At 39.7% G+C, this 57,671-nt stretch carries 44 protein-coding genes (1 of these 44 running past the window's edge); 20 read left to right on the top strand and 24 right to left on the bottom strand.

The features are described from left to right. The 3 genes from nrdI to nrdF form a co-directional block, all read left to right on the top strand. On the top strand, positions 1 to 61 hold the 3' portion of the coding sequence (gene nrdI / locus ACK2WI_RS05560; RefSeq protein WP_093100286.1) for a class Ib ribonucleoside-diphosphate reductase assembly flavoprotein NrdI. 347 nt of this gene lie to the left of the window's left edge; the window shows 61 of its 408 coding nt (coding positions 348–408); the start codon falls outside the window, past its left edge; it ends in the stop codon at positions 59 to 61. Then, complete coding sequence (gene nrdE / locus ACK2WI_RS05555; protein ID WP_093100288.1) at positions 21 to 2,126, top strand: class 1b ribonucleoside-diphosphate reductase subunit alpha; 2,106 nt, start codon at positions 21 to 23, stop codon at positions 2,124 to 2,126. Before nrdI ends, nrdE begins: the two co-directional genes overlap by 41 nt. Positions 2,127 to 2,227: 101 nt before the next feature. Then, entirely contained in the window at positions 2,228 to 3,214 is a 987-nt protein-coding gene (nrdF, locus tag ACK2WI_RS05550) for a class 1b ribonucleoside-diphosphate reductase subunit beta (RefSeq protein WP_093100290.1), read from the top strand. Between the two features lie 240 nt (positions 3,215 to 3,454). On the opposite strand, the gene ACK2WI_RS05545 is transcribed toward nrdF, so the two are convergent. From ACK2WI_RS05545 to ACK2WI_RS05520, 6 genes are all read right to left on the bottom strand, one after another. Further along, the gene (locus ACK2WI_RS05545) at positions 3,455 to 5,089 is read right to left on the bottom strand and encodes a RagB/SusD family nutrient uptake outer membrane protein (protein WP_093100292.1); all 1,635 of its coding nucleotides are present in this window, start codon (positions 5,087 to 5,089) and stop codon (positions 3,455 to 3,457) included. A gap of 11 nt (positions 5,090 to 5,100) precedes the next feature. Continuing rightward, a complete protein-coding gene (locus ACK2WI_RS05540; RefSeq protein ID WP_409150012.1) occupies positions 5,101 to 8,124 on the bottom strand; it encodes a SusC/RagA family TonB-linked outer membrane protein in 3,024 nt (1,007 codons plus the stop codon). Between the two features lie 261 nt (positions 8,125 to 8,385). Further along, the gene (locus ACK2WI_RS05535; RefSeq protein ID WP_409150011.1) at positions 8,386 to 9,564 is read right to left on the bottom strand and encodes a glycoside hydrolase family 76 protein; all 1,179 of its coding nucleotides are present in this window, start codon (positions 9,562 to 9,564) and stop codon (positions 8,386 to 8,388) included. A gap of 137 nt (positions 9,565 to 9,701) precedes the next feature. Then, on the bottom strand, positions 9,702 to 11,417 hold the full coding sequence (locus tag ACK2WI_RS05530; protein ID WP_409150010.1) for a GMC oxidoreductase: 1,716 nt from the start codon (positions 11,415 to 11,417) through the stop codon (positions 9,702 to 9,704). Positions 11,418 to 11,420: 3 nt separating this feature from the next. Next, positions 11,421 to 11,900 carry a gluconate 2-dehydrogenase subunit 3 family protein gene (locus tag ACK2WI_RS05525; RefSeq protein WP_312696672.1) on the bottom strand — a complete coding sequence of 160 codons (480 nt, stop codon included), beginning with the start codon at positions 11,898 to 11,900 and terminating at the stop codon, positions 11,421 to 11,423. A 52-nt stretch (positions 11,901 to 11,952) separates the two neighbouring features. Next, complete coding sequence (locus ACK2WI_RS05520; protein WP_409150009.1) at positions 11,953 to 12,612, bottom strand: HAD family hydrolase; 660 nt, start codon at positions 12,610 to 12,612, stop codon at positions 11,953 to 11,955. Between the two features lie 363 nt (positions 12,613 to 12,975). Between ACK2WI_RS05520 and ACK2WI_RS05515 the strand changes: the two genes are divergently transcribed. The 4 genes from ACK2WI_RS05515 to ACK2WI_RS05500 are packed head-to-tail and all read left to right on the top strand — an operon-like array spanning position 12,976 to position 17,285. Continuing rightward, positions 12,976 to 13,587: a fumarylacetoacetate hydrolase family protein gene (locus tag ACK2WI_RS05515; protein WP_093100303.1), complete on the top strand. Its 612-nt coding sequence runs from the start codon at positions 12,976 to 12,978 to the stop codon at positions 13,585 to 13,587. A gap of 1 nt (position 13,588) precedes the next feature. Next, complete coding sequence (locus tag ACK2WI_RS05510) at positions 13,589 to 15,310, top strand: M23 family metallopeptidase (protein ID WP_409150008.1); 1,722 nt, start codon at positions 13,589 to 13,591, stop codon at positions 15,308 to 15,310. 11 nt (positions 15,311 to 15,321) lie between these two features. Beyond that, positions 15,322 to 15,786, top strand: coding sequence for a thioredoxin-dependent thiol peroxidase (gene bcp / locus ACK2WI_RS05505; protein ID WP_409150007.1), 465 nt, complete (start codon positions 15,322 to 15,324; stop codon positions 15,784 to 15,786). A gap of 29 nt (positions 15,787 to 15,815) precedes the next feature. Continuing rightward, entirely contained in the window at positions 15,816 to 17,285 is a 1,470-nt protein-coding gene (locus ACK2WI_RS05500; RefSeq protein WP_093100307.1) for a glycine--tRNA ligase, read from the top strand. A gap of 75 nt (positions 17,286 to 17,360) precedes the next feature. On the opposite strand, the gene ACK2WI_RS05495 is transcribed toward ACK2WI_RS05500, so the two are convergent. The 4 genes from ACK2WI_RS05495 to ACK2WI_RS05480 all read right to left on the bottom strand — a co-directional run bounded on the left by ACK2WI_RS05495 (position 17,361) and on the right by ACK2WI_RS05480 (position 24,438). Further along, positions 17,361 to 18,323, bottom strand: a complete 963-nt coding sequence (locus tag ACK2WI_RS05495; protein WP_409150006.1) for a hypothetical protein — start codon at positions 18,321 to 18,323, stop codon at positions 17,361 to 17,363. Between the two features lie 234 nt (positions 18,324 to 18,557). After that, positions 18,558 to 20,042, bottom strand: a complete 1,485-nt coding sequence (locus tag ACK2WI_RS05490) for a hypothetical protein (protein ID WP_409150005.1) — start codon at positions 20,040 to 20,042, stop codon at positions 18,558 to 18,560. 163 nt (positions 20,043 to 20,205) lie between these two features. Beyond that, positions 20,206 to 22,530 carry a glycosyl hydrolase family 95 catalytic domain-containing protein gene (locus ACK2WI_RS05485; RefSeq protein ID WP_409150004.1) on the bottom strand — a complete coding sequence of 775 codons (2,325 nt, stop codon included), beginning with the start codon at positions 22,528 to 22,530 and terminating at the stop codon, positions 20,206 to 20,208. A gap of 3 nt (positions 22,531 to 22,533) precedes the next feature. Continuing rightward, entirely contained in the window at positions 22,534 to 24,438 is a 1,905-nt protein-coding gene (locus ACK2WI_RS05480) for an alpha-L-fucosidase (protein ID WP_093100311.1), read from the bottom strand. Positions 24,439 to 24,749: 311 nt separating this feature from the next. Here ACK2WI_RS05480 and ACK2WI_RS05475 point away from each other — a divergent pair, with 311 nt between their 5' ends. After that, complete coding sequence (locus ACK2WI_RS05475; protein ID WP_312696679.1) at positions 24,750 to 25,922, top strand: aminotransferase class I/II-fold pyridoxal phosphate-dependent enzyme; 1,173 nt, start codon at positions 24,750 to 24,752, stop codon at positions 25,920 to 25,922. Between the two features lie 319 nt (positions 25,923 to 26,241). Here ACK2WI_RS05475 and tpx read toward each other — a convergent pair whose 3' ends face one another. Beyond that, entirely contained in the window at positions 26,242 to 26,739 is a 498-nt protein-coding gene (gene tpx, locus ACK2WI_RS05470; RefSeq protein WP_093100313.1) for a thiol peroxidase, read from the bottom strand. A gap of 194 nt (positions 26,740 to 26,933) precedes the next feature. Between tpx and ACK2WI_RS05465 the strand changes: the two genes are divergently transcribed. The 3 genes from ACK2WI_RS05465 to ACK2WI_RS05455 all read left to right on the top strand — a co-directional run bounded on the left by ACK2WI_RS05465 (position 26,934) and on the right by ACK2WI_RS05455 (position 30,035). Beyond that, positions 26,934 to 28,154 (top strand): OmpP1/FadL family transporter, encoded by a 1,221-nt coding sequence (locus tag ACK2WI_RS05465; protein WP_409150003.1) that lies wholly within the window; start codon positions 26,934 to 26,936, stop codon positions 28,152 to 28,154. A gap of 19 nt (positions 28,155 to 28,173) precedes the next feature. Next, positions 28,174 to 29,475: an SGNH/GDSL hydrolase family protein gene (locus tag ACK2WI_RS05460; RefSeq protein ID WP_409150002.1), complete on the top strand. Its 1,302-nt coding sequence runs from the start codon at positions 28,174 to 28,176 to the stop codon at positions 29,473 to 29,475. Between the two features lie 143 nt (positions 29,476 to 29,618). Then, a complete protein-coding gene (locus ACK2WI_RS05455; RefSeq protein ID WP_093100315.1) occupies positions 29,619 to 30,035 on the top strand; it encodes an OsmC family protein in 417 nt (138 codons plus the stop codon). A 6-nt stretch (positions 30,036 to 30,041) separates the two neighbouring features. Here the strand turns inward: ACK2WI_RS05455 and ACK2WI_RS05450 are convergent, their stop codons facing one another. The 6 genes from ACK2WI_RS05450 to ACK2WI_RS05425 all read right to left on the bottom strand — a co-directional run bounded on the left by ACK2WI_RS05450 (position 30,042) and on the right by ACK2WI_RS05425 (position 35,759). Then, positions 30,042 to 31,052 carry a LacI family DNA-binding transcriptional regulator gene (locus tag ACK2WI_RS05450; RefSeq protein ID WP_313368034.1) on the bottom strand — a complete coding sequence of 337 codons (1,011 nt, stop codon included), beginning with the start codon at positions 31,050 to 31,052 and terminating at the stop codon, positions 30,042 to 30,044. A 31-nt stretch (positions 31,053 to 31,083) separates the two neighbouring features. Continuing rightward, positions 31,084 to 32,517 (bottom strand): S41 family peptidase, encoded by a 1,434-nt coding sequence (locus ACK2WI_RS05445; protein WP_409150001.1) that lies wholly within the window; start codon positions 32,515 to 32,517, stop codon positions 31,084 to 31,086. 70 nt (positions 32,518 to 32,587) lie between these two features. Then, complete coding sequence (locus ACK2WI_RS05440; RefSeq protein ID WP_409150000.1) at positions 32,588 to 34,081, bottom strand: S41 family peptidase; 1,494 nt, start codon at positions 34,079 to 34,081, stop codon at positions 32,588 to 32,590. Next, complete coding sequence (locus ACK2WI_RS05435) at positions 34,078 to 34,638, bottom strand: HAD hydrolase-like protein (RefSeq protein ID WP_409149999.1); 561 nt, start codon at positions 34,636 to 34,638, stop codon at positions 34,078 to 34,080. Before ACK2WI_RS05435 ends, ACK2WI_RS05440 begins: the two co-directional genes overlap by 4 nt. A 1-nt stretch (position 34,639) precedes the next feature. After that, positions 34,640 to 35,107 (bottom strand): hypothetical protein, encoded by a 468-nt coding sequence (locus ACK2WI_RS05430; protein ID WP_409149998.1) that lies wholly within the window; start codon positions 35,105 to 35,107, stop codon positions 34,640 to 34,642. Between the two features lies 1 nt (position 35,108). After that, entirely contained in the window at positions 35,109 to 35,759 is a 651-nt protein-coding gene (locus ACK2WI_RS05425; RefSeq protein WP_373865682.1) for an ABC transporter ATP-binding protein, read from the bottom strand. Positions 35,760 to 35,907: 148 nt separating this feature from the next. On the opposite strand from ACK2WI_RS05425, the gene sucC reads away from it, so the two are divergent. The 3 genes from sucC (at position 35,908) to ACK2WI_RS05410 (ending at position 39,588) form a co-directional block, all read left to right on the top strand. Continuing rightward, positions 35,908 to 37,107 (top strand): ADP-forming succinate--CoA ligase subunit beta, encoded by a 1,200-nt coding sequence (gene sucC, locus ACK2WI_RS05420; protein WP_093100322.1) that lies wholly within the window; start codon positions 35,908 to 35,910, stop codon positions 37,105 to 37,107. A 284-nt stretch (positions 37,108 to 37,391) separates the two neighbouring features. Then, positions 37,392 to 38,705 (top strand): glutamate-1-semialdehyde 2,1-aminomutase, encoded by a 1,314-nt coding sequence (gene hemL / locus ACK2WI_RS05415; protein ID WP_409149997.1) that lies wholly within the window; start codon positions 37,392 to 37,394, stop codon positions 38,703 to 38,705. Between the two features lie 70 nt (positions 38,706 to 38,775). After that, entirely contained in the window at positions 38,776 to 39,588 is an 813-nt protein-coding gene (locus ACK2WI_RS05410) for a hypothetical protein (RefSeq protein ID WP_312696688.1), read from the top strand. Positions 39,589 to 39,805: 217 nt separating this feature from the next. On the opposite strand, the gene argC is transcribed toward ACK2WI_RS05410, so the two are convergent. The 3 genes from argC to ACK2WI_RS05395 all read right to left on the bottom strand — a co-directional run bounded on the left by argC (position 39,806) and on the right by ACK2WI_RS05395 (position 42,866). Beyond that, positions 39,806 to 40,825 carry an N-acetyl-gamma-glutamyl-phosphate reductase gene (gene argC, locus ACK2WI_RS05405; RefSeq protein ID WP_409149996.1) on the bottom strand — a complete coding sequence of 340 codons (1,020 nt, stop codon included), beginning with the start codon at positions 40,823 to 40,825 and terminating at the stop codon, positions 39,806 to 39,808. 95 nt (positions 40,826 to 40,920) lie between these two features. After that, positions 40,921 to 42,108 carry an argininosuccinate synthase gene (gene argG / locus ACK2WI_RS05400; RefSeq protein ID WP_093100326.1) on the bottom strand — a complete coding sequence of 396 codons (1,188 nt, stop codon included), beginning with the start codon at positions 42,106 to 42,108 and terminating at the stop codon, positions 40,921 to 40,923. Between the two features lie 41 nt (positions 42,109 to 42,149). Then, the gene (locus ACK2WI_RS05395; RefSeq protein WP_093100327.1) at positions 42,150 to 42,866 is read right to left on the bottom strand and encodes an N-acetyltransferase; all 717 of its coding nucleotides are present in this window, start codon (positions 42,864 to 42,866) and stop codon (positions 42,150 to 42,152) included. Between the two features lie 504 nt (positions 42,867 to 43,370). Here ACK2WI_RS05395 and ACK2WI_RS05390 point away from each other — a divergent pair. Then, positions 43,371 to 43,619, top strand: coding sequence for a hypothetical protein (locus tag ACK2WI_RS05390; protein WP_093100328.1), 249 nt, complete (start codon positions 43,371 to 43,373; stop codon positions 43,617 to 43,619). 72 nt (positions 43,620 to 43,691) lie between these two features. Here the strand turns inward: ACK2WI_RS05390 and ACK2WI_RS05385 are convergent, their stop codons facing one another. Beyond that, positions 43,692 to 45,848: a S9 family peptidase gene (locus tag ACK2WI_RS05385; RefSeq protein ID WP_312696699.1), complete on the bottom strand. Its 2,157-nt coding sequence runs from the start codon at positions 45,846 to 45,848 to the stop codon at positions 43,692 to 43,694. 124 nt (positions 45,849 to 45,972) lie between these two features. Here ACK2WI_RS05385 and ACK2WI_RS05380 point away from each other — a divergent pair, with 124 nt between their 5' ends. The 4 genes from ACK2WI_RS05380 (at position 45,973) to ACK2WI_RS05365 (ending at position 51,163) form a co-directional block, all read left to right on the top strand. Next, positions 45,973 to 47,598: a S8 family peptidase gene (locus tag ACK2WI_RS05380; RefSeq protein WP_409149995.1), complete on the top strand. Its 1,626-nt coding sequence runs from the start codon at positions 45,973 to 45,975 to the stop codon at positions 47,596 to 47,598. Positions 47,599 to 47,950: 352 nt separating this feature from the next. Then, on the top strand, positions 47,951 to 48,613 hold the full coding sequence (gene nth / locus ACK2WI_RS05375) for an endonuclease III (RefSeq protein ID WP_409149994.1): 663 nt from the start codon (positions 47,951 to 47,953) through the stop codon (positions 48,611 to 48,613). 139 nt (positions 48,614 to 48,752) lie between these two features. Next, positions 48,753 to 49,778, top strand: a complete 1,026-nt coding sequence (gene recA, locus ACK2WI_RS05370) for a recombinase RecA (protein WP_093100333.1) — start codon at positions 48,753 to 48,755, stop codon at positions 49,776 to 49,778. Positions 49,779 to 49,975: 197 nt separating this feature from the next. After that, a complete protein-coding gene (locus ACK2WI_RS05365) occupies positions 49,976 to 51,163 on the top strand; it encodes a metallophosphoesterase family protein (RefSeq protein WP_409149993.1) in 1,188 nt (395 codons plus the stop codon). A 124-nt stretch (positions 51,164 to 51,287) separates the two neighbouring features. On the opposite strand, the gene ACK2WI_RS05360 is transcribed toward ACK2WI_RS05365, so the two are convergent. Together ACK2WI_RS05360 and ACK2WI_RS05355 are read right to left on the bottom strand one after the other, a co-directional pair. Further along, positions 51,288 to 51,986, bottom strand: a complete 699-nt coding sequence (locus ACK2WI_RS05360) for an ABC transporter ATP-binding protein (protein WP_093100335.1) — start codon at positions 51,984 to 51,986, stop codon at positions 51,288 to 51,290. 24 nt (positions 51,987 to 52,010) lie between these two features. Then, entirely contained in the window at positions 52,011 to 53,489 is a 1,479-nt protein-coding gene (locus ACK2WI_RS05355) for a DUF5687 family protein (protein WP_312696704.1), read from the bottom strand. Positions 53,490 to 54,033: 544 nt separating this feature from the next. Between ACK2WI_RS05355 and ACK2WI_RS05350 the strand changes: the two genes are divergently transcribed. Next, positions 54,034 to 54,192: a hypothetical protein gene (locus tag ACK2WI_RS05350; RefSeq protein WP_409149992.1), complete on the top strand. Its 159-nt coding sequence runs from the start codon at positions 54,034 to 54,036 to the stop codon at positions 54,190 to 54,192. A gap of 269 nt (positions 54,193 to 54,461) precedes the next feature. Here the strand turns inward: ACK2WI_RS05350 and pruA are convergent, their stop codons facing one another. Next, on the bottom strand, positions 54,462 to 56,099 hold the full coding sequence (pruA, locus tag ACK2WI_RS05345; RefSeq protein ID WP_312698400.1) for an L-glutamate gamma-semialdehyde dehydrogenase: 1,638 nt from the start codon (positions 56,097 to 56,099) through the stop codon (positions 54,462 to 54,464). Between the last annotated feature and the right edge of the window lie 1,572 nt (positions 56,100 to 57,671).

Genomic DNA, 57,671 nt, shown 5'->3' with positions numbered 1-57,671 from the left:
CATCATAAAAAATCAGTACTATGATAGCAAACGAGGTAGCGAAAAACTGGATATTGCTTAACAACGAAATCATGATCAAACATGATGACGAGTTCAGCTTGCATAAAGACAAGGAGGCTGTGCGCGCCTATTTCCTGGAATATGTGAACAAGAACACCGTGTTCTTCTATACATTGAAGGAAAAAATCGACTATTTGATCGAAAACGATTATTACATCGATTTCTACCAATGGTTTACGTTCGAGCAAATGGAAGAGGTATACAACTATGTATTCGCCAAAAAATTCCGTTTCCAATCCTTTATGGCTGCATTCAAGTTCTTCCAAAGTTACGCCTTGCGCGATGACTCTGGCGAGAAGTTCTTGGAACGCTATGAAGATCGCGTCGTTGCTGTATCCCTATTCTTGGCTAGAGAAGAAGGCGTACAGAAAGCTATCGAGTATGCCGAAATCATGATCAATCAAGAATATCAGCCCGCTACCCCGACTTTCTTGAACGCTGGTAAAAAACGTTCCGGTGAACTGGTGTCATGTTTCTTGGACGAAATCGGCGATAACCTGAATGGTATTGGTTATGCAGTTGATTCAGCCATGAAGCTATCTTCTATCGGTGGTGGGGTTTCTTTCAACATCTCCAAGATCCGCGCCCGTGGCGAAGCTATCAAAGGTGTAGAGGGTCGTGCAGGTGGGGTATTGCCTATCATGAAAATCATGGAAGATACTTTCTCCTATGCTAACCAACTAGGCCAACGCCCAGGTGCAGGTGCTGTATACTTGAACATCTTCCACTCAGATATCGAAGAGTTCTTGGATTGTAAGAAAATCAACGTAGATGAGAAAGTTCGTATCAAATCCCTTTCTATCGGTATTATCGTTCCGGATAAATTCATGGAATTAGCCGAGAAAGATGAGCCTTGCTACTTGATCTACCCGCATACCGTGATGCAAGAGTACGGTCAGTACCTTGACGAAATTGACATGGATGCGATGTACGATGAGTTGATCACCAATCCAAACGTTAAAAAGAAAAAAATCAATGCCCGTCACCTATTGGTGAAAATCGCTCAGACACAAAAAGAGTCGGGATACCCATACATCTTCTTCAAAGAGAACACCAACCGTGCACACGCATTGAATGGAATCGGTAAAGTGAAATTCTCTAACCTTTGTACCGAAATCATGCAAGTATCAGAGGTATCTGATATCAACATCTACGGTAAAGAAGATACCATCCGTTACGGAATTTCTTGTAACCTAGGTTCCTTGAACATTGCAACGGTAATGGACAACAAACGCATCAAGGAAACCGTTAAAACCGCTATGCGCGCCTTAACTGTGGTATCTGATGTAACCAATATCGAAATGGTTCCTTCCATCGCTAAAGCAAACCGTGAGCTTCACTCTGTAGGTTTGGGTGCAATGAACTTACATGGTTACCTAGCGAAAAGCTTTATCATGTATGAATCTACCGAAGCATTGGATTTCGCAAACATCTTCTTCATGGCGATGAACTACTACTCGATCGAGGCTTCCATGGAGATTGCAAAAGAACGCCAGCAGACTTTCGTAGGATTCGAAAAATCAGCTTACGCTGATGGTACTTATTTCGATAAATACCTTTCGCATGAATACACGCCGAAAACGGAGAAAGTAAAAGAATTGTTCGAAGGCATCCACATCCCTACATTAGAAGATTGGGCGAACCTTAAAGCTCAAGTGGCTGAACATGGTGTGTACCATGCTTACCGCTTAGCGATCGCTCCAAACCAGTCTACTTCATACATCATGAACGCAACTGCATCTGTAATGCCGATCGTGGACATCATCGAAGTAAGAGAGTACGGTGATAGTACAACTTATTACCCTATGCCTTACTTGACCAATGACAATTACTTCTATTTCAAATCAGCTTACGATATGGATCAGATGAAAGTGTTGAAATTGATCTCGGTTATCCAACGTCATATTGACCAAGGGGTATCCACCATCCTTCACACCAATTCAAAAGACTCCACTCGTGATCTAGCGAAATATTACATTTACGCACATAAACTAGGATTGAAGTCATTGTACTACACCCGTACGCGTAAATCAACAATCGAGGAATGTATTTCTTGTTCAGCATAATACAACCTCTTTAGCATCCAAGGCATAAATCAATGAGAAGCTGAACTGGAAAATCAAAAAATCCAGTTCAGCTTCTTCAACTAAAAGATATAAGAATAGCAATGAGTAAACAATTTACAGCGGTAAACTGGAATACACCAGACAACGATTACGCTTTGATGTTCTGGGAGCAGAATATCAGACAATTCTGGATCGATACAGAATACATCCCTTCTAAGGATATTGACAGCTGGAAAGGTCTAAGCTGGGATATGAAAGAATGTTATAAGAAAGCATTAGGCGGTCTTACTTTACTGGATACCCTGCAAAGCCACACCGGTATGCCAAAGATCATTGACCATATTGACTCATTGCAGAACAAAGCCGTTCTTTCTTATATGTGTATGATGGAAGCTATCCACGCCAAATCATACTCAACCATCTTTACAACGGTTTCTACAACCAACGAAATCAATGATGTTTTTGGATGGGTTTCCCAAAACAAATTCTTACAGTACAAAGCATCCACAATCGACAAGTACTACCGTGCTATCGACAAGGAAAATGTATCTGACGAAGAACTGTTCATGGCTCTAGGAGCTTCGGTTTTATTGGAATCTTTCCTTTTCTACTCCGGTTTCTTCTTGCCTTTATGGTTATGTGGCCAAGGACAGATGGTAGCTTCTGCCGATATCATCAAAAAGATCATCGCTGATGAATCTATCCACGGTGTATTCGTAGGCCTTATCGGCCAAGAGGTGTTCGCTAGACTACAGAACAAAGCAGAAGTTAAACAACGCTTCCTGGACTTGTTAAACGAGCTGTACGAGAACGAAATCAAATACACAGAAGAATTGTATACCGTAGTAGGATTAACCGCTGAGGTGAAAGAATACGTACGCTACAACGGAAACAAAGCCCTAATGAACTTAGGCTTCGACCCAATCTTCGAAGTAAAACAAGTAAACCCAATCGTATTGAACGGTCTGAACACAGAAACCACACAACACGATTTCTTCTCTAAAAAATCTACTAACTACGAAAAAGCAACAGAAATCGTCCACCTAAAAAATGAAGATTTCTTATTAGATGCTACAGTAGAGATTTAATATTCTTTGTTATAAAAAAAACTCCCCTCAGGTAAACTGAGGGGAGTTTTTTTTATAGATATGAGTATTGAGATATGAGATTTGAGATATCAAACGGCATATGATTTTTATAGATTTGAGTATTGAGATATGAGATTTGAGATATCAAACGGCATATGTTTTTTATAGATTTGAGTATTGAGATATGAGATTTGAGATTTCCACTCTCTCATATCTCACATCTCACATCTCATATCTCTCCTAGTAACCCGGATTTTGTTTCAGGTTAGGGTTGATGGCCATATGTTGTTGAGGAATTGGGAACAATTCCTTGTTGACATCGTTGGTTGCTTTGTGATCCCACCATGTTCCGGTTGTGTATTTACCGAAACGGATAAGGTCAGTTCTGCGTTTTCCTTCGAAGATAAACTCACGACCACGCTCAGCCAATAGTTCATCTAGGGTCAAGGTCGCAGTTGAATACTGGTTAGCACTCCAATCTGCTGCTGCAAATGAGCGTTTCTTAGACTCATTGATTAAGTTTACAGCTTCTTGGTTTGCGGTTCCACCATTCTTGCGCATAATAGCTTCTGCCTTGTTAAAGTATACCTCAGTCAAACGATAGATCAAGTAATCGTTCTCTTGGTAGTTATCATCCGATAAACGACCCGATTTATACTTGTTAAACCTTGCTCCTGAGTTCTCTTCTCCTTCTGCCATCGATCCTTGTGAGGTTTTGTCGCCTTCACTTTCACGACGGATGGAATTAACAAATACTAAATCTTGCCCTGAATACTCTTCTGTACCTTGAACTGGAGTCTTGGTGCCGTATTTATATTGAGGACCAAACAAGAACCAATCTTTCTTTCTCAAGTCTTTGGCGTTGTAGGCGTCAAACGCAGTAGGAATAACCACGAATGCATTCCACCCACCATAACCTACGTTCAAAGCTTCTTTCATGTAGTCATATCCGAAGTAGAATCCACCCCAATCAAAAGCCCATCCACCTTTACGGCTGAACTGGAATTGGAAAAGGGCTTCTGGATTTGCAGAGTTTGTATTGCTGAAAGCAGCATTGATGTCGGTAGAAAGTTTCGGCGTTCCACCAATTCCACCACCAGCACCTGAAATGACTTTATCCGATGCAGCAATCGCTTGATCCCACATAGCGGTGCCCGACCATTTCTGTGCATTCAGATAAAGCTCCGAAAGCATGGCATAACCTGCCGCTCTGTTCACCTTACCCACTGATTCTGCATTCAAATCTGGCAACTTCGGAACCTCAGCTTCCAATTCGGCCTTGATAAAATCAAACACCTCTTTTCTGGTCTTGGTCTCTGGGTTCAATGGCTTATCAGCCACCTCAACTGCAATCGGAACATTACCCCACATATCCACAATACGCATGTAGTGATATGCTCTTAATACCTTCAATTGCGCAACAGCGACATTGATCTCTTCTTGGGTCATATTGATGCTTGCGAAATCCAGTTTCTCAATATCACCGATGGCATTATTGATAAAACCAACACCGGTCCACATCAAATCCCAAGCGTTCTTCAATCTATTCTCATTCACTGTCCAAGTATGGTAGTGCATACGGAAGTGGTCTCCCCCATCATAACCATGGCGACCTTTTTGCGGCCAAGCCACTTGATCTGCTGCCAATTCGGAATGGTAGTAAAATCCAGATCCTCCAGTAGGAGCCAACCATGCCTGCATGTGCGTGAATGGCCTTAATACGGCCTGCTCTACCTCCAACTTATTTTTATAGAAACTTTCCTGTTCTAATTTGCTATATAGATTCTCATCTAAATTGGTACAAGCGGAAAGTCCAGCTGTCGCCATTACCGCAACCGCTGCAAATCGTATCGTACGTTTATTTAATAATCTCATAATTTACTTCTTTAAAAACCAATATTTAATCCCAATGACCATGATTGTGTTCTAGGGTAGAATCCTCTAGAATCGATACCTCCATCAAATCCAGTATCTTGCAATTCCGGATCAATACCAGAATAAGAAGTAATGGTTGCAAGATTCCTTGCGGTCATATACACATATAAATTCCTCAAATAGTCATTCTTAAGGTTGAAAGTATATCCAAGGGTAATATTGTCGATCTTAACAAATGAACCGTTCTCCAAATAGTAGTCTGAGTACTGTGGATCATCCTTCAATTCAGCATGTTTTCCGAATGCAGATTCCAATACGTTGTTCGGCAACCATTTTTGGTTTCCAAAATACATATCGGCTGTATTCAAGATATCATACTTGAATTTACCTCTTAAGAATACGGTCAAGTCAAATCCTTTGTAGCTGAAACGGTTACCTAAGGAAGCCTGGAATTTTGGAATACCATTTCCGATATAGGACAGGTCATCGTTGTTGATCTCGCCAGCATGTGCTGTCGATCCATCAGCTTTGTAGAACAACCATTTTCCTTCATCGTCAAATCCAGCAAATTTCTTTCCGTAGAATGAACCTACTTCACCACCTTCTTCCAAACGGATCGCGTTACCTAAGTTACCTGGCGAAGGAAGTCCTCCGAATTCTAACCAGTTACTCTTGAAGATATCACTGGATAGTTTGGTCAACTTGTTCTTTTGGTAGTTACCGGCAAAGTCAACTTGCCATGTAAAGTTTTCATTGGCGATCGGTGTACCGGTCAATTGGATCTCGATACCTTTATTTACCACCTCCCCTACGTTGTACCAAATCGATGGCTGAACATAAGCTGGCAACTGCGCATTGTACTCATACAATAAATCGGTTGTCTTTCTGTGGTACACATCGATAGCACCCGTCAAACGGTTATTGAACATACCAAAGTCAACCCCGATATTGGTCTCTGCTTTTTGCTCCCATTTCAAATCTGGATTTGGGTTTGTAGAGATACCGTAAGTCTGGTAATAAATTCCGTTCTGCGGATAAACACCACCGGTTCCTAAAGTTACTAGCGAAAGGTAGTTAGGGATTCCCTGATTACCTGTTACACCATAACCAGCACGTAATTTCAAGTCATTAACCACTTCTTTGTTGGTAAAGAAGTCTTCGTTTGAAATATTCCAACCTGCGGAAACCGCTGGGAAGTTACCCCATTTATTGTTGGCACCAAATCTTGAAGATCCTTCACGACGCAAGATCGCAGTAACAAAGTACTTGTCGGCATAATTATAGTTTACACGACCAAAGAAGGCGATCAACGTATTATCTTCCTTAAAGGAGTTCAATCCTGGTCTAGGCAATTTATCATTGGTGATGGCTGTACCGGAATTAAAATCCCAATCCAGGAATCCATCCGTGGTAAAACCATTATTGCTCATGTCAAACCACTCCAAAGTAGAGTATTGGTAACTGTAACCTAACAATCCTGTAACGGTATGTTTCTCGTTGAAGGTCTTGTTATAGTCAATGGTACTTTCAAAAGTCTTGGTCCAGTTCAGTTCATTGCGTTTATACGCATAGCCCATTCCCTGGTAGTTGGAATCTTCCCTTTGGTCCCAATCTAATTTTGAACGGAACTCACGTCCATTCCAGTTATCGCGCACATACGACCCGAATGCCGAAACGCTTAATTCGTCCAAGATCTTGAACTTCAAGCGAGCATCACCCGAGAAGGTCTGTTGGTTACGCTGATTCAGCCTATAAGCCAAACGGCTCATTGGGTTATAGTTATTGTATTCTTGGGTCTGGTAGAAAGTTCCGTCTGCATTCACCAATGGAGCTGTCGGGTTACGCTGAATAGCTTGTTCAAAATCCCCAGTCTGTCCACCCAATAAATTAGCTTTATTAAAGTTGGCAGCAATATTAGCAGACAAAGTCAAACGATCTTTCAAACCGGTTTGGCTGAAATTGATACGTCCACCAAATTGTTCTTTTCCATTTTCCTTGGCCACCCCTTTTGCTTGCTCATAGTTGAAGGAAGCACGATAGGTTGAGTTTTCCCCACCACCACTGGCAATGAAGTTATGGAAATGCGAAAAGTTATCTTTATTGATCAATTCATCATATAGGTCGGTTGTAGCCCCTAAATCAGAATTAGGTCTATTCAATCCATTGACTACTTTATCCCTGAATTGAGCCGCATCCAACATGGTTGGTCTACGGTTTACGATTTCAGTCTGTCCGTAGGTTAGGTATTCAAATTGTGGAGTTCCTGCTTTACCTTTTTTGGTCGTCACCAAGATTACACCACCATTACCACGAGTACCGTAGATTGCCGCTGCCGAACCATCTTTCAATACGTCGATGGACTCGATGTCACCTTGTTTGATCAGGTCTAGGTTACCTCCCGGAATACCATCGATAACCACCAATGGGCTATTGGATCCTTTTAGGGACGCCATACCACGTAACTGGATATTGGTACCCGAGTTCGGATTACTTCCTTGGGTCCTGGTCACGTTCAGACCAGCAACTTTTCCTTGGACCAATTCCATCGGGTTCCTCATTCCCCCGCGGTTAAAATCTTTTTCTTTTACCGATGCCACAGCAGAGGTAATCTCCTTACGTCTTTGAGTACCGTAACCCACTACGACTACTTCATCAAGAGATTCCTCATCGGGTGCAAGGTTTACATTGGCTGTTGTGGAGGTTACCGGGAATTCTTGGGTTTTAAATCCAATGGAACTTACCTGGAGAACATCTCCATTTTCAGCCGCGATGCTAAAATTACCGGCATCATCGGTTTGGGAGGCTGCTTCTTTGCCTTTCACGCGGACGGTCACTCCTGAAAGTGCTTCCCCTGTGTTTGCATTCTTCACCGTTCCCGTCACTGTCTGTTGAAACTCAACCCTCTCCATTTTTGTCGCTTCAGAATACGGTACCGATGCAGCATAACCATAACTGCAAGCCATCAGCGCAAAGCACAATATGCTCCCTCTGACAAAGCCTTTCCGATACATTTTTGAACTGTAAATGTTTGGCATGTTAATTAACGTTAATGAATAAATAATTTTTAAAGGTCTATAAAACTGATACTTAATCCTAAAACGATTTAGTTTAATTGGGACACAGATACGCTACCAAATGACCCAATAAAAGTAACGAGATAATTAGTTAAATATTATCCTAAGTTTTATTGATATTCACGAATATTAGAAAATTTATGTTAAAAACATAAAAATAGCAGCACAAAGTTTGGTAACACTTGCGTTATATTCTGCTAAATAGTTCAGAAATTTTATTGCCTAAATGGAGGCAATCCGAGCATACATTTCCACCATGGCAAGTTGGTCCAAAAGCCATTTTTTACTGCTCTTTTTTTCACCCGACCAGTCCTTGTTGAACAAGCCATTCCCTTCCCGTAAATCCGTCCAAGCATATTGTAGATTATCCTTGAAACTATTGATATACAGCGGATTTTTATCGATATGGTATAACTCGACAAATCCCCTTAACATGACGGCGATAAACCAGGAATCGGAGTTCTTAAAAACCTTAATTTTTTTGCCAGAATTCAACTCTTTATCTCGAAAGAAATATTCATGCGCAGAGGCGGCAATTTCCTGTGCATCCTGAAGGTATTTTTGGTCTTTTGTAATTTTGTAAAATAAGGCTGCCGATTGTAACATTTGCCCGGAATTATATGGGAATTTCGTTTTGTTTACTTTACCCGACAGGGAAATATTGTCAAAATAAAGATGGTCCGTAGTATCCTCCAGATTTTCCTTCGTCCATTGGTATAATTTCACCGCCTTATCTAAATAGTCTTTCTTCTTCGTGGCTTCATATAACTTTAACAGATAGACCACCGCAGGTGCATTCGAACAGGTATTCTTGGACTCCTTTTTCTGTTCGCACCAATAGATCCCACCGCCTAACTTATCATCCATCCCACTTTCCACAAAACGCCAGATCTCTTCCGATTTATCCAAGAATTTCTTGTCCTTAGAATTCAGGTACAGATCGGCAAAGTCTATTCCCAACCAAACGTTATCATCATAGAACCGATCCGATAATGGAGCATTCTTCACATAGGAAGCATAGCCATAAGGCTCTCTTTTATCATAATACTGTTCCAGACCCGGTAATACCTTGATCTTGATCTCCTTTAAGATCTTGGGATCCTTATTTAGCTCATAACGTGCAACCTGGGCAGAAAGTGAGCCCGAAAAAGGCCAAAGGTAAGAATAGGCATTCCCTTTTTTACCCTCATCAGGTCCAGCCAAATAACTCGCCTTGTAGCTATCGTCATAAGGATAATTTTCGCGCAGTAAATATTCCCCCTTGATCCCATAATGTTTATAGATAGAGTCCAAGCTGATGGCAGCTTGCTCAGCAAAGGTCGGCATTGTGGACTTTGACTGTCCAAACAGCATTACAAGATTCAATAAACAAATTACAGTTAGTAGGAATGATTTTTTCATGGTCGCTTTCTTTTCTTCTTAAAGTTTATGTTGGAAAACTTGGTTTCCATAGGTTGATTGATGCCCGATGGCATCAGCGTGATTGACATTCGTTGGGGATCAACAGGCGTGAATCCCCAACGAATGATAGTATTTTCTTAAATATTGCCTTTTTTCAATTCATTGACGGCATGGTCTACTGCCCGTGCAGAAAAGGCCATATAGGTCAATGAAGGGTTTTGCGTAGAGGTGGATGTCATGCTGGCACCATCCGTTACATATACATTTGGACAGGCATGTACCTGATGCCAACTGTTCAAAACCGATGTTTTAGGGTCCTTACCCATACGGGCTCCTCCCATTTCATGGATATCCAGCCCCGGAGCTTGCGAACTTTCATTTCTTTGGATGTTTTTGAAACCAGCGGCAGTAAACATTTCTTCCATGGTATCCAGGTAATCCTTCTTCATCTTCGCATCATTATCATCATAATCCACCGAAATCTTGAGCAATGGCATTCCCCATTCATCTTTCTGTTGATCATCCAAGGCTACATAATTGCTTTCCTTAGGAATGGTTTCACCCATCATGTGCGATCCCACACCCCAATTTCCATATTTCGGCGTCAAGATAGAACCTTTCAGGTCTGCTCCCAAGCCAGACTCATCCGACCAGGAAGAACGATAAGCTCCAAAGCCTGCCGCATAGCCTCTCAAGAAATCGGTTTCTTGTTTATGCAAATTCCTGAAACGTGGAATATAACCGCCGCCAGCAGGGTTTCTGCCATCGGTCTTAAATTCCAACATCCCTTCGTATTCCGCACCTATCCTCGCACTGTAATTATGGAAAGCCACATACTTGCCTAATATACCTGAATCATTGCCGAGACCATTTTGAAATCTATTGGATTTAGAATTCAACAGGATCAAGGTGGAATTCAATGCCGCTGCGTTCACAAAGATCACTTTCGCATAGAAATCTATCTCTTCCTTCGTTTCCTTGTCGATTACCTTTACCCCTACTGCTTTACCTTTACTTTCATCGTATAAAATGGAATGCACCACCGAGTTAGGTCTCATGGTTAGGTTTCCGGTCTTCGCTGCCCAAGGTAACGTGGAAGCATTCGAACTGAAGTATCCTCCAAAAGGACAGCCACGTTGACACAAGGTACGGTTCTGACATTGAACCCTTCCTTGATCCAAGTGGATCTGATTAGGTTTGGATAAATGGGCACAGCGTGCTGAAATCACTTTTCTTCCCGGGTATTTGCTCTCCACCTGTTGCTTGAAATATTTTTCAACCACATTCAAGGGGTACCCAGGTAGAAATTCCCCATCTGGCAATTCCGGTAGACCGTCCTTATCGCCAGCAATGCCTGCAAAACGTTCCACGTGGTCATACCAAGGTTTAATATCTTTATATCGGATCGGCCAATCAACGGCAAAACCATCCCTTGCCGGACCTTCAAAATCAAAATCAGACCAACGCTGGGTCTGTCTGGCCCATAATAGGGATTTACCCCCTACCTGATAGCCACGGATCCAATCGAATGGCTTTTCCTGAACATAAGGATGCTCTTTGTCCTTGACAAAAAAGTGTGCAGCATCCTCATGGAAAGCATAACAACGATTGACGATCGGGTTTTCCTGTTTTACCGCATAAGGCATTTCACCTCGATGCTCAAATTCCCATGGATATAGGTTGGTGGTAGGATAATCTTTCACATGCTGTACATCCCGGCCACGTTCCAAGACCAAGGTCTTAAGTCCCTTTTCACAAAGTTCCTTGGCAGACCATCCACCAGAAATTCCTGATCCGATGACGATGGCATCGTAACTACGATCTTTTTCTGAATCTATATTTAAGTTTGCCATTGTCTATGCATCCATTTTTGCAGCTCCGTTGTATCTTCCCGGAACTAATTCGTAAACTAATTTATTTTTCATTACGTATTCCGAGTTTTTATACCCTTGAATCGTCCTTCTTTTTAAGATCTTGAAGAATACATCATCTTCAGGCAGCGCTTTGAAATAAGCTTGTTGCTCTTCCATAGGCTTAGCTTTGAGTTTTGAAGCTTTCTTCAAGCCTTCCATAAATTTATCTTGATCTTCTGGACTTGTGCAATCGTCCAGCATCTTCATTACGAAAAGATGTAGGTTTAGCTCTTTGGCGCCAGGGCTGTCCGTTTGGGGAATAATGGCTTCAACCAATTCAGCCAACAAGTGCTCATCATCGAGATTGAGCTTCACTTGGTTTAACTGAATGGTTGGAGCTTTAGAACTAAAGTCGCAGGAAGTAGCAATCATGATACCACCTGCCACGATAAACATTTGTTTTAATGCGGTCCGTCTATCCATAAGATTCATAATCTAGAATCCTAAAATACGAATTTCGCAGATAGTTAGTTCTTTAATTTAAGGAAAGCAACGATTTTTTTACTTCTGCTAAATCGTTTAATAATTCGTCAGCATGTGACAAACGTGATTTTTCGACCTCCTGTTTGGTCACCGCAATACAGTAAAGACCGGCGTTTTTAGCCGCTGTACAGCCTGTGCTGGTATCTTCAACCACCACAATCTCCTCCTTTGGCACTGATAATTTATTGACTGCCAATAAATACGGCTCTGGATTGGGTTTGGGATTCTCTACCTGTTCCCTTGTCACAAAGAATTCGAAATATTTCAGCAAATTATGTTCGCCTAGGACGGTGTCCACCGTGGTTTGGTAACTGGAAGTCACTAAGCCAATGGTCTTTCCGGCATCCTTCACTGCATCCAATAACTCTTTGGCATGCGGCATCAAATGGATGTTCTTCATATTGGCCTTCGCATAGCGGGAACGAGTTGCAAACCACATATCCTCTTCATCAACATGCAGCTTATACTCCTCATTCAACATCTTGACATTATGGCTCAAGGTATGTCCTGCAAAATTGGAAATCCACTCATCAAAGTCAATCTTCAAACCATAATCATTTTCCAATATTGGAGCCCAATTGCTGAAATAGAAATATTCAGAATCAATCAATGTCCCATCTAGATCGAAAAGTACTGCATTTATATTATTCATGTTGCAAATTTAACCATATTAATATTAAGCCTATGTTAAATAACAAAGCCTTAACATTAGCCTTTACCTTAGCTTAACAGGATTTCTGGCAACATGTTGGTCTCTAATTCTCCTATTTCATTCGGACATTGGTTTACCCATATTCGAGACATATTGCGAAAGTTCCGAATATGCCCCGAATAAGATCTAAATCTGCACAATAAACTTGCTCCTAACCATACTTTAACTTTTTATTCATTCCAAGGGTCAGCTCTGTAATTTCATTGTTGTTAATGAAGGCTTGATTTGCGATAGCTACGGGCTTTTATTAAGTTTGCTTAGCCCGCTATAAAGGTAAGCGGAAAGCATAAAACAAGACACTTTATGAAAATAATTGCAGTAGGCAGAAACTATATAGACCACGCCAAAGAATTAAATAATCCTGTTCCGGAAAAGCCAGTTATCTTTATGAAACCAGATACTGCAGTTTTAAAGGACAATAAGGATTTTTACTATCCAGAATTCAGCAAGGATGTACATTATGAAGTTGAATTGGTAATTCGGGTCTGCAATGAGGGCAAACATGTTTCCAAAAAATTTGCCCATAAATATTATGATGCCATTGGTCTAGGGATCGACTTTACGGCAAGGGATGTTCAATCTGAACTGAAGGCCAAAGGATTACCTTGGGAATTGGCAAAAGCTTTTGATCATTCTGCGGTAGTTGGTGAGCTGATCGCAAAGGACCAAATCACTGATCTGCAAAGCCTTGATTTCTCCCTTCAGAAAAATGGAGAAACAGTCCAAGAAGGAAACAGCAAGGACATGATATTTGACTTCGATAGCTTGATCACGTTTGTATCCCAATACATCACCCTAAGGAAGGGAGATTTGATCTACACAGGTACTCCAGCAGGAGTCGGGCCGGTACAAATTGGGGATAAATTGGAAGGATTTTTGGAGGGAAAAAGCATGTTCACATGCCAAATAAAATAAGATGAAGAAAATTACGCTATCCTTATTGGTAGCCATTAGCCTAGCGGGATCTCTTTCCGCTCAAAATAAAGATATTATCAAATCCCGGAATTATCCACAGGGATATTTCCGGAACCCATTGAACATTTCGCCGGATGCCTCTGGAACTTTTGGGGAACTCCGTTCCACCCATTTCCATGCGGGCGACGATTACCGTACTCAACAGCGAATCGGCCTCCCCCTACATGCCGCAGCCGAAGGATATGTTTCACGTGTCAGGGTACAGATTGGTGGTGGCGGAAACTCGGTCTATATTGATCATCCTAATGGCTATACCACGGTTTACTTGCACATGGACAGCTTTAACGATGCCCTGACCAATATCATCAGAGCTGAACAATACAAACAGCAACGATTTGATGTGGACATGGAATTAAAACCTGGCCAGGTAAAATTGAGCAAAGGTCAATTTATTGGAAATGCAGGGAATACAGGTGGTTCAGCAGGACCGCATCTGCATCTTGAAATCAGGGATACCAAATCCCAGCATCCATTAAACCCACAGTTATTTGGTCTGCACTTCAACGATAAGTTTGCTCCAACTATCAATGGGATTATGGTCTACGATTTGATTGACCCCTTGTTCAATGAAAATACGGGCAGACGATATCAGCAATTAAAAGCATTGGGTTCAGGGCGCTATAGCTTAGCTTCTGGCGCCCCGATTTCGGTTAACGGCAAATTTGGATTAGGAATCAATACGATTGACAGGCATCGCGCCGGAGGCTTCCAAAACGGGGTATATTCGATCGAATTGTTCCTAGATGGCAAGGCGGTTTCCACCGTGCTATTTGAAGAACTTGATTTCAATACCTCCAGTGCAATACACTCCTACCTGGATTTCCCACATTTTAAAAGAACTAAGGCCAAGGTTCAAAAGAGTTTCAAAGACCCAGGCAACCCAATCCAGATCTTTAAGTTCCTGGACAAGGATGGCACGATTGAATTGAAGGACGATGCTGTGCACGATGTAAAATATGTGGTCAAAGATGTTCATGGAAATTGCAGTGAATTGGATTTTAAAGTCAAGAACAATCCTACATATGGCGCCAAGAGTAATCCTGTAAAAGGCGAATTGTTCGCTTATAACAAAGAAAACAAGTTTGAGGCGGACCAAGTAAAATTAGACATCCCAAAAGGTGCCCTCTATACTGACCTGGACTTTACATATTCAACCAGTGCTCCTAGACCGAACAGTTATTCAGCAGTACATCACGTGCAAAACAACCTGACTCCCCTATTTTCTACTTATAAGTTGAGCATTAAACCGACCAGCCTCCCAAAACATTTGGAAAGCAAAGCATTGCTTGCTTCAGTAGACGGCGGTTCGGTAGGTGGAAAATTTGAGAACGGTTGGGTTACAGTGAACACCAAGATATTCGGCTCATTTTATGTGACGGTTGATACCATTGCACCGACTATTGTCCCTCGAAATTTCAGTAATGGAAAGAACGTGAGCGCCCAATCAAAAATTGATTTCACCATTGCTGATAATTACTCGGGGATACAATCATTCAATGCTTATATTGATGGCAAATGGGTATTGATGGAATATGATTCAAAGAATAGGCATGTTTGGCATCGATTTGACCCCTCATTAAGCAAGGGAAAACATACATTCAAATTCGTAGTGAAGGACTGGAAAGATAACGAGAAAGTTTACGAAGCTACATTTACTAGATAGAAAGGACAATTATGGCAGAGTTGAAAGTTGGAGATAAAGCTCCACAGTTTACATCAAAGAATCAGAATGGTGAGGAGATTAAGCTATCGGATTTCCAAGGGAAAAAGGTGATCTTATATTTCTATCCCAAGGATAATACTCCAGGTTGTACCACGGAAGCCTGTAATTTTCGGGATAACTACCAGAGCTTATTGAAAGATGGCTTTGAGGTTATTGGGGTGAGTATCGATAGCGAGCAATCGCATCAGAAGTTCATTTCGAAGTTCGAACTTCCCTTTAATCTGGTTTCTGATGAAGACAAAAAAATCGTGGAAGATTATGGGGTTTGGGTGGAGAAGAATATGTATGGCAAGAAATACATGGGTACCGCCAGAACCACTTTTATCATTGACGAGAAAGGTATTATTCAGCAAATTATCAAAAAAGTTGACAATAAAAATGCAAGTCAACAAATAAGAGATTTATTGGCACAATAAATCAAACGAATACATTATATTTGCCCCTTATGAGCAAGCAAACAGACGATTTTTTCAAGAATATCATTTCGCATGCGAAGGAATATGGATTTGTTTTTCCTTCGAGTGAGATCTATGACGGTTTAAGTGCCGTATATGATTATGGTCAATTGGGTTCTGAATTAAAGAACAACCTGAAGACATATTGGTGGAAATCCATGGTTCAATTGAATGAGAACATTGTGGGCATTGATGCTGCAATTTTCATGCATCCAACGACCTGGAAAGCATCTGGCCACGTGGATGGGTTTAATGACCCGATGATTGACAATAAGGATTCGAAAAAGCGTTACCGTGCCGATCAATTGATCGAAGATAAAATCGATCGCTATGAAAAGGACGGCAAGAATGAAAAAGCTGCCCAACTTCAGAAAGATTTAGATGATGCTTTGAATGCAGACGACCTTGTTCGTTTGAAAACCATCATCGAAGAACATAATATTGTTTGTCCAATCTCAGGAACAAAAAACTGGACCGATGTGCGTCAGTTCAACTTGATGTTTGCTACGCAAATGGGAGCTATGGCTGATGGCGCGGAACAGGTTTATCTACGTCCTGAAACGGCACAAGGTATCTTTGTAAACTTCCTGAATGTTCAAAAAACAGGAAGGATGAAGATTCCTTTTGGTATTGCGCAAATTGGTAAAGCATTCCGTAATGAGGTTATTGCACGTCAATTTATCATGCGTATGCGTGAATTTGAACAAATGGAAATGCAATTCTTTGTACGTCCGGGTACTGATTCAGAATGGTATGCAAAGTGGAAAGAGAACCGCTTAAAATGGCATTTGGCATTGGGCGCGGATGAAACGAAATATCGTTACCACGATCACGTGAAATTGGCACATTATGCTAAAGCGGCAGTCGATATCGAATACCAATTCCCATTTGGATTTAAAGAGGTAGAAGGTATCCACTCCAGATCTGATTTCGATTTAAAACAACACCAAGAATTTTCAGGAAAGAAAATGCAATACTTCGACCCTGAGATCAACCAAAGTTATATTCCATTCGTAATCGAGACATCAATCGGTTTAGACCGTTTATTCTTGACCGTATTGGCAAACAGCTTGGTACAAGAAGACCTTTCTACAGAAGACAAACAAGATTCGCGTGTGGTATTGAAATTCCACCCAGCAATCGCTCCAGTTAAAGCGGCTATCCTTCCTTTGACCAAAAAAGATGGTTTGCCAGAAAAAGCCAGAGAGATCATGTCTAAGTTGAAATTGGATTATAACATCCAGTATGACGAGAAAGATTCTATTGGTAAGCGCTATCGCCGTCAGGATGCTATAGGTACTCCTTTCTGTATCACAGTAGACCACCAAACTTTGGAAGACAATATGGTTACCATCCGTCACCGTGACAGTATGCAACAAGAGCGCGTGAACATTGATGAATTAGAAAACATCATTGGCAACCTTGTCAGCATGAGCAATCTATTGAAACAGTTGATCTAAGGATCAGTAGACATAAAACAATTAAACCTGCTTCGGACATGAAGCAGGTTTTTTTTATATAGAGGGCAGGTTAGTTCAATGATATCTAGTAGAGGAGATACTGGATTGCTCCATGGCATAATTTCGCTGTTCGAGGTATTTCCATACCGAACATCCATTTACCTTTTGGAATACCCGATGAAAGTCATACTCACTCTTGAATCCGGATTCAAACAATAACTTATTAATGAGTGCTGAATCATGATCCGCAAGCCCTAGTTTATCCATAAAATAAGCAATGCGCTTTGAATTGAGATAGACGTCGAAATTACCCTTGAGGTAAACCTTGGTTATTTCTTTTAACTCCCGATCAGACAGTGGCAAGAATTTAGCAATATCGGATAGCTTCAGTTCTGGATTCTTAAAAAGCCTTTCCTGATCCATCAATTGATCTATGGCGGTCACATAAAAGATCAAATCCACATCCTTTCGAAACGGACCTTCCAATCTTGTATTTTTAACCAAACCGTATGATCGTAATAGATAAGCAAAAAACAATTGGACCGTCCTGAAATATCGATAGTAAAAGATAGAGAATAAGACCAAAAAAGTATAGAGGCCATCTGGAAATTCCAGGAACAGACCATTTTCTAAAAACATTCCTTTGAAAAGGATGATTCCCAGAACAAACAGTTTGGAAAAGAAGAGCGCACAGCCCAATTGACCATCTATGGAACAGGACAGCTTGGCCAAGTTTTTACGAAATGGCCAAAGGATATAGGCATCATAGATCAGCGTAACAGCAAACAGGATCGTCCTGGAGCGTTGATTGAAGAAATCCAAGTAATCATAGATCATTCCTTCTTTTATTTGATCTGAGAAGATATTATAGAGGAAAAAGAAGACGTAAAAAAGTAAGAATGGAAAAAACGCCAAAAGCACGAGATACCCTGAGGTCCTAATTTCCAAGACAATATTCCGGATGTATAAGGAGGAAAGGGATACTAAACAGAGACTGCTCGTAGCAGTAAAGAGGAGATCAATATGGGGATCGATCATGGACACTAGATATTTAACTAATAGAACAACAAGAGAGGTGAACATGAGAATTCGGATAATCTCCCCTCTTTCATCCCTAATAGATTTAACCTTAAGATAGAGGATAATGATTAGTACCTGAATAATAGTTAGCGCTAGCAAATAAGCCATATAACAATAATAACACACTATTATTAAGAAATTAAAAAGGTCTCGTTAAGTTTAATTTTTTAATTTGCACGATGATTCCCTTTTTTAACTGAATTCCACTACTTTTTGATCTCCCCACGATTCATCGATTATTATTTCGAAAAAGCCAGTAGAAAGACCTGTGGGGTATAAAGGACCTTTGAAAATCAACTTTACATTGTTTTTGATCTGTGATTTTAGGTTAAGTTTTCGAATGACCTTTTTATTATCCCAAACTTCAATTTCATATTGAACAGGTAGATTAACATCCGTAAAGCCTATAAAATGATTAAAAGAAATTTCTTTATTCACATTAAAATCTTGTTCAAATTCCAATTGGCTAGAGATGTTTTCAGTAAGCTTTGTTTCTAACTTTGTATTGAATGGTTTCCAAAAATAGGCCGCTGTAATGGGTTTGACCTTGACTTTTTTAATATTATCTAAATCCTGCATATCCGTAAAATCCAAGGTGACCATACTGTAAAGTCGCTTAAGGGTGACTTTCTTTTCTACATTTTCTTTTAGTTCAAAAGAATCCAAGGCGGCAAATGAACGACCATATTTATCATCAAAAAACTGGCTTACATACAACTGATCCTTATTCTTGAAATCGGAAGGTAATATTAATTTCTTAGGAGAGTCATGGAAAAGAATAACATTGTAATAAGCGCCATTTGGCAACTCCAACAGTAACTCCTTATTGTCGACAGATAAGTCGAAAGTTCCTTTTTGTACGACTTCACCCGTTTTCTTCTTGAAAATAAAATAGGGCAAATCTTTATAATTGGGATTTGTAGGCTTCTTTCGCTTACCATAGACCCTAATGTTATCTATGATATGATGCCAATTTTTGAGATTTTTGATATAAAAACCCTTTGTAACTGGATCTCTCATCTCTAAGGATATGGATGATTGCTTTTTGTTTTTATTGAAGAACTTTGGAAAATTAATAGAATATGTTTTCAATGTTCTTATCGGGCTGGATTCAGGTGCGAGCTCAATAAACATTTCATATTTTTTATATACGGTACGGTCCGCCATAAATTCCACGTAAATATTTTTCTGCTGCTCATCCATGGATAATAGATCAAATTCAATCCGGTCTATTTCATGGACTTTAGTTTGATCAAAATCTAACCACAACCTAATCAAGCTATCTGCTTTAAACGCAAAGTTGTTTTTATTTGCTGTATTATTGGGATTTGGAACAAACTGAAGGGCTTTTTTATTGAAAAGTTGATGACCTACTTTTAAAAACCCATTATAATTGTAGTTCGGTTCAAAAGATTTATTATTGAAATTGACATAGCCCAGAAGTTCCGATCGTTCGGGATGATTATTTTCATCCGTTTCCTTATTGCCTGACTTTGTTAAGGGATTGGAATTGAAGGGTTGGATTTCTGACTGGAAATTGGAAAAATTAAAGGAGACTTGATGAAGGTTATGGTTTGGTTCGAGGGTCTCATGCTCTTTTTTCCTACAAGAAATGTTCAGAAGGAGTAGAAACAGAAGAGTTAAAGGTAAATAAGGGGAACGGCTAAATAAACTCATAGTAATTAATTTTAGAGTAAAATAAAATTTTATATACTTAAATTAATTAACTAAAGTTAATGTAAAAGAAAAAAGAGATAATCAAAATATTAATTATCTCTTTAGGGTTCAGCTAGATAGAATGATATCTAGACTTTATGTTTAAATTACTTTATTAAATGCTTTAAGAAACGGTATAGTTTATTTTTTCTCCATTTTTAATGACAGGCACTTGTTCACCTTTGTTGCCTTTAATTTGAAGATTTGTAACTTTTCCGTCTTTCCATTCAAAATCAACGGTATAATTTCCTCTTGCTTTTAATCCAGAAACCTTACCATCTTTCCAAGCAGTTGGCAAAGCTGGCAATAAATGGATGTAACCATCATGGCTTTGGATCAGCATTTCTGCAATACCAGCCGATCCTCCAAAGTTTCCATCAATCTGGAAGGGAGGATGGGCACAAAACAGATTAGGATAGGTCCCTGCGCCAGCGCCTTGATAGGTCGTACCACTACCGTAGGCAGGCTGCAACAACTGTCTCAGGATCTCAAGCGAATGATCCCCATCATGCAACCTTGCCCAGAACAAGATTTTCCAAGCTCTAGACCAACCTGTTCCTTCATCTCCACGGACTGCCAAGGTTTTCTTAGCTGCTTCTGCCCATTCTGGACTGCTGACTGGAGAAATAAAATTAGCTGGATATAATCCATATAAATGAGAAACATGGCGATGCTTAGGCTCTACTTCTTCGTAATCTTCCAACCATTCCATCACTCGGCCTGATTTGCTAACCACGACTGCCGGAGGTAGTTGTTTTATATCGCCTTGCAATTGTTTGGCGAAATCATCATTCAGGCCTAGGATCTCATTACTTTTGATAACAGATTCGTATAATTCACGAACGATCTGGTTATCAATGGTAGGTCCCATTACTACTGCCGCACGCTTTCCATTTGGCAATTTGAATCCATTTTCAGGAGAAACCGAAGGAGAGGTAACTAACCAGCCTGTCTTTGGATCTTTGACCATTGTGGCTTTGTAGAACACCGCAGCTTCCTTAAGGACTGGATAAATCTCCTTGAGATACGCTTCGTCTTTTGTGAATTGATAATGTTCCCAAAGGTGATTACATAACCATCCCGAAGCGGTACTCGCTCCCCAAGAAGCATGTTCTCCGGGTGCCGTATATCCCCATGGATTGGTCATCATGTAAACCACCCATCCTGGTGCATTATAATAAGCCTTGGCCGTTTTGGTGCCTTCTTTCGCCAGATTTTTGATCATCTCGATAAAAGGCTTATGGTATTCCGAAAGGTTGCTCACTTCAACTCCCCAATGGTTCATTTGGGCATTGATATTCAAATGGTAATCTCCATTCCAAGGAGTCTGGATCTGATGCGCCCATAATCCTTGCAGATTGGGAGGCAATGCCTTGGGCGTGCTAGGTGAAGTGCTTGATATCGTCAGGTATCTTCCGAATTGAAAGTATAGGGATGCTAATCCATTATCTTGGCTAGGATCTTTAAAAAATGCCTGCAAGCGATCCTTTGTTGGGATGTCTGCTTTAGAAGTAAGATCGGCAATCTGCAAATCTACCCGGTTGAACAATGGCTTATATTTGGAAGAATGTGCCTTCCAAAGTTTTGCATAGCTGTTCTTTTCTACCTTCTGGATCTCTTTGGATACATAATCCTTAGGGTCATGTCCATAATAGCTGGTAGAGGCTGCAAACAACACTACGGCCTCATCTGCCCCTTTCACTATAAGCTGGTTATCGTGGTTCTGAAGGGTCCCTCCTTTTGATAGAACTTTAAATTTGGCAGCAAACTGTATACCCCGACCGCCTTTGCCATCTGGAAGGCTTCCTGTTACGGTAATTTCATTGCCATTGATCTTATAGTCTTCAATATTTTGATCCCTATAAAAGTGCATCGCGAATTCAATGGATTTCTTTTTATCAGCAGACAAACGCACTACGCCGACATTCTTGTCGAAAGAGGTAAAGTATTCACGCTGATAATGGACTCCATCCGTATTAAAACTGGTTACAGCTTTTGCATCTGCAATATCCAACCAGCGCTTATAGTCTGTGGTCTCGCCCTGATGGAAGAACAGAAAATTCATAAAGCCTAAATTCTGGAAAGCACCATAAGGAGCCTCGGCACCATTACCTTGCCCAGAACCTGCGCCTACACAAACAAAATTCTTGTTGACCAACGCTTCTGCTAAATCATTCTTTCCTTCAAAAAGCAATTTCTGGATCTCCCCAACAGAATTCATCGCCTGATAATTATTGGCATCCTGTGGAGATCCGGACCACATCGAGATTTCATTCAATACAATGGACTCATCATTGACCTTGCCATCCGGCATCATCCCAATCAGACCATTCCCCAATGGCAAGGTTTCCTCCCATACTTTTGCGGGTTCCTTATACCATAATTTAGAATCCTGCGCACTTAGAAATCCTGTCCATAGGCACAAACTCATCAACACTACTTTCTTCATCTCTTATTTTAAATAAACATCAAATTCGGCTACTGAAAATTCCTTCCCTTCACTTAAAATTTCTTTCGGGATAAATCGTATATAATGTGCTTCATGGGCAGTATCAAAATTGATATTCTGCTCTGTTGCATTTGCTCTGATATTGGAGAACTCGCCCATAGCTACTGTCTTCCATTCTTTTCCATCAATACTGGTCTGTACTTCATATTTTGATGGGATACCATTGATCTTGCGATCCTGTCTCGGCATATAGCTCAATCCTACGACTTGCTCAGTTTTCGGTAGTCTGATCTCGACGAATTTTTGATTGCTCAGGATGGTTTCCCATACGGTCTTATCATCGTTATCTGAAGCAAGTTTTACATTTTTATCCCCTGAAATGATCATGATCTGATCTTTAGCTATTTTTTTACGGTCAGCATGATCAAATTTGAAATCGGATACTGCCTCCTTGAAAAGTGCAAAATCACTCAACGTTGGTGCAACTGGGGCATATAATTTCAACTTCAATTTGCTGGCGCGGATAGGCTTCTCCAATTTAATCAATCGCGTAGCACCGATACTGGTAGCCGAAGCTAAGGGTTTCCACTGATCCTCTGACCATACCTCAACCTGAACGCTATCCAATCGCTGTCCTAATTTGATGTTTTCACGCAGTCTGATCAGATCAAACTCTTGGTCATGTGCCAGGTTGATTTCAATCGTTGGGTTCAGCACATTGTCATCAGAAGCATAATAGGAGTACCTATCGTTGTCAAATAGATTCTTTTCGGCAAATTTCGCACTGTTTTCCCTTAGATTGCTTGCTTTAGCTGTAGCTCCAGCAGCGAGATTATCAGAGAATGTGGCTTTCAATTTCTCACCAAAAGCAGCCAGTGATTTCACATCGTTATCATGTAGGAGGCCATTCGGCATTGGAGCTAGTCCAAGGTTCATATTTCCGCCACGTCCGACAGACTTCAAGTAGATTTCAAACAATTGATTTGGGGTTTTTACCTTCTCGTTCTGGTCTTCATGGTAAAACCATCCTGGTCTCTGTGGAACATCACATTCTGCTGGGATCCAGAATTCACCATTGCGGTCACCTGAAGGCAAATTGGAATCATCCACTTCGCCCGGAACGGCTGGTTTACCTGGAGTTTTACTTTTTGGAGTCAAGGTAGCCCAACTGGTTTCTGCAGCAAAGCCTTTCTCATTCCCCACCCATCGCATATCAGGACCAACATCGGAAAAAATCATGGCCATAGGCTGCAGTTTCCTGACGATAGGCCAGGTCTTTTCGTGCCATTCATAATACGTGGTACGATCGATGGTTCGTTTTTCATTTTTACCACCGTAGTAGCCATCCCCTCCATTAGCACCATCGTGCCAAGACGTAAACAAAGTACCGTAGTTGGTCATCAATTCAGTAAGTTGCTCTCGGTAAGCATCTGCATAGGCTTTGGTACCATATCGGGTATCATTTCTATCCCAGGCAGAAAGGTAGACCCCGAATTCAAGTCCATTATCGTGGGAAGCTTGCATGAATTCTTTGACCATATCGCCTTTTCCATCCCGCCAAGGTGAGCTAGCCACACTGTATTGTGTAGTTTTTGTTGGCCATAAACAAAAACCATCATGGTGTTTTGCAACCGAAATCAGGCCTTTGAAGCCTCCTGCTGCCGCTGCTTTGGCAATTTGGTTGGCATCGAACTTAGTTGGATTGAAAATTTCAGGGTCGGCATCACCGAATCCCCATTCTTTATTCTGAAAGGTGGTAGGTGTAAAGTGAATCAGGGTATACAATTCCATTTCATGCCACTTCAACTGTCTTTCACTGGGCAGCACACCATAGGGTTTAGGCTCGGTCTGTGCAAAGGATAGCAAGGGACATAAAAATACTAAAGAAAGAAGGTTAGATCTTTTCATAAAACGCGCTTAAATAAACCCTCAAGATACAGAAAACTGCCTATAATCGTCAGTAAAATTCGCTTTTTGATGTAATTTATTTAAAACAATAGCGATTTTTTATTAAACAATCGATTTCGTTGATAAACCAACAGCATATATTAATTATCATAAATAAATCATCAAAATCGATTTGAGAGGTAGAAAATGAAATTGACTGGGAGCAAAAACCGGCTTGGGCAAAGGTTTGCATAAAAATATTTTCAGATAAAGCTTAAAATTATCTTATTGACTTAGTGCTTTTTATTGAAAAGTGAATAAATTTGTTAATCATGAATAACGAACAATCTAAAATCATCCGCGAGCAAGCCAAACGTTCTTCATTGAGGGAGCATTCGGTACCATTATACTTAACCTCAAGTTTTATTTTTGACAGTGCTGAGCAAGGCCGTGCGGTCTTTGCCGACGAAGAAGAGGCCATGGTCTATTCTCGATATGCTAATCCTAACACCACGGAGTTTATCAACAAAGTATGTTTAATGGAAGAAGCTGAAGCTGGTTTAGCTTTTGCATCTGGAATGGGTGCAATCTTTGCCACCTTTGCAGCTTTCATCGCACAAGGAGACCATATCGTATCTTCTCGAGCTATCTTTGGTTCAACCCATCAGCTATTTACCCAGCTGTTCCCACGTTGGGGAGTTACGACGACCTATGTGGATGCCATTAACCCTGAAGAATGGGAAAAAGCCATTCAACCCAATACTAAATTTATCTTTTTGGAATCGCCTTCAAACCCAGGCCTGGAATTAGTTGATCTGGAATGGTTAGGTGGTTTAAAGAAAAAATATCCGCAGATCATCTTTGCTATCGACAATTGTTTTGCGACTCCATATTTACAGAAACCCCTTCCCTATGGTTTCGACCTTTCGATCCATTCTGCTACCAAGTATATGGATGGACAAGGAAGAGTGCTAGGTGGAATCGTGGTGGGTAAACAGGAGCTGATGGACAAGATGATGTTCTTGATCCGCCATACAGGTCCTGCCATGTCTGCATTTAATGCTTGGATCCTTTCAAAAAGCATTGAGACCTTAGGATTGCGCATGGACAGACATTGTTCTAACGCTTTGGCTCTAGCTGAAGAATTGGAGAAAAATGAGGAGGTCCTGGATGTAAAATACCCTTTCTTACCTTCCCATCCACAATACGAACTTGCCAAGAAACAAATGAAAGCAGGTGGAGGAATTGTGACTATTGAAGTGAAAGGTGGAAAAGAGCGAGCCTTTAAGTTCTTGGATGCACTAAACATGATCCTTTATACTTCTAACCTAGGAGATTCAAGAAGTATTGCCACTCACCCTGCCTCTACTACGCACTCCAAATTATCGGAAGAAGAAAGAGAAAAATTAGGCATCCGACCAGGAACTGTCAGACTTTCCATAGGAATCGAAGACAAACAAGACATCATCGATGATATCCTGCAAGCTTTAGAGGCTTCGAAATAAACAAAAAAATGGGCCTAAAAAGCCCATTTTTTTGTTTATAGTATTGAGATGTGAGATTTGAGTATTGAGATAGAAACCGTATAAATTAAATCTGGATATTACCATGAGGTTATTATTAAAACGGTCAACCCTTATTAGGGATGGACATTTCTCAAATCTCATATCTAAACTTAGTATTGAGATGTGAGATTTGAGTAGTGAGATAGAAACCGTATTAAATCTGGATATTACCATGAGATTATTATTAAAACGGTCAACCCTTATTAGGGATGGACATATCTCATATCTCATATCTCATATCTCACATCTTAATTACCCCTTACACTGCCGCTAAAGCTGCATCGTAGTTTGGTTCTTCGGTAGTTTCAGCGACCTGCTCGGTGTATTTCACTTTTCCATCTTCGTCTACGACTACAACCGAACGGCTTAATAGGCCTTGAAGAGGTCCATCTGTGAATTTCACGTGGTATGCGTTGTTGAAATTATCGTCTTTAAAATCGGATAAGGTCACTACATTTTCTAAGCCTTCAGCTGCACAGAAACGACTCTGGGCGAAAGGAAGATCTTTTGAGATACAAAGGACCACGGTGTTATCTAGACCGGAAGCTTTTTCGTTGAATTGACGTACTGACATGGCACAGGTACCAGTGTCAATACTTGGGAATATATTAAGGATTACTTTCTTTCCTGCAAAGTCTTTCAATGATTTTTGTGACAAATCACCAGCTGTAAGTGTAAAGTCAGGAGCTACCTCACCTACTTTAGGTAGGTCTCCACCGGTATGCACTGCAGTACCTTTAAATGTTACTTGAGCCATAAATAATTTTTTTATCTGTTTATATTGAAAACCAATATACCTTAATTATGTTTTGATTAAAAACGATAGGGACTCTTTTATCGAATCTTGACAATTATTTTATAATTATTTATCAATTAATTTATAATTATTAACAGAATTTTACTATGTTAGCATATCAAATTAAATTTGAAAAACGCTAATCAATAATTACTATGAAACAATTATTACTCAGTTTGTTATTAGCTTCCCCTACGCTGTTGTTTGCACAGGGTTCCCAAGTTAATACCCAAAGCCAAAAAGCGGTGGGTATGGCAGGTGCTGGATCTGCACTTTTTATTGATGAAACATCCATCGTATACAACCCTGGAGCATTAGTGAAAATGGAGAACAATGGGGTACAAATAGGTGGTAGCGCCATCATGTACAGATCTGCATTCCAAGAATATGGCAGTCCAGATGTACACCATACAAAATTCCAAGTGTCCCCTCCATTTGGTGCTTATGCTACATTTGGTCCTAAAGGATCATGGTGGAAAGCCGGAATTGGAGTCTATACTCCTTTTGGAGGCGGGGTAGATTGGGGCACCGATTGGCCAGGTAAATTCTCATTGACTCACCTTTCTATGCGAGCAATCTATATCCAACCAACGGTTAGTTTTAAATTAACAGATCAGTTCTCGATCGGTGGTGGATTTGTTTATAACATCGGCTTGGTGGATCTAGGAAGAGCATTGCCAGTGTTCTATCCAGATGGAAGCACAGGGCAAGCAACCTTGAAAGGTACCGGAACAGGTATGGGTTATAATGTTGGTGTTCATTATTCACTTGATGAAACCTTCGCATTATCACTAAATTATCGTTCAAAAGTTGTTACAAAACTGGAAGGTGGAGATGCAACATTTGAAGTGCCAAATTCTTTAGCGGCTAACTTCCCGAATGGAAAATTTGATGCTGAATTACCTTTACCAGGTTCATTCAATGTCGGTATCACTTTCCCATTATCAGAAAAAGTGGATGCAGCGATCGATGGGTCCATTATCAATTATGACATTTACAAAGAATTGGTATTTGATTACGAAAACAACACCCCTGTATTGCAGGATACCCGTTCTGAGAAAAATTATGAAAATGCCTTTTCCGGAAAAGTTGGTCTGAACTACGAGGTGAATGATAAATTAGACCTTCGTCTTGGTGCAGGTTATGTTTATACTCCGGTTCAAGCGAAATACGTTTATCCCGAAACTCCAGATAACAACCGCGTGATGGCGGCAGTAGGTGTAACCTATAAGTTTTCACCAAACTGGCAGATGTCGGCAGCCTATGTTTTCCAAAAAATCTTGAAGAGAACAACCACAAATGCTGAAACGCAATTGAGAGGAACGTATGAAACCAATATTCATGCTCCAGGTATTTCTGTTTCTTATTACTGGTAGGCCTTAAATTATGAAAACAATGAAAAAGAATTTTAAACTCTATATCGGACTTGCAATTTTAGGATTTGCAAGTTCTTGTGCCCCTTCTCTTGATGAATTGGAAGCCAGCAAAGGAACAGCGGATTTCTCCAAATTCATCGCAGTAGGTAATTCCTTGACTTCTGGATATGCTGACAATGGTCTTTATCTGGAAGGTCAGAAAGTGGCATTCCCTAATTTGATGGCTGAGCAGTTTAAGACTGTTGGTGGTGGTGAATTCACCTCTCCTTTCTTCAGTCAGGACCAAGCGAACGGTTCAGGTTATATTCAATTGAAGTCTTTGGTTGATGGTAATCCAGTTATGGAGCCTGTAACAACAAATTTGGCAATCAGAGGCAAAAGCCCTAATGGCGGTCCATTATACACAAAATACACGGAGCCAATTCAGAATTTAGGTGTACCGGGTATGCGTTTGGATATGTCAATGGCTCCTGGAATTGGTACCGTAATGGGAAACCCTTACTTCGAGAGGTTATTGCCAGATGGCACTCCGCCAAACTTGAAGTATGTGGAATATGCAGCTTCTCAAGAACATACTTTCTTCTCATTCTGGTTAGGAAATAATGATGTGTTAGGCTATGCCACAAATGGTGCGGCAGCAACTGAGGATCCTACCAAGAAATTATTGGATTTGCCAACTTTTGAATTAGCATACAATACTTTTGTGACTGCATTGACGCAAAATAATGCTAAAGGTGTGGTAGCTACCATTCCGGATGTTACAACAATTCCATTCTTGAACACCGTTACTACCGCAAGATTGAACGCTGCAGTAGAAGCTGCTTCAGAAGGTCAAGCTAAGAATGTATTTATTGCCACTAAAACTGGTCCTCGGATCGCAACTGATGCCGATCTATTTGTTCTGACTTTCCCTACTGCTCTATTGGGCACACGGAATGAGCAACAGATCCCTTACGGTATGCATCCATTGAACCCAATTGAGGATAAATACGTATTGGATAAAGCGGAAGTGGTTGAGGTTTCTGGCCGCGTAAAGGCTTTCAATGACAAGATCAAAGCGATCGCTGAATCGAAACAACTTGCAGTTGCGGATGTACATGCGTTCTTAAATAAAGTGAAAACTGGATACAACTACAATGGTATCCATATTTCAGCAGCATTTATCACTGGAAATGCTTTCTCTTTGGATGGGGTACACTTGACTCCGATGGGGAATGCAATTGTAGCAAACTTATTTATCGACGCTATCAATGCGAAGTACAATTCAAAAGTACCGAAAGTTGATATCAGTCTATATCGAGGTGTAAAATACCCGAACTAAAAACGAGAAAGCCCCAAAAGATTGGGGCTTTCTTGTTTTTATGGCTATTCATTCTCCCGAATGTCTATACTATGTAGTCTTTGCCTGTTACTTTTTTGTCTTGATTGTATTTTAACTAACTTTAAAGCTATAAATCAAAAAACATGAAAGTACATATTAAAAGACAGAATCAAGCGGTACACTTCGAAGCATCCAGCGAACTTTCACCAGTAACAGTTCATGTAGACGGGCCAGAATCAATTGGGGGCGAAGGCAAGGGCGTAAGACCGATGGAATTGGTATTGATGGCTTTAGGATCGTGCAGTGCGTTTGATTTAACGACCATCTTGCAGAAGCAACGTCAAGATATCCAAGATATCCAAGTGGATGTGGAAGGTGAGCGTAGAGATGAAATCCCAAATATCTTCACCAAGATTCACATTTCCTTTAAATTGAAGGGTGAGATCGATGAGGCAAAAGCCCAAAAGGCAGCTGAACTAGCCGTAAAGAAATACTGTTCCGTACATGATATGCTTGTAAACGGTGGTATTGAAATCACCTACAGCATACAGATCAACTAATCTTAATTATTTGAGCACCAGTTTAGAAGGGAATACCACATCCTGTGGATTGCTGGTATATTCTTTCTTATCTATACAATCGAACAATATCTCGGCAGCTTTTTGAGCTTGTTTTTCAGGGTATTGTTCGATACTTCCCATAGGCGGGTTATCCATATATTTCCATAAAGGATAATTTGCATAGCTAATGAAAAACATATCTTGGTTGAGGACTATCCCTCTTTGTTTGGCATAGCGGATAAGATCCAAAGTCACGAAGTCATTGAAGGAAACCACCGCTGACGGTCGATCTGCCAGGGAGCAGATTTTATCCATTGCTTCTTCATTTCCTTGTTCGGTAAGATCAGTATTGACTACATAACTTGAATCAGCACCGATTCCATTCTTTTCTAAAGCATTCTGAAAAGCTTCTGCCCTTTCTTTAGAAGCCAATAGAGATTCTGGTCCATTGATTAGGGCAATTTTTCTATGTCCACGATCAACAAAAGCTTCGATGGCTTCAATCATTCCTGAAGCAAGGTCGCTATATACTTTATGAACATTTGCTAGGTCGGGAACACAGTCAAAAAATACGATTGGGATTTCTGTTTTCGCAAGGATTTCCAGAAAGTCAGTATCGCCGGTGTTTTTACTCATGGAAATCAAGATCCCATCAACCCGATGCTTTTTGAAGGTCTGGATAATGTTCAGTTCTCTGTTTTCATCATCCAAGGATTGTCCAAGCAGTACGGTATATTTCTTGTCCTCAGCGACATTTTCAATCACGCTGATTGCTTCGGAGAAAAAGGGTTCAGATAATTTTGGCAGAATGACCCCGATCGTAAAGGTCTTGCGTTGTTTAAAGAAGATAGCAGTTTGATTAGGCTCATAAGCCATTTCTTCAGCCATTTTCTTAACGCGCATAGTCGTGACCAGCCCAATGCTGGGGTGATCATTTAATGCCCTAGACACTGTAGAAGGAGAAATCTTGAGTTTCCTTGCGATTTCTTTGATCGTGGTTGGTTTATTTCCTGCCATGCATCAAAGTTAATAATTTAATAATGATAAATTAGTCCTTTACCATATTACGAACTGGTATTTTGTTCAATTCACGTGTAGTTCTGTTCAATGAGCTTCGGACAACAGCAGTTCTGCTGCTGGCCTTAGAACCAGGTCCAATCAGGATATTGAGTGCTTTACGTGTCATGTCTTCGTTAGGATCGCCAAGCTGTTTATAGAAATTATCAAAAACATTCGGATAATCAGCAGGGATACCATCCCAGTAATCGGTATAGTTAGCAGCATTAACGATCTTAAAGGAAGCGGCCCATAGTCCTACTTTGTTTAGGATATCCTCTCTAAAAAATCCTACTGGCTTGCCATAAGTTGAGGCATTATAGCCAACAAGCTTAACATCCATATAAGGTTTCAAAGCTGAGATTACGATCTCACTCGCCGAAGCGGTATTATCACTAACCAAGAATACAACTTGTTGGATCTCTAGCGTTCCATTATCCTTTTTAAAGATTTCATCCACAAATTCCTGGCTACCTTGATCACGTTCCTTCTTCAGGTTTTTGTTCAGGTCATATTTGAACATTACTTTATTATTACCTGCCGTATTGATGATTTTATTCAATAGATAAATCGAAGAACTGACGTATCCTCCGCCATTATATCTTAGATCTACTATTAGCTTGGTCACATTCTGGCTTGCAAAAGCCGTGAAAGTGGAGTCGATTCCTCTTTTCATTTTAGTATCTGAACCACCGGACTGCAATTCTTCAAAGGATGACAAGGCAATATAACCGGCTTTTTTTCCATTTTCCGTAAAGACCGTTCCTAATTGGAAAGGTTGGATATCATACGAAGTATAAGTTAGATTATATGATTTTTGTACTCTTTGTGGATTTTCAGTTTTAATGCTGAGGGTATTTTCTTCGATGTACTGGTCAACTTTGGCTTTATTGGAATAAACCATTTTTTTGTCCCCTTGCATTTCAAGAACTTTATCCCCTCTTTTAATACCAGCTACCTGTCCAGGCGAACCCCCTTCAACAAAATAAACAAATAAGCTATCGCCACGATCCCCATCAAAGGCCATGTACAAGCCGTAGCCATCTGCTAAATCGGCCTTCAACGAGGCTTTGGAATCACTGCTGATATCTTCAAGCCAAGAAAAGCGATCTAAGGGGCCATTGTAATTGGGGTGATAGATATAGTTGTTCTTTTGAGGGGTCTGTCCCATCAAATAACTCAGAAGGTCATCAGAATCTGTGTATTTATCTGTCAAACTGGATATAGGATCAACTGCCTTAACGGAGGACTCCCAATACGATAGGTATTTATATTTGGAATAAACACTATCTAATACCTGTTGATCAATGGTCCTGCTACCACCGGGTCTTGGAGGTGGAGATATATCTTTAAGATCCTTTTTACAACCGAATATTGAAACTATGGTCAATACAACCAGTAGCTTAGCTAGTATAGTGTTTTTCATTTATAACATTAAGTAATATCGAACCATGCAAAGATGATTCCAATAATGGACTTCCTTTATCGGAAAAAGATTAATCCATCTTCATCAAACTCGGAAGTTTTACATCCGGAAATTTGTACATATTATTTCGGTAATCTTTCATTTCAGGAATTTTCATCTCTCTAGCGCTTTCAAGACCTGTTTTTGTGGTTCTGTTGGCTGCCCTAGCACCTGCTCCCGTGCCTGTAATATCCGCGATAGCCGTGGATAACAAGGCCTCTCTTTCATCCCCCAGTTCTGTAAAGAAACCGTCACTGGCATTTGTAATCTTACCTTTTAATCCATCGAAATAATCACCAAAGCCATCTTTATTGAGCATTTGGAAAGATGTAATATAAAGATCTGCATAACCATGTACCACAGGATAACCGAAAAAGCCAACCGGCTTGCCGTAAGTGCCTTTTCCATTGGTGGTAATGATCTCCACATCCATATAAGGTTTCAGCACATTCATCACTAATTCACTGGCAGAAGCGGTTCCGGTAGTTCCTAAGAAGTAGACTCTTTGAAGGTTCAGTGCGTTGGTTTTATTGAAGTTAACAGAGCGGAATGGCGCTTCAGGATCAGTTTCATCAGCCCACCCCCATTCTTTCAGATTCTTATTGATCTTATAATCATACATTTTACCTTTAGCACCAGTCGTTGGCACCAAAAGGTTTGACATCATTTCAGCCGTTGCAGTCGAGCCACCTCCATTATATCTTAAATCTACGATCAACTCATTCACATTTGCAGTCTCAAATTCCTTGAAGGCATTTGTTAAAGCTGAATGGTAGCTATTTGGCCCAGATTTACCAAAGACATTGACAAAAGAGGTGTAGAAGATATAACCTATTTTCTTACCATTGATGGTGAATATCTTTTTGACTAAGATGGGGTCTATATTATAAGCCCCTCCAGAAACTGTAACGGTTTTTGTAGTTGTTTCACCAGGTGCTTGAACCACCAAATTCAATGCTTCCTTGCCTTCAACTACTTTATAGTAGTTTTCAATAGCCTTTTGTTCACTCTTATTATAGTCCAGATTGCCATCTCCATTAATGCTCACGATGCGCATTCCTCGTTTTAATCCAGCCTTCTCTCCGGGAGAATTCTTTTGCACATACTTGACATACATATTTGCTTCTCCATTGTTCTGGTTGCTCACAGTAATGAAAATTGGGATTATACCAGTTTCTTTGTGCACCCCTTGCTGAATTTCCTCACTCACGGTGCCTTCACGATCAACAAAGCTAAAGCGATCATCAGGTGCATTTCGTCTCAGTGCCGCCAGAACACCTTCGGCATCCTGATAGGCATTCGTAAAGGCTTTAAGGTCAGGTTGCCCTTTAGAATCTACTTTGGGCTGCGGGAGTTGATCTTCCCAGAGGGAAAACGCTAAGGAGTAATAGTAAGTGGAGTCTCTTAAGAGGATTTCTTTGTCAGGATCTCGACCATCATCGGCTGGTTGCACCGGATCTTTCTTGCAACTAGCTCCAAAAAGCAATGAAATCAGCAAGAAAGGAAGAACAAATCTTTTCATCATAACCTAGCTATATTGTCTTCAATGAAAATCAAATCACTCTGTGTTATTTGATTTTCAGAAGCAATATAGTTAAATGGTTCAATATTTCTGAAATTTAACTCGTCGATAAAATAAATTTTTACATTTCGGTCAAAGCCCTGCCAATCAAGATGTTTCAACTTATTTAATTGCAAGGCCGGGTTGCCCTTGGTCAAGATTGCTATCTGTCCCCCATTTTCTAGGATGGAAGCAAATAATAGCTTGATTTCATTAAACAAGAAGAGTTTCAATGGAAGGTGTCCATTGACCATAAGACGTTCAAAATTCTCTTGGTAATCATTACTGAAATTAAATTTCTTGGCCGCTTGATTGTAAAGATCATCCTCTCCTTTTTCCAGATAGTAATCTTTCATATAATTCACAAGTTCTGCGGAAATCGGCCTCCCCTCAGTGAATTCTACAAACTGTGAAAAAAGATAATAGATCTGCAACAAATAGTCCTTTTTAGGGAAAAGGACATCATCTACTTCAAAAAGATATAGTTTTTTATCTAAAGGAATATTCGAAAAATCAATCATATTAAATTGTACAAAGCGCAATATCGTCACCTTCATCTGAGACGGTAAACAAACCTGAAACTTCCATATCCAACTGACGGTCGGAATTCAGGCTTTTCCCTTCATGGACTAACACTAATTCTACTGCGGAGGGTGGGTTTTCCAAAACAAACAACTCTGCTAAAGTATCCTTATCTGGAGCCAGCAATTGTATGCCATATTCTTCGAAAAGAACTTTAGACTCCGCCAAGAAATTAATCTCGTTAAGACCTAAAGGAAGAAGATAATTTACTTCCTTGTCTAAACAAAGCTTCAGGAGTTCATGGGCGAAAGTTGGATTCGCAGCCGTAGGAATTTTCTTGAAATTAGCTTCCAAAAAGCTAGGCACTTCTTCCGAAGTTGCAAATAGTACTTCAAGTTGCTGATTCAACATTTTGGAAAGCCTTTGCGCTAAAGGTCTTGTTCCAAATGTTATTATGAGCTTTTGCATATTAATAGATTAATCCGTCTCTCATATGGATCGTACGATCCGAAATTCTCGCTAATTCTTCGTTGTGGGTTACAATGACGAAAGTCTGCTGCATCTTATCCCTCAAGTCGAAGAATAATTGATGCAGGGCCGTAGCATTTTCTGAGTCCAAGTTACCCGAAGGTTCATCAGCAAGGATAAGGGTAGGATTGTTGATCAGTGCCCTCGCAACCGAAACACGTTGTTGCTCCCCCCCAGACATTGCCGAAGGTTTATGATGGGCCCTATGGGCAACACCTAAAATATCGAGGAGTTCCAATGCACGCTTCTCAACTGCTTTTTTGTCCTGTCCAGCAATGAATCCAGGAATGGAAACATTTTCTAGAGCTGTGAACTCAGGTAGTAGATGATGAAATTGAAAAACAAAACCAATGTGTTTATTTCTAAAATCACTCAGTTTTTTTTCATTCAAGGCAAAAACATCTTCCCCTTCGATCAGCACAGTTCCCTGATCGGGCTTATCCAATGTTCCGATGATATGAAGCAGTGTACTTTTACCGGCTCCAGATGCACCGACGATGGAAACAATCTCTCCTTTACGGACAGAAATACTGACACCCTTGAGAATTTCAAGGTCGCCATAAGACTTAAAAATGTTATTTGCCTTTAAGATCATACTGCGAAAATAACAAAAATCAAAAACAACTTGCCGTTCCTACAATATATTAAATCGCAAGGCGTAACATTAGGACAATTTAATCGTAATAATAACTTGACCCTTACGAATAAATACGCTATTTTTACAGCAAATTTTTTTATCAATGAACATTCACGAATATCAAGGAAAAGAAATACTTAAGAGTTTCGGAGTAAGAGTACAAGAAGGTATTGTTGCTGAAACCCCAGAGCAAGCTGTTGAAGCTGCTAAGAGAATGAAAGAAGAATTCAACTCGGATTGGGTTGTGGTAAAAGCACAGATCCATGCGGGTGGCCGTGGTAAAGGTGGTGGTGTGAAATTAGCGAAGAACCAAGATGAAGTATTGCAACGCTCTACGGACATCATTGGCATGCAGCTAGTAACTCCACAGACTGGTCCAGAAGGTAAAAAAGTTAACAAGGTTTTAATCGCGCAGGATGTTTACTACCCTGGTGATAGCGAAACCAAAGAATTCTACATGTCTGTATTATTAGACCGTGCTACAGGTCGTAACATCATTATGTACTCTACAGAAGGTGGTATGGACATCGAAGAGGTAGCTGAAAAAACTCCACACCTTATTTTCAAAGAAGAGATCGACCCTAAAGTAGGTCTTCAAGGTTTCCAAGCTCGTAAAATCGCTTTCAACTTAGGTCTTACTGGTGCTGCGCACAAAGACATGGTTAAGTTTGTTGCTGCATTATACAAAGCTTACGATTCAATTGATGCATCTATGTTCGAAATCAACCCTGTTTTGAAAACATCCGATGATAAAATCTTAGCTGTTGATGCAAAAGTAAACTTGGATGAAAACGCATTATACCGTCATCCAGAAATCGCTGCTTTACGTGACATCACGGAAGAAGATCCAACTGAAGTTGAAGCTGGAGAATTCAACCTTAACTACGTTAAACTTGATGGAAACGTAGGATGTATGGTAAACGGTGCTGGTTTAGCGATGGCAACTATGGACATCATTAAAATTGCCGGTGGTGAGCCTGCAAACTTCTTAGATGTGGGTGGTACTGCTAATGCTGAAACTGTTAAAGCTGGTTTCAACATCATCCTAAAAGACCCTAACGTAAAAGCTATTTTGATTAACATCTTCGGTGGTATCGTTCGTTGTGACCGTGTTGCTCAAGGTGTTATCGATGCATATAACGAAATCGGAAACATTCCAGTTCCAATTATCGTTCGTCTACAAGGTACAAACGCTAAAGAAGCAAAAGAATTGATCGACAATTCTGGCTTAAAAGTTTACTCAGCAATCTTATTGAAAGAAGCAGCTGAACTTGTAACTAAAGTATTAGAAGAAGGAAAATAATTTTCCTCCCATAAAAAAAGCGGGCTTTTCTCAAGAAAGCCCGCTTTTTTTATGGGGTATTTAGTATAAAGAATTTAGTAGTTAGACCTATTGCTTGTTTTCAGATTTGTAGCATTGTGAATTACATCAAAGAAAAACTACTAATAACAATATACTAATTGCTAGTACAAATATTATTATAACATTTCCGTCATAATCCCCCTATTTAGAGCCCTATCCTAATCTAAATACTAAATACTAACTACTAAATACTACTTTTGTACTATACAATAAAACAAAAAACTATGACAACATCTACTTCAGATATTTCTCGCGAAAAGTCGGCGAAGTTATTTGAAAAAGCCAAGGAATACTTTCCTGGTGGTGTAAACTCTCCTGTTCGTGCATTCAAATCAGTATATGGAACTCCATTGTTCATTGAGCGTGGGGACAAAGCTCATCTTTGGGATGCTGATGGCAATGAATTTATTGACTATTGCTGTTCATGGGGTCCATTGATCCTTGGTCACAATACGCCAGAAATCCGTGAAGCCGTGCAAGAGCAATTAGGTAAAGGTTTGAGTTTTGGAGCTCCCACAGCTCTTGAAAATGATCTAGCGGAATTGATCCTGAGCAACAACAAAAAGATTGAAAAAATCCGCTTTGTAAGCTCAGGTACTGAAGCCGTGATGTCTGCTATCCGCCTAGCTCGCGGATATACCAAAAGAGACAAAATCGTAAAATTCGAAGGCTGTTACCATGGCCATTCGGACTCTCTATTGGTTAAGGCTGGATCAGGTCTGGTAACCTTCGGTGAAACCTCTTCAGCGGGTGTACCTAAAGCTTTCGCAGATGAAACTATTGTAATTGCATTGAATGATAAAGAAGCCCTTAAAAAGGTATTTGCTGACTTCAAAGACCAAATTGCAGCGGTTATTATCGAAGGAGTCCCTGCGAATAACGGTCTATTGATCCAAGATAAAGACTATATCCATTTCCTTAGAGATATTACCAAGGAGAATGGCGCTTTATTGATCATGGACGAAGTGATTACAGGATTCCGTTTAGGATTTGAAGGAGCATCTAAATATTATGATATTCAACCCGACATCTTGACTTACGGAAAGATTATCGGTGGTGGCATGCCTGTTGGCGCTTATGGAGCATCCAAAGAATTAATGGGCTGTATCTCGCCAGATGGTTCCGTGTACCAAGCTGGAACCTTATCGGGTAACCCTGTTGCTATGGCAGCTGGAATCGCAGCTTTGCAGATCCTTGCTCAACCAGGATTCTATGAAAAATTAGAAAAAACAACGCAAGAATTCGTTGCAGAACTTCGCTCTTTCATTCAAGAAAACGGATATGAAGTTTCTATTACGACGATAGGTTCAATTTTCTGGTTTGCCTTTACAGATAAAGAAAAAATCCAACGTGCTGACGAAATCAATCCAGCATCCATGGAAAAATATAAAGTCATGCATAGGGAGTTATTGAACAGAGGGATTTATTTTGGCCCGTCGGGTTATGAGGTAGGATTTATTTCCGCAGCTCATACAGAAGATGACCTTAAGAAAACACTTCTTGCTATAAAAGAAGCTTTACAGATTGTATTTCAATAAATAATAAACAATTTACCGTTATATTTGTTCTAGTAACATAACAAATTTCGACTAAATTTTAAATTAAGTGATGAGAACATTCAAATCAGCATTAGCAGTATTAGCTGCAACAGCGGTACTCGCTTCTTGCAATACCCCGACAAAAAATCAAGATGGTGAAGTTAAAGATTCTACAGCATTAGCTGACTCAGTTGGCGCAATTGCCGTAAATCCTCTTCAACATGCTAAAGACTTTCCTGGAGCAACTTTGAAGATCGCTTCATTAACTTCTGAAAAAGTAGGAACTGACTCTGCAAAGATCACCGTTAAATATGACGTTCAGAACTTTAAACTAACTGAACAAACTGAACATGAGCACCACATGGCTAACTCACATGATGGTCAGCATATCCACTTTATCTTGGATAACACACCGTATGTAGCTTTGTACAAACCAGAACATACATTTACAGTCCCAGTTAATTCTGAGCACTATTTAATGTCTTTCTTGTCTCGTTCATTCCACGAATCTTTAAAGACTGCAGATGCTTCAAAACTAGTGAAGTTCAAAGTAGAAGCTGATGGTAAAATCGCTGAGCTTCCTACTCCTACTGAACCATCTTTATTCTACAGCAGACCAAAAGGTGATTACAAAGGCGAAGAAACCAAAACTTTATTGTTAGACTTCTTCGTATCGAATGCAACTTTAGGCGCTGATAGCTTCAAAGTAAAAGCAAACATCAACGGTCAAGAGTTCACTTTGGATCAATGGGTTCCTTATGAAATCCTTAACCTGCCTCTAGGAGAAGCTACTGTTAAATTAACTTTAGTTGATAAAGACGGTAATGCAGTAACTGGAGACAATGTTTCAGTGGAAAGAAAAATCAATTTATTAGAGAATTAGGTTGTAAACACCACATAAAAAAGGGGATAAATTAATTTTTATCCCCTTTTTTATGTGGTAGATGTGAGATATGAGATTTGAGTATTGAGATATCAACCTATCTCCTCAACCAGCATTTACTATATTGGATGATAATGAGATAAGTATAAAAACTGCCTACCCTATTAAGGGGTGGACATATCTCACATCTCATATCTCACATCTCATATCTTCTCCACTAAAAACCAACCGACTTCAAGTTCAGCCCTGCTTTTTCATCCAAACCAAACATCAGGTTCATATTCTGTACAGCCTGTCCAGAAGCCCCTTTCAATAGGTTATCGGTAATATTCAGGATCAATAGCTTATCGCCATGTTTTTCCAAATGGATAATGCTCTTGTTGGTATTAACAACTTGTTTGATATCGATATTAGCCTTTGAAACATGCGTAAAAGGATGGGCAGCATAATAGGATTCATATAGCTCATAAGCTTCCTCTTCTGTAAGGTCAGAATCCACATAGATAGCAGAAAAGATACCCCTTGGGAATGCGCCACGTTGAGGAATAAAATTAATTTTCTGTGCAGCTCTTTCCAGCAAAGAACCCTCTCCCGCAGGAAGGAATCCCTCTTGCAATTGGTTTAACGATTCAGAGATCTCTTGTAGGTGCTGGTGCTCAAAAGATTTATAAGCCGATAGGTTATGGCTTCTCCAAGAAAAATGCGTTGTTGCAGATGGTTTTTGACCTGCACCAGTTGATCCGGTAGTCGCATTCACATGGATTTGGTCCCCCAATAAACCCTTACTTGCCAGAGGCAACAACGCCAATTGTATATTCGTTGCAAAACAACCAGGATTAGCAATATACTGTGCCGATACGATATCAGCTTTATTCAATTCAGGCAAGCCGTAGATAAAATTCTTTCCTTGGTATTCTGTGTTTGCCTTAAGCCTATAATCTTGTGAAAGATCAATGATCTTCACCGAAGGATCAATGGGATTAGCATCCAAAAACTTGCGTGCATCACCATGTCCAACACATAAGAACAACACATCGATGTCAGAATGAAAATCGGAGGAGAAGGTCAAGTCCGTATCTCCAAACAAATCATTATGTACATCCGAAAGTTTATTGCCTGCATTTGAAGCACTATTGGCAAATATTATATCCACGTTCGGGTGATAGATCAACACCCGAAGCAATTCGCCTCCAGTGTAGCCTGCCGACCCTACAATACCTACTTTAATTTTTTCCATTATGATAAATAATCAGTCTATATAAAACAAAAACCAAGGAGCCTAGACAGCTACCTTGGTTTGCAAAAAGATTTTCAATATTTGAAGAAAGGCGGTTAGCCTTTGTTATTTACTTTGTGCCAGATGATGGTTTGGTTACCGAATATTTTCGAGAAACCTTTCACATCATCACCAGTGTAGCCTTTGTTCATTTCACCGTATGAACCAAACTTGTTGGACATCAAATCATGCTCAGACTCAATTCCCAAGATCACAAATCGGTACGGGTGAAGTTCGATAAATACGCGGCCTGAAACAGTATCCTGTGAACTTTGAAGGAAAGCCTCCATATCACGCATTACAGGATCATGCATTTGACCTTCGTGCATATAGTTACCATAGAAACCTGCTAATTGATCTTTCCAAGAAAGTTGCCATTTCGTCAAGGTATGTTTTTCCAAAGCATGGTGTGCTTTGATCAAAATGATTGGCCCAGCAGCCTCAAATCCAACACGTCCTTTGATACCGATGATGGTATCTCCAACGTGGATATCACGACCGATTCCATAAGGTTGAGCAATCGCTTGAAGCTCTTGGATAACCTTCACTGGATTCATTTTCTCACCATCTAAAGCAACCGGTTGACCGTTTTCAAAGTCAACAGTGATCTTACGAGGCTCTGTAGAAGTTACAGGAGTAGGCCATGCAGACTCTGGAAGGTATTCATTCGAAGTTAGCGTCTCTGCCCCTCCTACTGAAGTTCCCCATAATCCTTTATTGATGGAATATTTTGCTTTTTCAGCAGAATATTCAACACCATGTGAATTCAAATAATCAATTTCTGCCTCACGAGACAATTGTAGGTCACGGATTGGTGTGATGATCTCTACACCCGGTATCAAGGTTTGGAAGATCATATCAAAACGAACCTGATCATTACCTGCACCTGTTGAACCATGTGCAACACATTCTGCTCCAATTTTCTTCGCATAGTTTGCTATCGCTGTGGCTTGGCAAACACGCTCAGCTGATACTGAAAGCGGATAAGTAGCATTTTTCAAAACATTACCAAAAATCAAATACTTGATGGTGTCTTGGTAATAGTCTTCAGTTTCATCAATAGTAGTATGCGACTTTACACCTAGGTCATAGGCCTTTTTTTCGATATTCTTTAATTCTTCCGCTGAAAAACCTCCGGTATTTACTACAACGGAGTGAACTTCTAATCCTAAGTCACGAGACAGGTAGATACAACAGAAGGAAGTATCCAACCCACCACTAAATGCTAAAACTACTTTTTTCATTTGATAACGATTAATATGCTGATGATAACAAAAATAACAAATTAAAAACCTTTAACAGGTCTAATCCCTACGGGAATTACCGCAGCGACCATTTTTTTAGTCGATCTCCAAAGCTTGGCCTCTATCCTTTTCAATAGCGATTGCTTTTTGGAAATACGATCCAGACGCTCTTTAGCCTCTGCTTTACGAAGGATCTTTTCTTTAAGCTCTTTTTCCTTTTCCACTGGATCCCATAACATCGCCGTACACATACAGTTCTTACGATCTTTAGAAACCAAGATGTCAAAGTTCACACAAGACTGGCATCCTTTCCAGAATTCCTCATCTTGCGTCAACTCCGAATAAGTAACCGGCTCATATCCTAAATCAGAATTGATCTTCATGACTGCCAATCCTGTGGTCAATCCGAAAATCTTCGCATTCGGATACTTCTCCCTGGACAGGTCAAAGACACGTTTCTTGATGGCTTTTGCCAAACCTACCTTACGGAATTGCGGATTGACAATAAGGCCTGAATTCGCCACATAATCACCATGGCTCCAGGTCTCAATATAACAGAAACCAGCCCAAGTCCCATCCTTATGTAAAGCAATAACTGCCTTACCTTCCTCCATCTTACGCGCTACGTATTCTGGTTTTCTGCGTGCAATACCTGTCCCACGAGCCTTTGCAGACTCGAACATTTCATTACAGACTTCGTCGGCATACTTTACATGGTTTGCCGTCGCGGGAATAATTAAAAAATCTGAGATTGTCATTGAATAATGTCGACCTAAAAAATAAATACCAAAGTATTTGAACTAACTAATCTAATTTGAATATCAATCGCCGAGCCGGGCGAATGACAATATGGGAAGTTTGCCTGCCTCGGTATCAAGCTCGAGGCAGAATAGGTCGTCGGAATCGAAGAACTGGACAGTTAAATCTACGCATTGCATAATATGCCCTTATACTAAGCTTGATGCAAGCTTGAGCGAAAGAGTTCATATTTAACTTGTTACAATACATATATTTTTGTCTTATATACTTAGTGATCAGACAGCGCAAAAGTAAACAATTATTTTTTTCTTTTATGCAATCTGAAAGTAGTTTTTTTATTTATAAAATAAATTCGCCCTAAATTCATTGAAAACCTTTCAATCAGACTTTCCAATTATTGAAACGTTTAAAATCTTTCATTGTTTTGTAAGATTTCAATTCAAAATGAAGCATTTGCATCGATATATAAATAAATCCTTAATTTTGCATCAAATTAAAAAATCATGGTTGGTCCAAGTATCTTTTTTTACGCCCTATTCGTTATCCCTTACATCCTTTTTATGTACTGGTTGGTTAAGCAAGACAAAAAGAAATATATGTGGGGAGTAATAGTCGTAACGGTAGTTGCCATTTTTGGTTTGGTCGTATCCCAACGTGCCAGCAAGATCGCAATGGAAAACTACAAGCAGCATCAAATCGATGCCCGCGAAATTGAAGCAGAAAACAGAGCTGATAGCTTAAATCACAAATAAGAAATTCTCTAATCATAGAAAAAGGGCAATAGAATCAACTATTGCCCTTTCTTGTATATCTCTTTTCCTATTTTATTTGGTAATTCCTTCCAACTTAAATAGGAATGCATAACTCAATGCTACATCTTTCAGATAGTCAAACCTTCCAGAAGCTCCACCATGTCCATAATCCATATCCGTTTTCAATAGGATTACATTATTGCCCTTTTTGGTTGCACGTAATTTCGCCACCCATTTTGCTGGCTCAAAATACTGCACCTGGCTATCATGAAGCCCTGTTGTCACCAATAGGTTTGGATATTCTTTAGCCTCAATATTTTCATACGGAGAATATGATTTCATATAATCATAAGCTTCTTTGTTGTTTGGATTACCCCATTCATCATACTCATTCGTCGTCAATGGAATGCTTTCATCCAGCATGGTATTGACTACATCAACAAATGGTACCTGAGCAATCACTCCATTCCAGATCTCAGGTGACATATTGATCACAGCACCCATCAATAATCCTCCTGCACTTCCTCCTTGGGCATAGAGATGTTCCTTAGCGGTAAACTTCTGATCAATCAAATACTTTCCGCAGTCTATAAAATCCGTGAAAGTATTCTTCTTTTTCATCATTTTTCCATCTTCATACCACTGTCTACCCATTTCCTCACCACCACGGATATGAGCTAAGGCATAGATAAACCCTCTATCCAACAAGGACAATCTCGAAGAACTGAAGCTTGGATCCATGGAATTGCCATAAGAACCGTAGGCATACAATAACAATGGAGCAGTACCATCCTTTTTGGTTCCCTTCTTATAGACAATAGAAATAGGAACCTCCGTACCATCTGCTACCTTCGCCATGACGCGCTCAGTCACATAATTCTTCATATCATAACCACCAAGAACCTCTTGTTGCTTCATCAAGGTCTTATCTTTGGTTTTCATATTATAGTCAAAAGTTGACGAGGGAGTAACCATCGATGTATATCCATACCTTATTACGTCGGTATTATATTCTGCATTCGTACTTGGATAGACCGTATATGCCGCTTCACCGAAATCCAGGTAGTGCTGCGAGTTGTCCTTTAGGTTTCTGATTGCCAATTGTGTCAATCCATTTTTCCTTTCCGAAATGGCTACATAATCAGCAAACTCATCAATCCCCTGAACCAAAACATCCTGTCTATGCGGAATGTATTCCTTCCAATTCTCTTTTGTAGTCTTATCCAATGGTGTTTCCATTACCTTAAAGTTCTGGGCATTGTCATTAGTAACAATCAAAAACTTATCTGCCAATGGCGTCACATCATAGAGCACATCCTTCATTCTAGGTTGGAAAACCTTGAACTCTGCATTCGGCTCATCTGCCTTTATATACCTAGTCTCCGAACTTAGCGTACCTCCTGAATAAATAAAGATATATTGATCGTTCTTGGATTTACTTACCCCTATATAGTTGGTGTTATCCTTTTCTTCATAAACTACGGCATCCGATCCAGCATCTGTACCCAAGGTATGGCGCTTGATCTTTTCACTTAATAAGGTCACTGGATTCTTGGAAGTATAGAAGATCGTTTTATTATCAGATGCCCATACTGAACCACCAGAAGTCCTTACAATTTTATCCGCTAATAGCTCCCCCGTTTCCAGGTTCTTGAATTGGATAACATATTCTCTTCTTGAAACGGTATCAACTGAAAACGCAAGCAATTTGTTATCCGGGCTTACCGTAGCACCACCGATGGCATAATAGGCAAATCCTTCCGCCATCTTATCTACATCCAATAGCACTTCTTCCTTAGCATCCAAACTACCCTTCTTACGGCAAAGCTTGAAATATTGTTTCCCTTCTTCGGTCCTTTGATAATAATAATACCCGTTTTTCAAATATGGAACGCTCTCATCAGTTTCCTTGATCCTACCTTTCATTTCCTTGAATAGGATATCCTGAAAAGATTCAGTATCCTTCATCATGGCTTCGGTATATTTATTCTCTGCCTCCAGATAGGCTACAACCTGTGCAGAATCAGCTCCCTTCTTGAAATAATCAATCATCCAATAATAAGGATCAGAGACGGTATCACCGTGGATTATTCTTTCATGGGCTTTCTTTTCGGCAATAGGTGCGCTTGCATCGGGCCAGCTCAATGGCTCTTTCTGTACTTTGTTATCTGATGAACAGGATGATATCATGATTGACAATATTAAACCAATTACATATTTATCTTTCATACTATTTAGTTAATAATGGTTATTGAATGCTTAAAAATAAGATAAAATTTTTGTGATTTTAGATTAATTAACAAAAGCATCTAGTTGAAAATATTAAATTTGTCGAATTATAATCTATAAAAATATGATAGGAACAAATAAATTTCTGTGCTATTTAGCTTTAGGAATTCTTCCGACACTTGGTTTTAGCCAAGATAAGACTGCTACTCCTCCCGCAAATTGGTATAATCTTGATTTTCAAAAAGACGGTGTCATGGGGATCAGTACTGAAAAAGCCCAAGAACTTTTAAAAGGAAAAAAAGCAACTCCAGTAGTTGTGGCCGTTCTTGATGGTGGAGTGGATATCCAACATGAAGATTTAAAGGATGTATTATGGACCAATCCAAAGGAAATCCCAGGTAATGGCATAGATGATGATGGCAACGGCTATATCGACGATGTCCACGGATGGAACTTTATTGGAGGTAAAGATGGTTTGAATGTTAATCAAGACAACCTAGAGGTAACCCGCTTGATCCGAATTTACGAACCTAAATACATTTCAGTATTGCCAACTACGCCGCTTTCTGAAAAAGAAAGAAGGGAATTCGTAGCCTACCAAAAAATGATCACCGATTATACTTCCAAAATGGAAGAAGCATCTTTCGGTAAGTTGAACTACGGTCGACTTAAAAATGAAGTGGATGCAGTAATCAAAAAAATTGGCAAAGAACCAAAAGATATCACTAAAGCCGATTTAGACGCTTTCCAACCGGAAGGTGACCAACAAAAAATGGCTGTAAGAATTGCAAAGAAAGAACTGGACAATGGTTCATTCGATAAATTCTACACCGATATCAATGATGCTGTAACATACTTTACAGATCAAGCGGATTACCATTTGAACAAGGAGTTTGATCCAAGGCACGTTGTAGGCGACAATTACGAAGATGCCTCTCAACGGGATTACGGAAACCCAGACGTAAAAGGTCCAGATGCGGAACATGGAACACACGTTGCCGGTATCATCGGTGCCAAGCGCAACAACAACAAAGGAGTTAACGGCGTTGCGGACAACGTTCAGATCATGGCTGTTCGTCTAGTACCTAATGGTGATGAACGTGACAAAGATGTTGCCAATGGAATCCGTTATGCAGTGGACAATGGCGCAAGAGTAATAAACATGAGCTTCGGTAAAGGTTATGCTTACAATAAAAAAGCAGTGGATGAAGCTATAAAATATGCAGAATCCAAGGATGTTTTACTTGTTCATGCCGCTGGTAATGATTCCCAAGATAATGATATTGAGAAAAACTATCCAACCAAATATTTTACGGATAGTGTAGATGCTATTGTCGGAGAAGCTAAAAATTGGATCACGGTAGGTGCTACAGGCTTGAAACAAGATGCTGATCTATTGGCCAGCTTCTCAAACTATGGTTATCGTAGTGTGGATGTGTTTGCACCGGGTGTTAAGATCAACTCGACCATCCCTGAATCTAAATACAAAGAAAACCAAGGTACAAGTATGGCAGCCCCTGTTGTTGCAGGTTTAGCAGCGATGATCCGTGCTTATTACCCTTCATTGACTGCAGAACAAGTGAAAGATGTGATCATGAAGAGCGTAACTAAAGTAGACCAAAAAGTAAAAATCAAAAAAGATGGTAACACGAAACGTGTCTATCTGGATGAAATCAGTGTAAGTGGAGGTATCGTGAATGCCTATAACGCTATCGTAGAGGCTAATAAATTAGTTTCAGAAAAAAAGTAAAAAAATGTTAAATTTTTCACAATATTGCTAAGTATCTTGCGTTTAGATAGAAAACAAGATGCTTATGGTCGAAAACTCTACTAAAACAAAAGAAGTAAATTACGAAGGTCAACTTTCAGGTATCATTCAAGACGTTAATCTTGAATTATCATTCGAGGAGAAAATCAAAAGTTGCATACAACAGTTGTCTAAAGATCCAGAAGACAGAACTATAGAAAGTATCCTCAATTATTCTAAGACCTTACGTAACTTATAATAACGAAGCCATTCTAAGAAAGAGTGGCTTCGTCAATTATACACTATTCCCTTCACAAAGCTTAAATCTTCCCTAGAAATATTATTATCTTTGTTTATGCTGATAAAAGAACGTTACAAGGCTTTTGTTGAATATTTTTCTACCCATAATCCCGATGCTCAAACGGAACTGAATTATGGCAATCCCTTTGAATTGCTGATTGCAGTAATCCTTTCTGCACAATGCACGGACAAACGCATCAATCAGGTCACTCCTGCCCTATTTGAACGATATCCTGACCCTGAATCCCTAGCGGCAAGCTCCTCCGATGAAGTATTCACTTATATTAAGTCGGTAAGTTATCCTAACAACAAAGCAAAGCACTTAGTTGGGATGGCGCAAAAGCTCCTGAGTGAATTCCATGGAGAAATCCCTGAAAAGGTAGAAGACCTGGTCAAACTTCCTGGAGTAGGAAGAAAAACAGCCAATGTAATTTCTTCTGTTGTTTTCCATAACCCTGCCATGGCGGTAGATACCCATGTGTTCCGTGTCGCCGATAGAATTGGTTTGACAAATAAGGCAACAACTCCGCTTGCAGCAGAAAAGCAACTTGTCAAACATTTACCCAAAGATACCATAGCTATGGCTCACCATTGGCTCATCTTACATGGTCGGTATATATGCTTGGCTAGATCGCCAAAATGCGATATTTGCCCAATCTCTTATTTTTGCCGATATTTTGAACGAAATAAAAAGGCAAAATTGGTTCACAAAGATTAAATCAAACTTCCAAATACCAGCTTTAAACAATTAAAAAAGCACCTCAAGAAAACATTAACATAAAATAACTAACTTTTTTAGCATTTTATTTGTAGAATTCATTATTATAAATTATTTTTGACAACGTTATACTAAAAATATGAGCAACTCAGACAAATTAAAAGCCTTACAGCTTACATTAGATAAATTAGAAAAGAACTACGGAAAAGGTACCATCATGAAATTAGGCGATACAGCTGTTGAACCTATTGAAGCTATCTCTACAGGTTCATTAGGCTTAGATATCGCTTTAGGTATTGGTGGTGTTCCAAAAGGACGTATTATCGAAATCTATGGCCCTGAATCTTCTGGTAAGACTACCTTAGCTACTCATATTGTAGCAGAAGCGCAGAAAAAAGGCGGTATCGCAGCGATTATCGATGCGGAGCACGCTTTTGATAAATATTATGCACAGAAGCTTGGCGTAGATATCGAAAACCTATTGATTTCTCAACCTGATAATGGTGAGCAAGCTTTAGAAATTGCTGATAACTTAATCCGTTCTGGAGCCATCGACGTTATTGTTATTGACTCGGTTGCAGCTTTAGTACCTAAAGGTGAGATTGAAGGTGAAATGGGTGAATCCAAAATGGGTCTTCAAGCTCGTTTGATGTCCCAAGCTTTACGTAAGTTGACTGGTACCATCTCAAAAACCAACTGTTGTTGTATCTTCATCAACCAATTACGTGAGAAAATCGGTGTTATGTTCGGTAACCCTGAAACAACCACTGGTGGTAATGCCTTGAAATTCTATGCTTCCGTTCGTTTGGATATCCGTCGTACCTCGCAGATCAAAGATTCTGATGAAGTATCAGGTAACCGCGTAAAAGTAAAGATCGTTAAAAATAAAGTTGCTCCTCCATTCCGTATCGCTGAATTTGACATCATGTTTGGTGAAGGTATCTCTAAAGTAGGTGAAATCATCGACTTAGGCGTTGAATACGGAATCGTTAAAAAATCGGGTTCATGGTTCAGCTATGGTGACACTAAACTTGGACAGGGTCGTGATGCCGTTAAAACCTTGCTTTTAGACAATCCAGATTTAATGGATGAACTAGAACACAAAATCAGAGCTGAAGTAAGTGGTGTAGATCTTGATCAAGCTGCTATCAGGGAAGAAGATTAATTAGAATCATTTTTTACAAAACTCCTCTAGGTTTCAAATTAATAGGAGTATATATTGAAACAGCATCTCAATGGAGGTGCTGTTTTTTTATGGCTCAAACCCGCTATTGTCAAACTGTTGCTACAGCAGGAATAACTTGTGTAATACAAAGATGTTTTTTATAAATTTACAAGTACACAAATTAACCATAAACAAGCATGAGTTTTAATAGAAGAAACTTCCTTAAGGGAATTGGTTTAATCGGTTTAGGAGCTAGCACCCCCGCTTATGCAGAAAAGCTGGTCCCGAAACAAAATGCAGCCTTTTCATTAGCCTGCCCACCCTACCTACAAAACCTAAACGCTGAAACAGTAACCATCTGTGCCATTTTCAACAAACCTTGCCTAGCTTGGGTTGAAGTCCTAGATGCCAACAACAATACCCTGAAATCCGTTTATCAGGTCGAAGATGGAATGCGAAATGCCAATGCGGAACTGTTCAAATTCAAGGTGAACCATAAAAACGGACAGTTAAAATATAAGGTCGTGGCTAAGGAAATCAGCAAATTCGAACCCTACAAAATTGAATATGCTGGCACTATCCAGTCGGAGCCTTTCGATATCACCTTGCCTCTACCAAAACAGGATAGCATACACTGCTTGATCCTGAACGATATCCATGAGGATAAAGACAGCTACGCTTACCTATTTGATAAGAGCAAATTGGCAAAAAAGGATTTGGTATTCTTAAATGGCGATTCTTTCCACTCTGTGACCAACCAAGCAGACCTGACCGAAAAACTATTGAAGCCTGTAGGAAATAAGTTTGCCAGCACTATTCCATTCCTCATGATCCGAGGCAACCATGAAACAAGGGGAGCTTTTGCCAGGGACTATAAAAAATACTTTGATTATCCAGAAAACAAATTCTACCAAGCATTCCGCATGGGGCCCATCTATTGGATTATCCTAGACAGCGGTGAAGATAAACCAGATGACCATGAAGTTTATGCAGGGACAGTAGATTATGACAACTACCGATTGGAGCAAAAGGAATGGTTGTCAAAAGTCCTCCAATCAAAAGAACGTAAAGAAGCAAAACATACCCTTGTCATCACCCATATTCCATTCCATCACTCGGATGATTGGCATGGTACAAAACATAATTATGAGTGCTTCCACGATATACTAAATAGCAATAAAGTGGATGCCGTGATTTCTGGACACACCCATAAATACAGCTTCCACCCACCAGACAATTCCCATAACTATTATGTGATCATTGGTGGTGGGCCAAAAGCAGGAAACAGAACCTACGTAGACATCACCGCGCAAGGCAAAACCCTTCAAGTATCCTTGAACCTTGACGACGGAAGTACGATCAATAGGTTCTCAAAAAATGTTTAAGCAAACTCAAGAGCGAAATTTAAATAAAAGAATCCCAGATTAAAGAATAGCTAAGGCCATCTTCAATCTGGGATTCTTATTTATTTACTGCTAGGCCATAAAATAGGCTTAGCCATTAAGCTTATTATTCAACAGCAAAGAATGAATTCAACTCTGCCAATGTTTCTTCCGTTTTGATACCATCCTTTACAACCAAGCCCATGTTCAAGGCAATGATCCGGTCTGCAGTTTCAACTGTATGGGAAAGATCATGACTGGAAATCAACAGCGTTACATCTTTATTTTCCCTTATTTTAGCAATCAGTTTTTTCAACCTAAATTGTGTGGTTGGATCCAGGTTTGCAAAAGGCTCATCCAAGATAATCAAATCCGGATTTCCAATGAGTGCCCCAACGATCCCCACCTTTTTTTGGTTTCCTTTGGATAGATCACGGACGTAGACTTTCTTATCTAATACTTCACCATTAAAAAATTCTGCATGCTCTGCCAACAGAGCATCTACATCACTTTTGTTCATCCCTCGTAACTCGCCTAGAAAATAGAAATATTCCTCGGGGGTCAGGTATCCAATCAGGAAGCTATCATCAATAAAAGCTGTGGTAAATTTCTTCCATCCATCTTGTCCATGAACTGGAATACCATTCAATAATATCTCGCCTGAATCCGGTTGGATAAGATCCAAAATCAAACTAAACATAGTTGTTTTCCCTGCGCCGTTATTTCCAACTACCCCTACACTCTCGCCTTTGCCAATATGTAAACTCGGGATATTAAGTACCCGAATTCCATTATAGCTTTTTATTATATCTTTTATCTCGATCATTTATTTTCAATTCAATATCTACAATTAATTATTAACTTCCTTAAACCCAATCAATATCTTGTACTTATTCTCTTGATACTTTTTAGCGATCCTATTTAATATTTCATTCCTCATAGCAAACCCAATTAAGCCAATGACAATCAGTGTAATATTGGCCACATGGATTCCCCCCGCATAATAGGCAATTGCCCAAATAATAATTGGTGCAATCAATAACGGAATACCCACTAACCATTGAGCTGCACCCGTACCTTGATAGTTAAAGATATTGCCATTATCTAGATCAATCCTCTTCCTATTCATGGATCCGAAATAGAGGATAACAGGCACGTTGACTCCTAAATTATAAATCGCACAAGCAATATTCACCCAAACAATTATCCATCCGAAATAAAGATAACCCGTACTCAACACGGTCATGATTGCAATGGAGAGATACATCAGCATCGCTTTGGATTCCAAATATAATTTGATAGGCATATTTTGAGTCATGAGCATCGCATAGTAGGTACTATCCCAAGCTGGAACAAATTGACCAAAATTGATCACAAATATTCCCGTAATAAAAACCCCAACAAAAACTAAAGAGGTCGGGTTACCTTCCTTTTGTGGATAGAAAAGTAGGCCATAGAGGACAAATATCAAACAAGAGTAAATTACTGTCCTCGCTCTTTTCGACCTCCAGATCAATTTCATGTCCAATTGAAGAAAGGGAGCCAATTCTCCAAAACGGTTCGTCCATGAAAGATCATAGTTTTTGACTACCGATCTTTCTTTTTGCAGATAAGCATCCAAAAACAAATTCTTTTTCACATCATGATAGAGCAGAAAATAACTCAATACCGCTAAGACTACCGCAGCTAAACATAAAACTGGATATTCTAAAACCAGATCGAAATACTGTCCAAATAATCCTGAAACGGAATATATTTCGAAATAATCCAAGCCAAATATGATTGCAAGTAATGCAAGAATTGGAAGGGTCTTCAAAACACCATTATCGAAATTCTGCTGTACATAAAGATTCAGGTAGTTAATGACATATTCAAATCCCACGACGGCAATGCACCAAGCTAATAATTGAAAATTCGTGAAATCAGTTACTCTTGCAGTAATTATCAAATAGGGCACAACAACGGCCAACAGCATCCAATTCCAAAAAGAATTAGATGATTTCAAGAGCGTATAGTTCACTATGTTACTCCGTGGTATATTTAAGACCAACAAAGGCTTGACATTCAATATGGGAAGCTTTTGCATCATCAACCGTATCAAGAAGCTCAAAAAGAACCAATACAACAGAAATTTCCCCACAAAATGGATCGGCACCTGATTTGGGAACAATTCACTGATCAAAAAATGTAAGGATACTCCAAAGGTCACCGCAGACCCTAGAAAATAAATTCCTAGGAAAGCTAGAAGAAGCCTGACCGACAAACTTTTCCCCAGATCAGCCGACCTAAAAAAAGATCTCCATTCCAATAAAAACAATCTTTTAAACATATACGCAGCTCTAATTGATGATCAGTTTAATAATGGTAACACCACCGTTAGTATTGTAGTGATTTTCTGTATCAAAATAAGAAAATTTAGGGAATGATAGAAAAATATTTGAAGTAGGAATTGGGAGATGGGGATTATTTGAACCAGGATTGGGTTCGACTCCGCTCACCCAACGAGGATGGGGGGTTCGACTCCGCTCACCCACCGGATAGACCTAGATCATTATCCCGATGGTCGAGCGGAGTCGAGACCCGGCACAGGATTATCGTTGGCATTACATTCAACAATAATTTCACCCAATTTCGTAGGGGCTTATTGCATAAGCCCGCATCCTATTTTGAACATATAATAAGTTTTCATTGGCGAACAGTCACTCGAACCACGTGCACAATTATGCCGTTCATCCTGATGTAGGAAGGATCTTGAAACTATACAAAAAATGATTGTAATACTGCGGATTGCATTGACGAACAGGTCACTCAAACCACGTTCACAATTATGCCGTTCATCCTGATGTAGGAAGAATCTTGAAACTATACAAAAAATGATTGAAATACTGCGGATTGCATTGGCGAACAGTCACTCGAACCACGTTCACAATTATGCCGTTCATCCTGATGCAGGAAGGATCTTGAAACTATACAAACTATGGTTGAAATACTACAGATTTCATTGGCGAACAGGTCCTAAATCTTCGATTTAGGATGACAAAATGTAGTGGACATTTGCGTACAGATTCTTCACTGGTAGTTCAGAATTGGAAATGCGTTAAGGAGGGATTCAGAGTGAAACGAAGAATCTATTTTTTGTTTTTTTTAAGGATCGGTGTCATCGTAAGTTTGAGAAAACTACTTTTTAATCCATACCCCATACAAGGGCTTGATAGAAAAAAATCATCTCACTGAAGGTTAAATAAGCAAAAAAAAGGAGCCATCTTCTCAGATAGCTCCTCAAACTTATTTTAATAATACTCTATAATTCCTCTGATAAGAAAGGATAACGGTAATCTACATCAGGGTTAAAAGTTTCCTTAATTGTTCTTGGAGATACCCAACGCAACAAGTTGATCATAGATCCGGCTTTATCGTTGGTACCTGAACCTCTAGCACCACCAAAAGGCTGTTGACCAACTACGGCACCTGTACATTTATCATTGATATAGAAGTTACCAGCTGCATTACGCAAGTAATGGGTAGCTTCTTCAATAGCATAACGGTCTTGTGAAATAATAGAACCTGTCAATGCATAGATTGAAGTTGTATCAACCAATTTCAATGTTTCAGCCCATTTCTTGTCATCATAAACATAAATTGTCAATACTGGACCGAATAATTCTTCTGACATTGTTTCGTAATCTGCTTTCTCAGCAACAATAACCGTAGGGTTAATGAAGTAACCTTTTGATTTATCGTACTCACCACCGATCACTACCTCAGCATCTTTAGATTCTTTTGCTCTATCGATATATTTAGTGATCTTGTCAAAAGCTTTCTCATCGATTACAGCATTGATAAAGTTGCTGAAATCTTCCGTTCCACCAATTTTGAAGGTTTTGATATCACGTTCCATTTTTTCCTTCAACTCTTTCCAAAGTGATTTAGGAACATAAGCACGTGATGCCGCTGAACATTTCTGTCCTTGGAACTCAAATGCTCCACGAACTAATGCTGTATTCAATACATCTAGGTCAGCTGATGGGTGAGCCAAGATAAAGTCTTTACCACCAGTTTCACCTACAATGCGTGGATATGTTTTGTAAAGGTGGATGTTCTCACCAATAGTTTTCCAGATATCTTGGAATACACCTGTAGATCCAGTAAAGTGGATACCAGCAAAATCAGGGTGCTTGAAGATTACATCACCAGCATCAGGACCTGATACATATACCAAGTTGATTACACCAGCAGGAACTCCAGCCTCTCTGAAGATCTCCATCAATACATTTGCAGAATAGATCTGTGTATTAGCTGGTTTCCATACGACAACATTACCCATCATGGCAGCACTTGTAGGTAAATTTCCTGCAATGGCTGTAAAGTTGAATGGAGTCAATGCGAATACAAATCCTTCAAGAGGACGTTGCTCAACTCTGTTCCACACATTTTTAGGGTTGATCGGAGGTTGTTGTTGGTAGATTTCGCTCATGTACTTCACGTTGAAGCGCAAGAAATCTGCAATCTCACATGCTGAATCAATTTCCGCTTGGTAAGGATTCTTAGATTGTCCAAGCATGGTTGCAGCATTCAATTTATAACGATATTTGGTAGAGATCAACTCAGCAGCTTTCAAGAAGATCGCAGCTCTTTGTTCCCAAGGAAGGTTTTCCCAATCGTTCTTAGCCGCTAAAGCAGCATCAATTGCTTCTTTAACATTTTCTTTTGTTCCTTGATTGAAATAACCTAACACATGTTTATGGTCATGTGGCGGCGTAATTTTAACTTTCTTACTCGTGCGAACCTCTTCGCCTCCGATGTACATCGGGATATCTATTTCTGTTGCTCTTGCAGCAGCAATAGCTTCTTTTAATAAACTTCTTTCCTTAGTTCCAGGAGCGTATGAGTAAACGGGCTCATTTGCTGGCGTAGGAACTGTAAAAAAACCTTTCAACATAATTAAAAATTATTTTTTTGATTCATAAAAATATTCAAAAACGGATGGACGTTCCATCCAGGTATTCCAATAAAAATCAATAGAACGCTATTATTTCTCCTTCCAAGATTCTTATCAAAATAACCCATACGAAGATACTGAAATGATTAACGGAATGAACAACATATCTGAACCGATAATAAACATATTTTGTCCATTTTTATTTATTTCCTATCAAAGATACAAAATAAATGTTTACCTAAATTAACCGATATAGGCTTAAAAAATGCGTAAACAGCATCATTTTAAGCATATTATGTGCATAAGCCAAATTTTTCCATGTATTGCCACTGCCTTTACATACATTACTGGATTGATGGTCTTTGCTGCTCGGTTAACAATTATCTAATTCTTTTGTTCAGCGCGTTAAAAAATTTAACATCCCAATGATAATTCATGTTTATTGTCGGTAAAAAAATAGGGCTAATTTTTCTTTTCCATTTTACGTCTTAAACCTGGGTTTCAGTCGGGACTTATTCGAGGCATATTCGAGAATCCTTCGGAAAGAGCCTAAGATCGCTTCGAATAAATGAGTAACATGGGATTAAACATTTTGCGATTTTTCGGAATGAATCTCGAATGAGGTCGAAGTAATCTGAAAGTTTAAATTTTGAAGCAGTTTAAAATTAGCTTTTATATTTTTTTGAGATAGATTCCTATCGGGTAATGTCATTAAGTTAAGGCTTTTTGTACTGAGGTTCATCCGAAGGATCTCAACGTGCAAAACTACAATATCAAAAATACCGTGCATTGTATTGGCGAACAGTTCCTAAATCTTCGATTTAGGATGACAAAATCTAGTAGACATTTACGTACAGATTCTTCACTAATCGTTCAGAATTGGAAATGAATTCAGTTGGGATTTTCAGAAAAATATTTCACCCCCGCTAGGGGTTATACGTCAAGCGATATACCTTTCTACAAAGATTTCACCCCTTCCAGGGGTTCCCAATTTATACAAACATCCATCCTTCCGCAGGAAGTCCTTTAGCCCACGGCTCATTTCCTTGGCGGAAAAATGGATAGAATGCCGATGCCCGTGCGATGGGATTGGCCTTGGAATGCTTTCAGAAGATCATCCTATTAAAAGGGATGTTCTTCTGAAAGATATTCCCGACAACAACGCATTCTATCCATGTGCGCCGGATTGTGCGAAGAGCCACCTTAAATTGGCCGAAGCGTTACGGATTCGAGTTGTTTTTGGTATCCGTGAGCTCCTTCGTCGGTTTGGTTACTTTTGCGCTTCAAAAGTAACAAAGAATCTATTTTTTGTTTTTTTTAGGGGATGTGGTCATCGAAATCGTAAGATGAGGAAACTATTTTTTATTAAATTTTGAAGTAATAAATAGCATTTATTCTGCCTGAAGGCAGATATTTTTCTTGTAAATATGCAGCGGGCGTATGCGATACGCCCCTTCTATGTTGTATTCCAAATTTTTTCTTGATTATTTGCCTCTATGGTTGTTTTTCCTTTCCCTTTCCCTTGCTTTGGGCCAAAGGTTGCCCGGCTGATGGTTTTTCCAACAGCTGCGA

It is taken from the genome of Sphingobacterium sp. BS-2, from assembly GCF_046161205.1.
Lineage (GTDB): Bacteria > Bacteroidota > Bacteroidia > Sphingobacteriales > Sphingobacteriaceae > Sphingobacterium > Sphingobacterium mizutaii.
Note: the sequence above shows the minus strand (reverse complement) of the source record. Positions and strands in the feature narration are given on the sequence as shown.

Bases quoted from the DNA above. Each gene is read 5' to 3' on its own strand.
- nrdE (WP_093100288.1), top strand. From the start codon at position 21: ATGATAGCAAACGAGGTAGCGAAAAACTGGATATTGCTTAACAACGAA.
- nrdF (WP_093100290.1), top strand. From the start codon at position 2,228: ATGAGTAAACAATTTACAGCGGTAAACTGGAATACACCAGACAACGAT.
- ACK2WI_RS05545 (WP_093100292.1), bottom strand. From the start codon at position 5,089: ATGAGATTATTAAATAAACGTACGATACGATTTGCAGCGGTTGCGGTA.
- ACK2WI_RS05540 (WP_409150012.1), bottom strand. From the start codon at position 8,124: ATGCCAAACATTTACAGTTCAAAAATGTATCGGAAAGGCTTTGTCAGA.
- ACK2WI_RS05535 (WP_409150011.1), bottom strand. From the start codon at position 9,564: ATGAAAAAATCATTCCTACTAACTGTAATTTGTTTATTGAATCTTGTA.
- ACK2WI_RS05530 (WP_409150010.1), bottom strand. From the start codon at position 11,417: ATGGCAAACTTAAATATAGATTCAGAAAAAGATCGTAGTTACGATGCC.
- ACK2WI_RS05525 (WP_312696672.1), bottom strand. From the start codon at position 11,900: ATGGATAGACGGACCGCATTAAAACAAATGTTTATCGTGGCAGGTGGT.
- ACK2WI_RS05520 (WP_409150009.1), bottom strand. From the start codon at position 12,612: ATGAATAATATAAATGCAGTACTTTTCGATCTAGATGGGACATTGATT.
- ACK2WI_RS05515 (WP_093100303.1), top strand. From the start codon at position 12,976: ATGAAAATAATTGCAGTAGGCAGAAACTATATAGACCACGCCAAAGAA.
- ACK2WI_RS05510 (WP_409150008.1), top strand. From the start codon at position 13,589: ATGAAGAAAATTACGCTATCCTTATTGGTAGCCATTAGCCTAGCGGGA.
- bcp (WP_409150007.1), top strand. From the start codon at position 15,322: ATGGCAGAGTTGAAAGTTGGAGATAAAGCTCCACAGTTTACATCAAAG.
- ACK2WI_RS05500 (WP_093100307.1), top strand. From the start codon at position 15,816: ATGAGCAAGCAAACAGACGATTTTTTCAAGAATATCATTTCGCATGCG.
- ACK2WI_RS05495 (WP_409150006.1), bottom strand. From the start codon at position 18,323: ATGATCGATCCCCATATTGATCTCCTCTTTACTGCTACGAGCAGTCTC.
- ACK2WI_RS05490 (WP_409150005.1), bottom strand. From the start codon at position 20,042: ATGAGTTTATTTAGCCGTTCCCCTTATTTACCTTTAACTCTTCTGTTT.
- ACK2WI_RS05485 (WP_409150004.1), bottom strand. From the start codon at position 22,530: ATGAAGAAAGTAGTGTTGATGAGTTTGTGCCTATGGACAGGATTTCTA.
- ACK2WI_RS05480 (WP_093100311.1), bottom strand. From the start codon at position 24,438: ATGAAAAGATCTAACCTTCTTTCTTTAGTATTTTTATGTCCCTTGCTA.
- ACK2WI_RS05475 (WP_312696679.1), top strand. From the start codon at position 24,750: ATGAATAACGAACAATCTAAAATCATCCGCGAGCAAGCCAAACGTTCT.
- tpx (WP_093100313.1), bottom strand. From the start codon at position 26,739: ATGGCTCAAGTAACATTTAAAGGTACTGCAGTGCATACCGGTGGAGAC.
- ACK2WI_RS05465 (WP_409150003.1), top strand. From the start codon at position 26,934: ATGAAACAATTATTACTCAGTTTGTTATTAGCTTCCCCTACGCTGTTG.
- ACK2WI_RS05460 (WP_409150002.1), top strand. From the start codon at position 28,174: ATGAAAAAGAATTTTAAACTCTATATCGGACTTGCAATTTTAGGATTT.
- ACK2WI_RS05455 (WP_093100315.1), top strand. From the start codon at position 29,619: ATGAAAGTACATATTAAAAGACAGAATCAAGCGGTACACTTCGAAGCA.
- ACK2WI_RS05450 (WP_313368034.1), bottom strand. From the start codon at position 31,052: ATGGCAGGAAATAAACCAACCACGATCAAAGAAATCGCAAGGAAACTC.
- ACK2WI_RS05445 (WP_409150001.1), bottom strand. From the start codon at position 32,517: ATGAAAAACACTATACTAGCTAAGCTACTGGTTGTATTGACCATAGTT.
- ACK2WI_RS05440 (WP_409150000.1), bottom strand. From the start codon at position 34,081: ATGATGAAAAGATTTGTTCTTCCTTTCTTGCTGATTTCATTGCTTTTT.
- ACK2WI_RS05435 (WP_409149999.1), bottom strand. From the start codon at position 34,638: ATGATTGATTTTTCGAATATTCCTTTAGATAAAAAACTATATCTTTTT.
- ACK2WI_RS05430 (WP_409149998.1), bottom strand. From the start codon at position 35,107: ATGCAAAAGCTCATAATAACATTTGGAACAAGACCTTTAGCGCAAAGG.
- sucC (WP_093100322.1), top strand. From the start codon at position 35,908: ATGAACATTCACGAATATCAAGGAAAAGAAATACTTAAGAGTTTCGGA.
- hemL (WP_409149997.1), top strand. From the start codon at position 37,392: ATGACAACATCTACTTCAGATATTTCTCGCGAAAAGTCGGCGAAGTTA.
- ACK2WI_RS05410 (WP_312696688.1), top strand. From the start codon at position 38,776: ATGAGAACATTCAAATCAGCATTAGCAGTATTAGCTGCAACAGCGGTA.
- argC (WP_409149996.1), bottom strand. From the start codon at position 40,825: ATGGAAAAAATTAAAGTAGGTATTGTAGGGTCGGCAGGCTACACTGGA.
- argG (WP_093100326.1), bottom strand. From the start codon at position 42,108: ATGAAAAAAGTAGTTTTAGCATTTAGTGGTGGGTTGGATACTTCCTTC.
- ACK2WI_RS05395 (WP_093100327.1), bottom strand. From the start codon at position 42,866: ATGACAATCTCAGATTTTTTAATTATTCCCGCGACGGCAAACCATGTA.
- ACK2WI_RS05390 (WP_093100328.1), top strand. From the start codon at position 43,371: ATGGTTGGTCCAAGTATCTTTTTTTACGCCCTATTCGTTATCCCTTAC.
- ACK2WI_RS05385 (WP_312696699.1), bottom strand. From the start codon at position 45,848: ATGAAAGATAAATATGTAATTGGTTTAATATTGTCAATCATGATATCA.
- ACK2WI_RS05380 (WP_409149995.1), top strand. From the start codon at position 45,973: ATGATAGGAACAAATAAATTTCTGTGCTATTTAGCTTTAGGAATTCTT.
- nth (WP_409149994.1), top strand. From the start codon at position 47,951: ATGCTGATAAAAGAACGTTACAAGGCTTTTGTTGAATATTTTTCTACC.
- recA (WP_093100333.1), top strand. From the start codon at position 48,753: ATGAGCAACTCAGACAAATTAAAAGCCTTACAGCTTACATTAGATAAA.
- ACK2WI_RS05365 (WP_409149993.1), top strand. From the start codon at position 49,976: ATGAGTTTTAATAGAAGAAACTTCCTTAAGGGAATTGGTTTAATCGGT.
- ACK2WI_RS05360 (WP_093100335.1), bottom strand. From the start codon at position 51,986: ATGATCGAGATAAAAGATATAATAAAAAGCTATAATGGAATTCGGGTA.
- ACK2WI_RS05355 (WP_312696704.1), bottom strand. From the start codon at position 53,489: ATGTTTAAAAGATTGTTTTTATTGGAATGGAGATCTTTTTTTAGGTCG.
- ACK2WI_RS05350 (WP_409149992.1), top strand. From the start codon at position 54,034: ATGATTGAAATACTGCGGATTGCATTGGCGAACAGTCACTCGAACCAC.
- pruA (WP_312698400.1), bottom strand. From the start codon at position 56,099: ATGTTGAAAGGTTTTTTTACAGTTCCTACGCCAGCAAATGAGCCCGTT.